45 protein-coding genes are annotated in these 50,599 nt (G+C 64.4%); 31 read left to right on the top strand and 14 right to left on the bottom strand.

What is annotated here, in order from left to right:
* The first annotated feature begins 441 nt into the window (after positions 1-441).
* The 6 genes from AC0L3B_RS34315 to AC0L3B_RS34290 all read left to right on the top strand — a co-directional run bounded on the left by AC0L3B_RS34315 (position 442) and on the right by AC0L3B_RS34290 (position 5,599).
* Positions 442-1,053: a sigma-70 family RNA polymerase sigma factor gene (locus AC0L3B_RS34315; RefSeq protein WP_018456005.1), complete on the top strand. Its 612-nt coding sequence runs from the start codon at positions 442-444 to the stop codon at positions 1,051-1,053.
* A gap of 312 nt (positions 1,054-1,365) precedes the next feature.
* Positions 1,366-2,064: a cytochrome c biogenesis CcdA family protein gene (locus AC0L3B_RS34310; RefSeq protein WP_018456004.1), complete on the top strand. Its 699-nt coding sequence runs from the start codon at positions 1,366-1,368 to the stop codon at positions 2,062-2,064.
* A gap of 31 nt (positions 2,065-2,095) precedes the next feature.
* Positions 2,096-2,659, top strand: a complete 564-nt coding sequence (locus AC0L3B_RS34305; RefSeq protein WP_377791572.1) for a thioredoxin family protein — start codon at positions 2,096-2,098, stop codon at positions 2,657-2,659.
* 84 nt (positions 2,660-2,743) lie between these two features.
* Positions 2,744-3,718: a hypothetical protein gene (locus AC0L3B_RS34300; RefSeq protein WP_473381915.1), complete on the top strand. Its 975-nt coding sequence runs from the start codon at positions 2,744-2,746 to the stop codon at positions 3,716-3,718.
* A 196-nt stretch (positions 3,719-3,914) separates the two neighbouring features.
* Positions 3,915-4,508 carry a L,D-transpeptidase gene (locus AC0L3B_RS34295; RefSeq protein ID WP_007597994.1) on the top strand — a complete coding sequence of 198 codons (594 nt, stop codon included), beginning with the start codon at positions 3,915-3,917 and terminating at the stop codon, positions 4,506-4,508.
* A gap of 53 nt (positions 4,509-4,561) precedes the next feature.
* Entirely contained in the window at positions 4,562-5,599 is a 1,038-nt protein-coding gene (locus AC0L3B_RS34290) for an amino acid ABC transporter substrate-binding protein (RefSeq protein ID WP_026233067.1), read from the top strand.
* Between the two features lie 192 nt (positions 5,600-5,791).
* Here AC0L3B_RS34290 and AC0L3B_RS34285 read toward each other — a convergent pair whose 3' ends face one another.
* Positions 5,792-6,931, bottom strand: coding sequence for an acyl-CoA dehydrogenase family protein (locus AC0L3B_RS34285; protein WP_085361900.1), 1,140 nt, complete (start codon positions 6,929-6,931; stop codon positions 5,792-5,794).
* A gap of 148 nt (positions 6,932-7,079) precedes the next feature.
* A complete protein-coding gene (locus AC0L3B_RS34280; protein WP_473381914.1) occupies positions 7,080-8,294 on the bottom strand; it encodes an acyl-CoA dehydrogenase family protein in 1,215 nt (404 codons plus the stop codon).
* Positions 8,295-8,430: 136 nt separating this feature from the next.
* On the opposite strand from AC0L3B_RS34280, the gene AC0L3B_RS34275 reads away from it, so the two are divergent.
* Both AC0L3B_RS34275 and AC0L3B_RS34270 read left to right on the top strand, forming a co-directional pair.
* Entirely contained in the window at positions 8,431-8,976 is a 546-nt protein-coding gene (locus AC0L3B_RS34275; protein ID WP_377828516.1) for a carboxymuconolactone decarboxylase family protein, read from the top strand.
* Positions 8,977-9,067: 91 nt separating this feature from the next.
* On the top strand, positions 9,068-9,562 hold the full coding sequence (locus AC0L3B_RS34270; RefSeq protein ID WP_018455996.1) for a VOC family protein: 495 nt from the start codon (positions 9,068-9,070) through the stop codon (positions 9,560-9,562).
* Here AC0L3B_RS34270 and AC0L3B_RS34265 read toward each other — a convergent pair.
* Both AC0L3B_RS34265 and AC0L3B_RS34260 read right to left on the bottom strand, forming a co-directional pair.
* Positions 9,559-10,071: a DUF2938 domain-containing protein gene (locus tag AC0L3B_RS34265; RefSeq protein ID WP_085349644.1), complete on the bottom strand. Its 513-nt coding sequence runs from the start codon at positions 10,069-10,071 to the stop codon at positions 9,559-9,561. The genes AC0L3B_RS34270 and AC0L3B_RS34265 overlap by 4 nt on opposite strands.
* Entirely contained in the window at positions 10,064-11,047 is a 984-nt protein-coding gene (locus tag AC0L3B_RS34260) for a class I SAM-dependent methyltransferase (RefSeq protein WP_473381913.1), read from the bottom strand. Before AC0L3B_RS34260 ends, AC0L3B_RS34265 begins: the two co-directional genes overlap by 8 nt.
* Between AC0L3B_RS34260 and AC0L3B_RS34255 the strand changes: the two genes are divergently transcribed.
* Positions 11,020-11,454, top strand: a complete 435-nt coding sequence (locus tag AC0L3B_RS34255) for a helix-turn-helix domain-containing protein (RefSeq protein WP_377791577.1) — start codon at positions 11,020-11,022, stop codon at positions 11,452-11,454. The two genes, AC0L3B_RS34260 and AC0L3B_RS34255, sit on opposite strands and share 28 nt — an antisense overlap.
* Here the strand turns inward: AC0L3B_RS34255 and AC0L3B_RS34250 are convergent.
* Both AC0L3B_RS34250 and AC0L3B_RS34245 read right to left on the bottom strand, forming a co-directional pair.
* Positions 11,446-12,690 carry an MFS transporter gene (locus tag AC0L3B_RS34250; RefSeq protein ID WP_473381906.1) on the bottom strand — a complete coding sequence of 415 codons (1,245 nt, stop codon included), beginning with the start codon at positions 12,688-12,690 and terminating at the stop codon, positions 11,446-11,448. The genes AC0L3B_RS34255 and AC0L3B_RS34250 overlap by 9 nt on opposite strands.
* A gap of 141 nt (positions 12,691-12,831) precedes the next feature.
* Entirely contained in the window at positions 12,832-14,079 is a 1,248-nt protein-coding gene (locus AC0L3B_RS34245) for an MFS transporter (protein ID WP_377791579.1), read from the bottom strand.
* A 207-nt stretch (positions 14,080-14,286) separates the two neighbouring features.
* On the opposite strand from AC0L3B_RS34245, the gene AC0L3B_RS34240 reads away from it, so the two are divergent.
* Positions 14,287-16,353, top strand: coding sequence for a prolyl oligopeptidase family serine peptidase (locus AC0L3B_RS34240; protein WP_473381900.1), 2,067 nt, complete (start codon positions 14,287-14,289; stop codon positions 16,351-16,353).
* 116 nt (positions 16,354-16,469) lie between these two features.
* On the opposite strand, the gene AC0L3B_RS34235 is transcribed toward AC0L3B_RS34240, so the two are convergent.
* Positions 16,470-17,141: a DUF938 domain-containing protein gene (locus tag AC0L3B_RS34235; protein WP_473381897.1), complete on the bottom strand. Its 672-nt coding sequence runs from the start codon at positions 17,139-17,141 to the stop codon at positions 16,470-16,472.
* Between the two features lie 258 nt (positions 17,142-17,399).
* On the opposite strand from AC0L3B_RS34235, the gene soxX reads away from it, so the two are divergent.
* The 10 genes from soxX (at position 17,400) to AC0L3B_RS34185 (ending at position 24,949) form a co-directional block, all read left to right on the top strand.
* Positions 17,400-17,753, top strand: coding sequence for a sulfur oxidation c-type cytochrome SoxX (gene soxX / locus AC0L3B_RS34230; RefSeq protein ID WP_018455988.1), 354 nt, complete (start codon positions 17,400-17,402; stop codon positions 17,751-17,753).
* A 38-nt stretch (positions 17,754-17,791) separates the two neighbouring features.
* Positions 17,792-18,283 (top strand): thiosulfate oxidation carrier protein SoxY, encoded by a 492-nt coding sequence (soxY, locus tag AC0L3B_RS34225; protein WP_018455987.1) that lies wholly within the window; start codon positions 17,792-17,794, stop codon positions 18,281-18,283.
* Positions 18,284-18,298: 15 nt separating this feature from the next.
* Positions 18,299-18,610 (top strand): thiosulfate oxidation carrier complex protein SoxZ, encoded by a 312-nt coding sequence (soxZ, locus tag AC0L3B_RS34220; protein WP_018455986.1) that lies wholly within the window; start codon positions 18,299-18,301, stop codon positions 18,608-18,610.
* A complete protein-coding gene (gene soxA / locus AC0L3B_RS34215; RefSeq protein ID WP_085385505.1) occupies positions 18,610-19,473 on the top strand; it encodes a sulfur oxidation c-type cytochrome SoxA in 864 nt (287 codons plus the stop codon). Before soxZ ends, soxA begins: the two co-directional genes overlap by 1 nt.
* Positions 19,470-19,787, top strand: a complete 318-nt coding sequence (locus AC0L3B_RS34210; RefSeq protein ID WP_018455984.1) for a hypothetical protein — start codon at positions 19,470-19,472, stop codon at positions 19,785-19,787. The genes soxA and AC0L3B_RS34210 overlap by 4 nt, the downstream gene beginning before the upstream one ends.
* A gap of 55 nt (positions 19,788-19,842) precedes the next feature.
* Positions 19,843-21,594: a thiosulfohydrolase SoxB gene (soxB, locus tag AC0L3B_RS34205; protein WP_018455983.1), complete on the top strand. Its 1,752-nt coding sequence runs from the start codon at positions 19,843-19,845 to the stop codon at positions 21,592-21,594.
* A complete protein-coding gene (locus AC0L3B_RS34200) occupies positions 21,591-22,049 on the top strand; it encodes a DsrE family protein (protein WP_473381890.1) in 459 nt (152 codons plus the stop codon). The genes soxB and AC0L3B_RS34200 overlap by 4 nt, the downstream gene beginning before the upstream one ends.
* A 272-nt stretch (positions 22,050-22,321) precedes the next feature.
* Positions 22,322-23,359 (top strand): MBL fold metallo-hydrolase, encoded by a 1,038-nt coding sequence (locus AC0L3B_RS34195; RefSeq protein WP_018455981.1) that lies wholly within the window; start codon positions 22,322-22,324, stop codon positions 23,357-23,359.
* Between the two features lie 76 nt (positions 23,360-23,435).
* On the top strand, positions 23,436-23,609 hold the full coding sequence (locus tag AC0L3B_RS34190) for a hypothetical protein (protein WP_018455980.1): 174 nt from the start codon (positions 23,436-23,438) through the stop codon (positions 23,607-23,609).
* Positions 23,610-23,740: 131 nt separating this feature from the next.
* Positions 23,741-24,949 (top strand): MFS transporter, encoded by a 1,209-nt coding sequence (locus tag AC0L3B_RS34185; RefSeq protein ID WP_473381885.1) that lies wholly within the window; start codon positions 23,741-23,743, stop codon positions 24,947-24,949.
* A 77-nt stretch (positions 24,950-25,026) separates the two neighbouring features.
* On the opposite strand, the gene AC0L3B_RS34180 is transcribed toward AC0L3B_RS34185, so the two are convergent.
* Positions 25,027-26,385: an MFS transporter gene (locus tag AC0L3B_RS34180; RefSeq protein WP_085349635.1), complete on the bottom strand. Its 1,359-nt coding sequence runs from the start codon at positions 26,383-26,385 to the stop codon at positions 25,027-25,029.
* A gap of 145 nt (positions 26,386-26,530) precedes the next feature.
* Here AC0L3B_RS34180 and AC0L3B_RS34175 point away from each other — a divergent pair, with 145 nt between their 5' ends.
* Genes AC0L3B_RS34175 through AC0L3B_RS34160 form a run of 4 tightly spaced genes read left to right on the top strand, consistent with a single transcriptional unit; the run spans position 26,531 to position 31,129 of the window.
* Positions 26,531-27,184: an ABC transporter ATP-binding protein gene (locus AC0L3B_RS34175; protein WP_473381881.1), complete on the top strand. Its 654-nt coding sequence runs from the start codon at positions 26,531-26,533 to the stop codon at positions 27,182-27,184.
* Positions 27,181-29,643 carry an ABC transporter permease gene (locus tag AC0L3B_RS34170; RefSeq protein WP_473381877.1) on the top strand — a complete coding sequence of 821 codons (2,463 nt, stop codon included), beginning with the start codon at positions 27,181-27,183 and terminating at the stop codon, positions 29,641-29,643. The genes AC0L3B_RS34175 and AC0L3B_RS34170 overlap by 4 nt, the downstream gene beginning before the upstream one ends.
* A complete protein-coding gene (locus AC0L3B_RS34165; protein WP_085349633.1) occupies positions 29,633-30,715 on the top strand; it encodes a lipocalin-like domain-containing protein in 1,083 nt (360 codons plus the stop codon). The genes AC0L3B_RS34170 and AC0L3B_RS34165 overlap by 11 nt, the downstream gene beginning before the upstream one ends.
* Before the next feature lie 27 nt (positions 30,716-30,742).
* Positions 30,743-31,129 (top strand): MAPEG family protein, encoded by a 387-nt coding sequence (locus AC0L3B_RS34160; protein WP_018455974.1) that lies wholly within the window; start codon positions 30,743-30,745, stop codon positions 31,127-31,129.
* 161 nt (positions 31,130-31,290) lie between these two features.
* Here the strand turns inward: AC0L3B_RS34160 and AC0L3B_RS34155 are convergent, their stop codons facing one another.
* From AC0L3B_RS34155 to AC0L3B_RS34145, 3 genes are all read right to left on the bottom strand, one after another.
* Positions 31,291-32,484, bottom strand: a complete 1,194-nt coding sequence (locus tag AC0L3B_RS34155; protein WP_473381872.1) for an ABC transporter substrate-binding protein — start codon at positions 32,482-32,484, stop codon at positions 31,291-31,293.
* Positions 32,485-32,791: 307 nt separating this feature from the next.
* A complete protein-coding gene (locus AC0L3B_RS34150) occupies positions 32,792-35,956 on the bottom strand; it encodes an efflux RND transporter permease subunit (RefSeq protein WP_018455972.1) in 3,165 nt (1,054 codons plus the stop codon).
* Positions 35,953-37,158 carry an efflux RND transporter periplasmic adaptor subunit gene (locus AC0L3B_RS34145; RefSeq protein WP_473381865.1) on the bottom strand — a complete coding sequence of 402 codons (1,206 nt, stop codon included), beginning with the start codon at positions 37,156-37,158 and terminating at the stop codon, positions 35,953-35,955. Before AC0L3B_RS34145 ends, AC0L3B_RS34150 begins: the two co-directional genes overlap by 4 nt.
* Positions 37,159-37,437: 279 nt before the next feature.
* On the opposite strand from AC0L3B_RS34145, the gene AC0L3B_RS34140 reads away from it, so the two are divergent.
* From AC0L3B_RS34140 to AC0L3B_RS34110, 7 genes are all read left to right on the top strand, one after another.
* On the top strand, positions 37,438-38,592 hold the full coding sequence (locus AC0L3B_RS34140; RefSeq protein ID WP_085348656.1) for an iron-containing alcohol dehydrogenase: 1,155 nt from the start codon (positions 37,438-37,440) through the stop codon (positions 38,590-38,592).
* Between the two features lie 18 nt (positions 38,593-38,610).
* Positions 38,611-40,161, top strand: a complete 1,551-nt coding sequence (locus AC0L3B_RS34135) for an AMP-binding protein (RefSeq protein ID WP_377791586.1) — start codon at positions 38,611-38,613, stop codon at positions 40,159-40,161.
* A 172-nt stretch (positions 40,162-40,333) separates the two neighbouring features.
* A complete protein-coding gene (locus tag AC0L3B_RS34130) occupies positions 40,334-41,932 on the top strand; it encodes an ABC transporter substrate-binding protein (protein ID WP_085361917.1) in 1,599 nt (532 codons plus the stop codon).
* A gap of 35 nt (positions 41,933-41,967) precedes the next feature.
* Entirely contained in the window at positions 41,968-42,915 is a 948-nt protein-coding gene (locus AC0L3B_RS34125; RefSeq protein WP_018455967.1) for an ABC transporter permease, read from the top strand.
* A gap of 9 nt (positions 42,916-42,924) precedes the next feature.
* Positions 42,925-43,818: an ABC transporter permease gene (locus AC0L3B_RS34120; protein WP_018455966.1), complete on the top strand. Its 894-nt coding sequence runs from the start codon at positions 42,925-42,927 to the stop codon at positions 43,816-43,818.
* On the top strand, positions 43,818-44,825 hold the full coding sequence (locus AC0L3B_RS34115) for an ABC transporter ATP-binding protein (protein WP_018455965.1): 1,008 nt from the start codon (positions 43,818-43,820) through the stop codon (positions 44,823-44,825). The genes AC0L3B_RS34120 and AC0L3B_RS34115 overlap by 1 nt, the downstream gene beginning before the upstream one ends.
* The gene (locus AC0L3B_RS34110) at positions 44,822-45,808 is read left to right on the top strand and encodes an ABC transporter ATP-binding protein (protein ID WP_018455964.1); all 987 of its coding nucleotides are present in this window, start codon (positions 44,822-44,824) and stop codon (positions 45,806-45,808) included. The genes AC0L3B_RS34115 and AC0L3B_RS34110 overlap by 4 nt, the downstream gene beginning before the upstream one ends.
* Before the next feature lie 50 nt (positions 45,809-45,858).
* Here the strand turns inward: AC0L3B_RS34110 and AC0L3B_RS34105 are convergent, their stop codons facing one another.
* From AC0L3B_RS34105 to AC0L3B_RS34095, 3 genes are all read right to left on the bottom strand, one after another.
* Positions 45,859-47,832, bottom strand: a complete 1,974-nt coding sequence (locus AC0L3B_RS34105) for an acetyl/propionyl/methylcrotonyl-CoA carboxylase subunit alpha (RefSeq protein ID WP_473381858.1) — start codon at positions 47,830-47,832, stop codon at positions 45,859-45,861.
* Positions 47,829-49,445 carry an acyl-CoA carboxylase subunit beta gene (locus AC0L3B_RS34100; RefSeq protein WP_018455962.1) on the bottom strand — a complete coding sequence of 539 codons (1,617 nt, stop codon included), beginning with the start codon at positions 49,443-49,445 and terminating at the stop codon, positions 47,829-47,831. Before AC0L3B_RS34100 ends, AC0L3B_RS34105 begins: the two co-directional genes overlap by 4 nt.
* 113 nt (positions 49,446-49,558) lie before the next feature.
* Positions 49,559-50,425: a beta-keto acid cleavage family enzyme gene (locus tag AC0L3B_RS34095; protein WP_473381854.1), complete on the bottom strand. Its 867-nt coding sequence runs from the start codon at positions 50,423-50,425 to the stop codon at positions 49,559-49,561.
* Positions 50,426-50,599 lie beyond the last annotated feature (174 nt).

Here is a 50,599-nt window from a genome sequence, read left to right as displayed (position 1 = left end):
GTAAGTCCGCCCCATGGCAACACCTCCAGATGGAAGTGTTGCACTTCGTTTGTGAACTCAGGGGACCCATTACCCCAGGCAGAGATTGTGGCGCGAGGCTGGCAACCACGCGTTTCCGCAAAACGTCTCCCTGGGGTCATGGGTCATGGATCGGCGCTCGCTTTGCTCGCTTGTCCAGGACGACACGGGAGTGCGAACGCAAAGGCCCGAAATACGTTCCCGGCGCATCCGCTCGCCCTAATCCCACCCCCGTATTTTCCGTACATTGAAATTACACGCTTTTTTGCCCCGAATGTTTCGTGGCGGCTAATTCGACGAAACAATTTGTCGGCGCACGAAACCATTTTCCGCTTTTCGTGCAGACGTCCCGAAACGTTGGCTCATTAACACTTTGGTCCAAGGAAACGCCGCTCGGTTGCGGCGCTACGGGGAGCCAAGTCAATGCCGAACGTCATCGCCATCAACGCCCAAGCCAGCCAGAGCATCATTGCCGCTCAGGCGACCTCGGACGACATGCTTCTCGAAAGCATTGCCGACGGCAACCGGACGTCCATGCACATCCTTTATTGCCGGCACAATGTGCGCGTCTACCGCTTCATCCTGCGGATCGTGCGCGACGCGACCACGGCGGAAGACCTGGTCAGCCAGGTGTTTCTGGACGTGTGGCGGACCGCCGGCCAATTCCAGGGCCGCTCGCAGGTTTCGACCTGGCTGCTCTCGATCGCTCGCTTCAAGGCGCTGACTGCGATGCGCCAGCGCCGCTTCGAAGATATCGACCAGGAAGACGTGCGCCAGATCGCCGATGGTTGCGACACGCCGGAGACCTCGCTCGACCGCAGCGACACCAGCGCCATCCTGCGCGCCTGCGTTCAGAAGCTGTCGCCCGCGCATCGCGAGATCATCACGCTTGTCTACTACCACGAGAAGTCGGTGGAGGAGGTCGGGCAGATCATCGGCATCCCCCAGAGCACGGTGAAGACCCGGATGTTCTACGCCCGCAAGCAACTCGCCGAATTGCTTAAGGGCTGTGGCGTCGAGCGCTTCGCCGCCTGAAATTCAGATATTTCAATGGGATAGGACACAAGTTTAGACCCTACCCCGGACACGGAAGTGTTACCGCCGACGAAACAATTGAAACAAAGCACAACATCAGGCGGAAAAACTTCCCTCCTATAAAGCTCACATACGGTTTCGTTAAACCTCCCAAGACCTCCAACGACCCGGACGGGATGCCCCCCTCCGGGTCGTTTTGTGTTTGGGGCAGACAGCTGCGGCAGCAGCACTCCCGTCACGAAGGCGTGACGCGGCGTAACGACTGCCTCGCTCATCCCGAACTGCCCTCGTGACCCTCTCCACGAGTGCCCCATGCTCGAACTTCTCTTCGCTGCCCTCGCCGGCATCCTCACCATCGCCGCGCCGTGCACGCTGCCGATGCTGCCGATCCTGCTCGGCGCCTCAATCGGCCGCAGCTCGCATCTTCGTCCGGCGATGATCGCGCTCGGCTTCGTCATCTCGTTCTCCGCGACCGCGCTGCTGCTCGGCGCCATCACGCGGCTGTTTAATTTCGATCCGAACGTGCTGCGCGAAGCGGCCTCGATCCTGCTGCTCGGCTTCGGCCTGTTGATGCTGTGGCCGGCACCGTTCGAATGGCTGTCGATCCGGCTCAACGGCTGGCTCGATCTCGGCAACTCCAGCGCCACGCAGCGCGAGGGCGCACTCGGCGGGCTCGTGCTCGGCACCACGCTCGGCCTGGTCTGGACGCCCTGTGCCGGCCCGGTGCTCGGCTCGATCCTGACGCTGGTCGCAACGACTGAGAAGGCGACCTGGGCCGGCACGCTGCTGATCGCCTACGCCATCGGCGCGGCGATTCCCATGCTGGCGATCGCCTATGGCGGGCAAGCCGCCACCACGCGGGTGCGCAGTCTCGCGCGCATCTCGCCGCGGCTGCAGCAGGGCTTTGGCGTCGTCGTGATCGGCTTCGCGCTCGCCGCCTATTTCCAATACGACACGCTGATCGTGGCGTGGCTCACCGGCTTCTATCCCACCGGCCAGATCGGCCTGTGATCATCACTCATTTTCACCGGAGGATCTTTCCATGACTTTCAAACTGCTCGCCGTCTCCGCCGCACTGATCGGCATCGCCGTAACAGGCGCCGTCATCCCCGGCATCTGCGACGAGGCCGCGCGCGCTGTCCCTGTCGTCACCGCCGCCGCCAGCCAGGACACCGCGCCCGACTTCGCCGGCATCAACAACTGGTTCAACTCGAAGCCGCTTAATATCGCCGATCTCCGCGGCAAGGTCGTGCTGGTGGACTTCTGGACCTATGGCTGCGTCAACTGCGTCAACACATTGCCGCACGTCACCGATCTCTATGCCAAGTACAAGGACAAGGGCCTCGTCGTGGTCGGCGTGCACACGCCGGAATTCCCGTTCGAGCGCTCGGCGTCCAATGTGCAGGCCGCCCTGAAGCGCCACGGCATCACCTATCCGGTGGCGCAGGACAATGATTCCAGGACCTGGAACGCTTACCGCAACCGATATTGGCCGGCGCAGTACATCATCGACCAGGACGGCAAGATCGTGTTCCAGCACGAGGGCGAAGGCCGCTATGACGAGATCGATCGCACCGTGGCAAAGCTGCTGAACGCCAATAGCTGACGCCCGGCACGGGTCGCGCCCTTGTTGCTTGACTCCACGGACCCGTCCGTGGAGTTTCGCGGGCCACGTAATCAGCCGCCCGCGATGGACGACGCCACTAACAGCACCGACATTCGCCTTCGTGAAGGCGCCTCGATTGCGCAGCGGCTGGTCATGTCCGGCTTTGCGGCCGCCGTTGCGCTGTGCTTCACGCCGGGCCTGTTCACCCATGACATCCTGGAAGTGACCATCTCCGTGGTCGCCCTGCTGGTGGGAGCCGCGTTCGTCGGAATCATCATGCTGGCGCCGGCGGTGGTGTGGATCATCACGCCGGACGAGATCTTGATCGGCGAGCAGCGCCCGTTCGGAAGACTGCGGACGCGGATCGTCGCCAAGCACGACATCAGGGGATTGCAGGTTCCCGGCAGCAAGAGGGCGAAAGCCCGCTTCCAGCTCGCCTTCACCTTGGCCTCCGGTGAGCGCCTGACATCGCCGCCGATCTCCGACGTCACCCATGTGCACGACACGGTGGCGCGGATCGCCGCGCAATTCGACGTCCCCGACGTCGAGTCTCCGGTCAATCCGCTCGATGCCAGCAATCCCGAGATGCGTCTCGGCGACCCCCTCGAGCCGTTCTCGAAGAGAGACATCAGGATCATCGCACTGATCGTCGTCGCATTGTGCGCCGTTCCCTACGCCTACAGGCTCTGGCGTGGCCTGTCGCCCGGGTCGGTCGACATCGTGCTGCTGCCCGTCGGCGCGCTCGCCGCTTTTGGCGTTTCCCGTTATGCCAACCTTGTGACCGGCGCGTTCTGGATCATCCGCCAGGGCGATATCCGGATCGAACGCCTGTGGGGCGACGGCACGTTGCGCGCCGACCACATCGAAGGGCGCGACGTCAAGACGATCACGGTCGAGCGCCGCGGCCGCTCCGAGGACGAGCACTGCATCGTCGTGATCCGATTGCAGTCAGGACAACGGTTTCGCAGCCCTCGCATCGGTTCGAGGCCTGAGGCCCGGGCCGTGGGGACGGAGATCGTCCGGCGGCTCGGGATCGCGGCTGAGAATAACCAGATCTGACAGGCCGCGCGCGGTGAGGATGCTGCGACCACTGCTTTTCGCGCCATCCCCCGTTTGTGGCATTGCGCGCGGTCCGTCAAAAAACCAAAGCATTCTCGTGACATATGGTCTAAGGGTGCCTTGAACTTGCCATGAAGATGGCCCTGAGATTTGATGGTTCCAGATGATTTGGCTTTGGCCGCGGGGAGAGCTTGAAATGACGGATTTTCGTCGCCTGACCGGGATGTTTGTGGCTGCGATCGGCCTGATCCTGTCCGCGCCCCACGCCTACGCCCAGCAGCCCGACCGCGGCGACGAGCCGGGCCTGGTCGCCGACGATGCCTATGAACTCGATCCGGAATGGCAGAAGCAGGTCGTCTACTTCCGCACCACCGAAGCGCCCGGCACCCTCATCATCTCGACCGCCGAACGGCATCTCTATCTGGTGCAGCCTGGCGGTCGTGCGATCCGCTACGGCATCGGCGTCGGCCGCGACGGTTTTCAGTGGCAGGGTCTGGTGAACATCACCAACAAGAAGGAGTGGCCGGACTGGACGCCGCCGCCGGAGATGATCCAGCGCCAGCCTTATCTGCCGCGCTTCATGGCCGGCGGCCCCGGTAATCCGCTCGGTGCGCGCGCCATGTATCTGGGCACCACGGTCTACCGCATCCACGGCACCAACCGGCCCGACACGATCGGCACCAAGGTCTCCTCCGGCTGCTTCCGACTCGTCAACCGCGACGTCGCCGATCTCTACGATCGCGTCCCTGTCGGCACCAAGGTCGTCATCCGGCAGAAGCCCGAACTCTGATCTCCTCGCATTAGCGAATATTCCTTTTCCCGATTTTTCGAGAGAGCAACATGATGCGCACTTTTCGTGGCGGCCTGCTGATCGGGCTCGCAGTCGCCGTGCTGGTCGCCGTCCTGGCCATCATCTATGAATTCTACGACACCCGCACGTTGAAGCGCACCGTCCGCCGCGGCGAAGTGCTGTGCGGCGTCAACAAGGGCCTGCCGGGCTTCTCGATCCCCGACGACAAGGGCAACTGGACCGGCTTCGACGTCGATTTCTGCCGCGCGGTGGCTTCCGCGATCTTCAACGACCCGAGCAAGGCGAAATTCGTCGCGCTCGATGCCAACGAGCGCTTCAAGGAATTGCAGAGCCGGAAAGTGGACATCCTCTCGCGCAACTCGACCTGGAGCATGGCGCGCGAGCTCGACTACGATCTCTATTTCCCCGCGGTCGCCTATTACGACGGCGCAGGCTTCATGCTGCCGCGCGCGCGCAACAAGGAGACCGCGCTGGACCTGACCGGGAGCAAGGTCTGCGTCCAGACCGGGACCACCACGGCGCTCAATGTCGCGGATTACTTCCGTGCCAACAACATGAAGTATGAAGAGGTGAAGTTCGACAAGCTGGACGACGTCGTGAAAGCCTACGACACCGGCAAATGCGACACGCTCTCCGCCGACGTCTCCCAGCTCTACGCACTGAGATTGAACCTGTCGAAGCCCGGCGACAGCATGATCCTGCCGGACATGATCTCCAAGGAGCCGCTCGCCCCCGTCGTACGCCAGCGCGACGACGACTGGATGATGATCGTGAAGTGGACGCTGTACGCGATGATCAACGCCGAGGAGCTCGGCGTCTCCTCGGAGAACATCGACGAAGCCCTGAAGTCGAAGAAGCCGGAAGTGATGCGGCTGGTCGGCACCGAGGGCAATTACGGGGAGCAGCTCGGCCTGACCAAGGATTGGGTGGTCCGCATCATCCGCCACGTCGGCAATTACGGCGAGATGTACGAGCGCAACATCGGCGAGAAGTCGAAGCTGAAGATCCCGCGCGGCATGAACCAGCTGTGGAATGCGGGCGGCGTGCAGTACGCGCCGCCGGTGCGGTAAGAGGTCTTTGTCGTCCCGGCCTAGTGCGCAATTGCGCACGGGGGGCCGGGACCCATAACCACCATCGGAAATTGTAGCGGCAGCTAGCAACTCCGAGTCTTTCTCAAACTGCTCCCTGGGGTTATGGGTCCCGGCCTTCGCCGGGACGACACCTCTATTCGAGGCGCAGCTGTGCCCATTGGTACCCTCGCCTCAATACCCCCGCGCCCTTGCCAGCTGCTCGGTGTGGTAATTGGCGTCGCCGAACAATTCCTCGCACACGCGCGCGCGCTTCATGAAGAAGCCGATGTCGAACTGGTCGGTCATGCCCATGCCGCCATGCATCTGCACGCCTTCCTGCACCGCGCGCGTGGCGGTGGTGCCGGCGCGGGCTTTCGCCACTGCGACGGCTGACGCCGCCTTGGCGACGTCCGTATCGAGCGCTTGCAGCGCCTTCATCACGGCGGCGCGGGTGATCTCGATATCGACATAGAGTTCGGCGGCGCGGTGCTGCAGCGCCTGGAATTCGCCGATCAGCTTGCCGAACTGCTTGCGGCTCTTCAGGTACTCGACGGTACGGTTGAACACCTCTTCGCTCAGACCCACCATTTCGGAGGCCACTGCGCCCCGCCCGATATCGAGCACGCCGTGGAGCAAGCCGGCTCCCTGGTCGACTTCGCCGAGCACGCTGTCGGCATCGACCTCGACATTGGCAAGCTCGATCCGCGCCGCATTGTGCGCGTCGACCATGATGGTGCGCTCGATCGCAACGCCCTTGGCCTTGGGGTTGACCAGGAACAGCGTCAGCCCCTCGCGCTCGCCGGCCGAACCCGCCGTACGCGCAGCGACGATGAGGAGATCGGCAACGTGACCGTCGACCACCAGCGCCTTGGCGCCGGAGAGTTTGAAGCCGTTGCCGGCGCGCACGGCCTGGAGGCAGGTCTGAAGCGGGCGGTGTTTTGCGCCCTCGTCGATCGCGAGCGTCGCGAGCAGGGAGCCGTTGGAAATCTTCGGCAGATACTCCGACTTCTGCGCGGCATTGCCGCCACGGTTCAGTGCCGAGGCCGCGACCACGCTGGTCGCGAGGAAGGGCGAGGGCATCAGCGTGCGGCCGATCTCCTCCATCACCACCCCGGCCTCGACATAGCCGAGGCCGCTGCCGCCGAACTCTTCCGGCACCAGCAAGCCGGCAAAACCCATCTCGGCGAAGGAATGCCAAAACTCCCTGGAGAAGCCGATGGGGTCTTTGCTATCGCGCAGATGCCGCAAATGCGACACCGGCGCCTTGTCGCTGATCAGCCCGCGCGCGCTGTCGCGGAGCATCGATTGTTCTTCGGTGAGGACGAGGGCCATGTGCAATGTCTCTAACGTCTGGCGGAATGCATGTCTGTTGTTGTCATTCCGGGGCACGCGAAGCGTGAACCCGGAATTTCGAGGTTCTCAGGTGCGCAACCGCGCACCTTAGTTCGGTCCTGCGGACCGCCCCGGAACGACGCTGGGGTTACGCCCCCGGCAAATCGAGGATGCGCTTGGCGACGATGCCGAGCATGACCTCGGTGGTGCCGCCCTCGATCGAGTTGGCCTTGGTCCGCAGCCAGGCGCGCGGACGCGCTCCTTGTTTCGAACGCTCGCTCTCCCATTCCAGCGCATCGACGCCGCCGGCCGACATCAGGATCTCGTAACGGCGCTTGTTGAGCTCGGTCCCGTAATATTTCATCGCCGACGAGAACGCCGGATGGGCCTGACCGGCCTTGGCGAGATCGACCGCGCGCTCGGCGCAGGCGGCAAGAGCCGCTTCGTCGACGTCGAAGCTGGCGATCCGGCCACGCAGCATGGAATCGTCGAGCCGTCCCTGCGCATCGGTGCCGAGGGAATCGGCCGCGATCTGGCCGAGCGGACGGCCGACGCCGCGCTCGCCCATGCCTGATATCATCGCGCGCTCGTGCTGAAGCAGATATTTTGCGACGTCCCAACCGCGGTTGACGGTGCCCACCACATGCGATTTCGGCACGCGGACATTGTCGAAGAACGTCTCGCAGAACGGCGAGTAGCCGGAGATCAGCAGGATCGGCTTGGTCGTCACGCCCTTCGAGGTCATGTCGAACAGGATGAAGCTGATGCCGTCGTGCTTCTTTGCGGCGGGATCGGTGCGGACGAGGCAGAAGATCCAGTCGGCGTAGTTGGCGTAGGACGTCCAGATCTTCTGGCCGGTGATGACGAAATGATCGCCGTCGCTCTCGGCGCGGGTCTGCAGCGAGGCGAGATCGGAGCCGGCGTTCGGTTCGGAATAGCCCTGACACCAGCGGATCAGGCCCGCGGCGATCTTTGGCAGATGCTCCTTCTTCTGGGCATCGTTGCCGTATTTCAGCAGCGCCGGCCCGAGCATCCAGATCCCGAAGCTCGACAGCGGGGGCCGCGCGCCGATCCTGGCCATCTCCGCGCGCAGCACCTTGTGCTCGGCGGCGCTTAAGCCCCCACCGCCATATTCCTTCGGCCAGTCCGGTACGGTCCAGCCCTTGTCGCGCATGCGTTCGAACCAGATGCATTGCGGCTCGGACGAAAATTTTGCGTTACGTCCACCCCAGAACACGTCGGCGTCGGACGTCGCGGGCTTGCGCATTTCCGGCGGGCAATTGGCTTCCAACCAGGCGCGCGTTTCGCTGCGGAATGTTTCGAGATCGGCGGTCTCAGTCTCGCTGGCCCTGGAGTCAGTCATGGGTCGTTTCCATCAATCTATGTCGGTTTGTTGGGCGCGACTCTGGGCCAAGCTCCCGCGGAATTCAACCACTTCCGTGTCACGCATCCGCTATAGTCGCCGCCACGGCGAGCTTGAAAACAAAGAGGAAACAACAATGCGCCTGAAGCTTCTTTCGCCTGGCGAAATGAACGAGAGCCAGCGGCAGACCTATGACGAGTCGATTGCCGGCAAGCGCGGCAAGCCGCCGGCGCCGATGATGGCCTGGCTCAACAGCCCCGACATGGCCCGTCACGCCACGCGGCTCGGCGAGGTCCTGCGTTACGATACGATATTTCCCGCGAAACTTTCGGAGATCGCGATCCTGGTGACGGCGCGGCACTGGACCGCCCATTACGAATGGTACGCGCACAAGCGGCTGGCGCTTGCGGGCGGCATGGACCCTGACATCATCGACGCGATCCGCGACCGCCGCACGCCCGTCTTCGACGATCCCAGGGCTAAGATGATCTACGACGTCGCAAAATCGCTGCATGAGGGCCACGGCGTCGAGAAGGGCCTCTATGACGAGGCGGTGAAGCTGCTCGGCGAGCGCGGCGTGGTCGAGGTGATTGGTCTCTGCGGCTATTACACGCTGGTGTCGATGACGCTGAACACGTTTGAGTTCGAGCTGCCGGAGGGCGAGGTGCGGGAGCTGTCGTAAGTTGCCTATCCGGAAACGCTGGGTTTCGGGATCGGCCGGTAGCACTGTCCCGAGGCCGGACTTATGTGGAGTTAATCAACGGAGCAGCCGCATGTCGCAAAACCAAGCCGTCGCCGCCGGCACCAGGATCGGCCACGTCCATCTCAAAGTCGCCGATCTCGATCGCGCGCTGGGCTTCTATTGCGGCGTGCTCGGTTTCGAGCTGATGCAGCGCATGGGCTCGGGCGCGGCCTTCATCTCGGCCGGCGGCTATCACCACCACATCGGGCTCAACACCTGGGAGAGCAAGGGCGGCTCGCCGCCGCCGCCTGATGCGACCGGGCTCTATCACACCGCGATCCTCTATCCGACGCGGCCGGCGCTGGCGGATGCGTTGCACCGCGTGCTCTCGGCCGGCATTGCGCTCGACGGCGCCAGCGACCACGGCGTCAGCGAGGCGCTGTATTTGCGCGATCCGGACCAGAACGGTGTGGAGCTGTATTGGGACAAGCCGCGGGAGCAATGGCCATTCGGGCCGGACGGCAAGCTTTCGATGTTCACGAAGCGGCTGGATGTGGAGGAGCTGCTGAAGCAGCGGGAGGCCTAGTCCGCACCTCGCCACTGCACGAGCCTCAGGACCCATCCGGCCGCATAGAGCCCGACGCCGAACACGGCATGCGTGAGTAGCGTGTTGAGACGCGCCACGTTGGGACGTGGCGCGCGATGGGCAGCAATGCCGAGGCCCATGCCCGGCTGCATGATCAGGAAAGGTGCCGCCGCGCTGCCGATTCCGACGATCAATGCGGGGCCGACACGCGGGGAATGCAGCCAATCGAGCCCCCAGATCGCCAGCAAGACGGCCGCGAACGCAATGCCGATCAGGTAGTGCGCGGCCCACCCAATCAGGCGCTCGCGTGGAGCCGGATCGGGTGCCGCGATCTTAAGATGCCGATACTGTCCGCGCGCGAGCAGGATGAGCCAGCGACCTAGGAGTCCATAGTCTAGCGATGGGATTCCAAGAACATGCGCGCGGAGAACTGCCCAACCATCGATCACGGCCGTTGCACCGGATCCGATCAAGGCGGCGCCGACCAGAAATTCAATCATTTCACCCATTCGAGACCTCGCCTGCCGCGTCGGCTGAAGCCCGCGCCTGGATCATCCAGCATGCGGCGGTAAAACGGATCGCATCTGCCTCCACGTAGGGGGCGAAGGCGGGCCGCACCGCATCCACGACCCTTTCGCGCAATCCCCTGTCGGCGTCCTGCAGGATCGTTCCGACGGGTCCCAGCCAACCGACATAGCGAGCGAGTTCGCTGGCAGGAAAGCGGCATGGAATATCCACCGGCCGGATGTCGATCTCGGTCCAGCCGCTCTCCAGCAGGATGGTCCTGACCCGATCTTTGTCAGCGAAGGCGAACTGCCCCGGACCGCCGGATGGACGGGCAGGCATATTCGGCAGAAGGGGCGCGGCGGCTCGTTCGGCCGCCGTCATGAACGGATTCTCCGCTGCGCCCCGCCATGCAACGACGGCGAGCCCGGCGCCTTCGGCGGCAGCGCGCCTCAGATTTGCGAAGGCCGCAACGAAGTCTTCGAAGAACATCACGCCGAGACGTGAAATGATCGTATCGAAGCTCGCCGGGTCGAATTTATGGTGCTGCGCATCGGCGCAGATAAAGCTGGCCGAGGTGCCTTCGCGCTCGGCGCGGGCCAGCGCCGCCCCGATCATCGGCGCGGAGATGTCGATGCCGACCACACGGCCGCCTTGCCCGAGCTTTCGCGCGACCGCAACGGTCAGACCACCAGTGCCGCAGCCGACGTCCAGGACGCGACGATTGGAGCCGGCAGGAACGGCCTCGCACAGCGGCCTCTCGAATTGCTTGAACATCTCATCCAGGATGTCTTGGGTCTCGACCCAGGCGCGTCCGGCGGGACCATTCCAAAGCCTCATCTGCTCAATCGCCTTCTGCATAGCGTCCATGATGGTTTCCCCTTTCGTCTTGCCTTGGCGGCGTTGGACGCGGCATACTGCCAGTTCAAGTGAACTTGAGGTCAAGAGGCGTGATGACGATCGATATCGCCGAAGTCGCACGGCGCTCCGGTGTTCCGGCGTCGACGCTGCGATTCTATGAGGAAAAGCGGTTGATTGCCCCGATCGGCAGGCGCGGCCTGCGCCGGCTGTTCGATCTGGAGATCCTGGATCGCCTGGCGCTGATCGCGCTGGGGCGCGCGGCGGGCTTCTCGCTCGATGAAGTTGCCCGGATGTTCGCACCCGACGGACGGCCGCGTATCGACCGGCGGAAGCTTGCCGCCAAGGCCGACGAGTTGGACCGAACGATCCGCAAGCTTATCGCGATGCGCGACGGCCTGCGCCATGCCGCGGCCTGTCCGGCGCCAAGTCACATGGAATGCCCGCATTTTCGCCGCCTCATGCGGGTCGCGGCATCGGGAAAGGCGAGGTCGCCCAAGCGGGCACCGCGCGCGCCGCGATCAGACTGAAGGGGTCGATCGCCTTGTGTGCCCCCGCACCATGATCAACGCCGCCGCCAGCAGCTCCAGCGCAATACCCAGATAGAACGGCAGCTCATAGCCACCGGAGAAATCGCGCAGAAAACCGACCACGCCGGGGCCGAACGCATAGGTCACCTGGTTGATCGCGGTGTTGAGGCTGATCAGCACGCCGAACGAGGCGGAATCGAATTCCTGCTGCACGATCAGCGACGGCAGCGTGATGAGATTGCCGACCGAGAAGCCGAATAACGCGCAGGCGGCGATCAGCACGTAATCATTGTGCAAATTGATGACGACGAGAAGCGCCACGGCCTGGCTCAGAAACGACAGCGCCGAGGCGAGCCGCTGGTTGAGTCGGTCGATCACCAGCGAGAACAGCACCCGGCCGATCACCGCCATCGCGGTCAGCACCGCAACCGCGACGGCCGCGCGCTCGCGCCCGATCACGGGATCGAGGAACGAGATCAGGTGGACGATGAAGCCGACCTGCGCGAACAGCACCAAAGCAAAGGCAATGGTCACGGTGAGGAAGCCGACATCGCGCAACGCCTGGCTACGAATCTGCGCCGACGATTGCGGCTTCGTTTTCGTCGCGGCGCGCCGGCCATGGAGATCGGGCGGGCGGCCGACGACAATCAGGATCACCGGCACGAGCAGTACCAGCATGGCGCCGGCGACGATAAACATCGCGCTGGCGAAGCCGACATGGCCGATCAACGTCACCAGCAGCGGCACGCCGACGATGCCGCCGAAGCTTGCGCCGTTCAGCGCGAGGCTGATCGCCATGCCGCGCTTCTGGTCGAACCACAGGCTGATCGTGTTGGTGATCATGGCCAGGCTCGTGCCGGCCCAACCGAAGGCGAGCACGGCGTTCGCGAGATAAAGCTGCCACGGTTCGCGCACCGCGCCGATCGCGACCGCCGCGGCCGACATCGCCAGCGTCCCTGCGATCAGGCCGAGGCGCGGGCCGTACTTGTTGACGGCTTCGCCGACGAAGACGACGAGCAGCGCGCCGAACAGATAGAAGAACGTCGTGGCCGACGAGATCAGCGAGGCCGACCAGCCGTGCGCACGCTGGAGCTCGGCGACATAGACGCTCTGGCCGTAGAAGCCGAGCCCCCAGCCGAAGGTCGCGAGCAGGAAGCAGACCGCAACGATGCGCCAGCCTTCGTAGCGGAGAGAGGATTCGTCGACGCATCCGTCGTGTCGGGGGTTATCGAGCATTTGCGCTTGTCCTTGGTTTCCCCCGCGAGCGCCGTGTTTCACGCTCGCCTGTTCATGACGAGCATCATGTAACGATCCAAGCCTCAGAAATCACTTCGACCTGGCTCGAACTATCAACGCTGCTGACAGCCTCCCGCCATCTCAGATCGCATCCGGGAACTCGCCCATGGCCGCGTCGAGCCGCGCTTTGCGGCGACGGGTCCAGGACGCCAGCGAGAGCACGGCGAGACCGAGCAGCACCGGCGGAAACACCACCATGTTCACCGCGGACCAGCCGTAACTGGCGAGCAGTTGGCCGGACGAGAACGAGCCGATCGCCATCATGCCGAACACCAGGAAATCGTTGAAGGCCTGCACCTTGTTGCGCTCCTGCGGCCGGTGCGTCTCCAGCACCAGCGCCGAGGCGCCGATGAAGGAGAAGTTCCAGCCGACACCGAGCACGATCAGCGTGGCCCAGAAATGCATCGCGGTGATGCCGGACAGGCCGATGCCGGCCGCGCCGGCCTCCAGCAGCAGGCCGGCGGCAACGACCTTGCGCGCGCCGAAGCGGGCGATCAGCGCGCCCGTGAAGAAGCTCGGCCCGTACATGGCGACGATGTGCCATTGAATGCCGAAATTGGAATCTGAAACGCTCAAGCCGCACAGCTTCATGGCAAGCGGCGCCGAGGTCATCACCAGGTTCATCATGGGGTAGGAGATGACGCCGCACAGCGCCGCTGCGATGAAGCGTGGCTGGGTCACGATCTCGAGCAGCGGCCGCCCGCCATGAAGATCGGCCGGCGCCGGTTTCGGCATGTCGACCCCGGCGACGATGCCCATCGCGATGAGCGCGACAGCCGCCTGGACCAAGAAGCTGAAGGCGAAGAGATAAGGCTGCCAGACATCCATGGTCCATTGCACGAGCTGCGGACCGAGCACGCCGGCGAACACGCCGCCCGCCATTACCCAGGACACCGCCTTGGGTCGGTACGCCGCGCTGGCGCCGTCGGCGGCAGCGAAGCGATAGGACTGCGCCACCGCGCCGTAGAGGCCGCCGAGAAAAGTCGCCAGACAGAACAACGGAAACGAAGCGTGCAGGATCGCGAAGCAGCCGAGCAGGCCGGTGAGCGTACCCAGGCCCGTGCCGATGATGAAGGCCCAGCGGCGGCCGAAGCGACTCGATATCGCGCCGGTCGGCAGCGTGCCGGCCGCAAGCCCCAGCACGTACATCGACAGCGGTACCGTCGCGAGCGACATGTCGGGTGCAAGCGTCGCACCGACGATGGAGCCGGTGGCGAAGATCACCGCCGAATTGGCGCCGGTCAGCGCCTGCGCGGCGGCAAGGCGCACCACATTGGCGCGCACGCGGGCGTCGGCGGCGACCTCATTGGCTGCAGTCACATCCAGCATCGGCATTTCCGCCCCAACGGGCTTTTAAGTGCTTTCAAGGGCTCGCTTGATTCCCGGCACTATGGCGGGACGCGGGAGGGCGGGCAACCGGCGCAAACGGGCGCAGGCCATGTCTCTGACGCAATCGGGCCGATGATAATGGGCCGCGCACTTGACGGCTTGCGCTCGATCAAATCCTATCCGCCACGACCTTCCGGAGTTTCGTTCATGTCCGTCGACGACAGGCCTACGCTCAGCGCTCCTGACGACGATCCCTGGCTCTGGCTGGAGGAGATCGAAGGCAAGCAGGCGCTCGATTTCGTCACGCGGCAGAACAGCCTGACACTCGACGCGTTCGGCGGAGCGGCCTTCGCGCGCGATCGCGACATCCTCGCGGCGATCTACGATCGTCCCGACAACATTCCCTATGTCAGCCGCCGCGGCACCGAACTGCACAATCTCTGGAAGGACGCCACCAACCCGCGCGGCCTGTGGCGGAAGACTTCCCTCGCGGAGTTTCGCAAACCGCATCCGACGTGGGAAATCATGCTGGATGTCGACCAGCTCGCGGCACGCGAAGGCGAGGACTGGCTGCTGAGCGGCATCACCACGCAGCCGGGAAGCGCGCGCGCCATTTTGGGGCTGTCGCGCGGTGGCAGCGATGCCGTCACCTTGCGGGAATTCGACCTCGACACCAAGAGTTTCGTTGCGGACGGATTTGCGCTGTCGGAAGCCAAGGGCGGCGCCGATTGGCTCGATGCCGACACGCTGCTGCTGTCGAGCGCCCATGGCGAAGGCATGGCGACGAGCTCGGGATATTCCCGGACGGTTCGCCTGTGGCGACGCGGCCAGCCTGTCGATCAGGCGCAGGTGATCATCGAGACCACGGCCGATCATATGGCGATCTCCGGCATCGTCGACGACACCGCTGCGGCCCCGCGCAGCTGGATCGTCGACCAGATCGACTTCTTCAATCATGCGCTCTGGCTGCGCGATGCAGACGGTGCGACGACGAAGCTCGATCTGCCGACCGGCATCTGGTTGCAGGCGCATGGCGACTGGTTCGCGATGAAGCTGCGCGAAGCCTGGTCGATCGAGGGCAAGACCTATGCCGCCGACACCGTGCTCGGCATGTCGCTCTCGGCGTTCCTCGCCGGCAGCCGCGATTTCGCGGTGCTGTTCGAGCCGGAACCTCGCCGCGCCCTGCAAGGCCTGTTCTGGACCGGAGGCAAGCTGGTGCTGTCGATCCTCGACGAGCTCCAGCCGCAATTCGAGATCTGCACGCCGTCGGCCACAGGCTGGAGCCGCGCGTCGCTCGGCGGCCTGCCGCAGATTGGCGTCGTCGACATCTGGCCGCTGGATCGCCATCCCTCCGAGAGCAATGGCGACCTGCTTGCCAATGTGCAGGATCCGCTGACGCCGCCGTCGTTGCTGCTGATCGAGCGCGGCGTCGCGAGCCCGACCGTGTTGAAGCAGGCGCCGAAAACATTCAACGCCGACGGCCTCGTGGTGACCCAGCACGAAGCGATCTCGACCGACGGCGAACGCATCCCCTATGTACAGACCGGCCCCGCCGGCGAGACCGGCGATGAACCGGTCTATATGAGCGCCTATGGCGGCTTCGCCCATTCGGTGAAGCCGTATTACAACCCGTCGCTCGGCAAGCTGTGGCTGGAGCGTGGCGGCACCACGGTGCAGGCGAATTTGCGCGGCGGCGGCGAATTCGGCACGCGCTGGCACGATGCCGGCCGGCTCGCCGGCAAGAAACTGTCGCACGACGATTTCGCCGCCGTTGCCGCCGATCTCGTCCGCCGCGGTGTGACGACGGCAAAGCGCATCGCCGCGCAGGGCGGATCGAACGGCGGCATCCTCATCACCAACATGCTGGTGCGATACCCCGAACGTTTCGGCGCGCTGTTCTGCACCATCCCGCTGATCGATATGCGCCGCTACACCAAGCTGCTCGCCGGCGCGAGCTGGATCGCGGAATATGGCGATCCCGACAAGCCCGAGGAGTGGGACTGGCTCAAGTCCTACTCCGCCTATCACAACGTCAAGGCCGGCCAGCCGTATCCGCCGATCCTGATCGCCACCACGCGGCGCGACGACCGTGTCCATCCCGGGCATGCGCGCAAGATGGCGGCAAAGCTCCAGGCCATGGGCTACGAGGCCTGGTTCTACGAGCCTGAAGCCGGTGGCCACGGCTACGGCAAGGACAACAAGGAGCGCGCCGGGTTCGAGGTGATTGGCTTTCGGTTCTTAAAGGACAAGATCGGGTGGAAGGACGAGGGCTAGCGTTTGCGGCGCTGACATCTCCGCACGGTCATGGCCGGGCTTGACCGGGCCATCCACGCCTTAGCTGGTGCACGAAGAACGTGGATGCCCGGGACAAGCCCGGGCATGACGACCTCCTATCGCGCGAATACCAAGGTCAGATTGTTCGCGGGCATGTCCATCGTATCGACAAGGCGAAGACCAACGCCGCGGGCAAGCGCCTCGACATCGGCGATGTCACGCACGCCCCAGTCGGGATTGCCTTCACGCAGGGAGGTGTCGAACACGGCATTGCTGAGCGCGATGTGCTTGCCGCCGCGCTTGAACGGGCCGTAGAGGAACAGCTTGCCGTCGGCCCGCAAATAGCGGCCGGCGCCGGCGAACAGACCCTCGGCGACGCTCCATGGCGCGATGTGGATGACATTGGCGCAGAACAATGCGGCAAGACTCGACGGCCCCTGCCCGCTTTTCATCTCCGGGCACCAGTCCGGATCGGTGAGATCGATCCGCAGCGGCGAGCGGATGTTTTTGAGGCCTGAATGAACCCGCCAGGCCTCGATGCTCTTGAGGTGGCGCTGGTTGAGATCGCTGGGCCACCAGATCAGGCCGGGCGTTTGACGGGCGAAGTAGACCACGTGCTGGCCGGTTCCGCTGCCGAGCTCGACCACGTTGCCGGTGCAGCCGGCGAGATGCCGTTCCAGTGCCGCCCAGAGCGGCTCGTGATTGCGATGAAATGCCGGCGCATCGAGCCGCCCATCCGACTCGACCCGACCGCCATCCCTGCCGAATTCGACGACATATTCAGCCAAGTGAGGTCCCCTTGAAAAAACGAGAACGCGATGAAAACAGGTTGAGAGCCCAACCGCTCAGGAAACAGCCGGCCCGCGCCACGGCCCCTAACTCTCGGACCAAATCGGCTGAACAAATAATCTCTTTAGTTGCAATCGGGAAGATATTAACTCCATTTTGTCGCGTGGATAGTCTTGATTGTCAGGCGGCGCCCTTTGTGCTTTGGAACGCTTCTATTTCGTAATCGAGACCATCGCATAACGCCTCGGAATAACGCCTTGACCGCCTTTTCCCGGACGCCCGTTCTGTTCATCTTGCTGGCCATTGCAGCCGGCCTCGCCACCCCGGCGTGGGCGCAGTCCGCTGTGGCCGACGGCCAGAAACTCGCTTTCGACCGCGGCAAGGGCAATTGCCTGACCTGCCATGTCATCAGGGGTGGCGACCTGCCGGGAACGATCGGGCCGGAACTGAAGGACCTCAAGGCCAAGTACCCCGATCGCAACGAACTGACCGCGATCATCTTCGACGAGACCAAGCGCAATCCGCAGACCATGATGCCGCCGTTCGGCCGGAACCGGATTTTGACCGAACAGGAGATCAGCGCGATCGTTGATTTCCTGCAGACCCTGTGACTTCAGGCATGCCACGAGATTTGGTTGGGAGACCAGAGATGACCACACTCACCGGCCCAAGCGCGACGCGGCGCCTGATCCTTCAGGGCGCAGCCTCGGTCGCGTTGCTCGGCCTCGGCAATCTGCCGTTCGGCGCCGCGCCCGCGCGCGCCGCGGCCAACGACAAATATCCGGAAGAGGCGTTCAAGCAAAAGAGCGAGGCTGACGCCATCAAGGCGCTCTACGGCAAAACCGCCGAGCCGTCCGACAAGGTCAAGCTGGACGCCCCCGAGATCGCCGAGAACGGCGGTGTGGTGCCGATCTCGGTGACGACGACACTCGACAAGGTCACCTCGATTTCATTCTTCGTGGCCGAGAATCCCAGCGCGCTGGCCGCCAGCTACAGGATTCCCGAAGGCACGATCCCTGCTGTCGCCAACCGGCTGAAGATGGCCAAGACCACCAACGTGGTCGCGATCGTGGAGGCCGACGGCAAGCTCTACAGCGCGACCAAAGAGGTCAAGGTCACCGTCGGCGGCTGCGGCGGCTAAGCGAGGAAGATCGAGATGGCATCCAGCATTCGCGTCCGCGCCACCACCAACGGCGACATCACCGAGGTGCAGGCGCTGATCCAGCACCCGATGGATACCGGCTTCGTCAAGGACGCCAAGGGCGAGCTGATCCCGGCGCATTACATCCAGCAGCTGAAATTCGAATGTAACGGCAAGGACGTCTTCGTTGCCGATTGGGGCACCGCCGTCTCGAAGGACCCCTACGTCAAGTTCAGCTTCAAGGGAGCCAAGAAGGGCGACGATCTCAAGGTCTCCTGGACGGATAACAAGGGTGCGTCGGACACGACCACTGCGAAGATCTCGTGATGAAGGCCCGCACCTCCATCCTGCTTGGTTCGTTGAGCGCCGCGCTCGTCGCGTTGGCCCTCACCTCTCCACGCGTGGTGGCGGCCGACAAGGTCGATCCCATCGCCGATGCCAAGGCGTTCCAGAACTTCTTCTTCCAGAAATTCCCTGATGTGAAGCACGAGGATTTCGTCAACGGTCCTTATTCCATGAACGAGGACATGAAGCGGCAGTGGCAGGAGAAGGAGGAATTCCCGCCCTACGAGTTTGCGCTCGACGCCGGCAAGGAGATGTTCGCCACCCCGTTCAAGAACGGCAAGACCTATGCGGACTGCTTCCCGAACGGCGGCATCGGCATCCGCCAGAACTATCCTTATTTCGACGAGAAGGAAGGCAAGGTCGTCACGCTGGAGCTGGCGCTCAACCGCTGCCGCGAGGCCAATGGCGAGGCGCCCTATTCTTACGTCAAGGACGAGATGGCCTCGCTCACGGCGTACATGGCCTTCACCTCGCGCGGCAAGCCGATGGACATCAAGATCCCCGACGATCCTCGCGCGCTCGCGGCATTCGAGAACGGCAAGCGCTATTTCTACACCCGCCGCGGCCAATTGAATTTCTCCTGCGCGAGCTGCCATGTGCAGAGCCCGGGTGAGCGCATCCGCGCCGAGATCCTGGCGCCGGCGCTTGGCATTCTGAACGCGATGCCGATCTACCGCTCCGAATGGAGCGGCATGGGCACCACCAGCCGCCGCTTCGTCACCTGCAACAGCCAGACCCGCGCGGTTCCGCTGGAGCCGCAGGCGGATGAATATCGCGACGTCGAATATTTCCTGTCCTACGTCGCCAACGGCCTGCCGATATCGGGACCGGGAGCGCGGCCATGAAGCTGTCACTCCCTTTCGTCCGGCTGCTTGCCTTGCTGCTTACCCTCGGGCTCGCGCCGGCGGCGCGCGCGGCAGATGAGGCAGACTACAAGGCGGCCTTTGCCGCCGCCGAGGCCGCCTCCAAGGAGGCCGCCGGCATGCGCAACCAATGGACCGTGACCGTCTCGACGCTGGCCGCCGCAAAGAAGGCGGCCGATGGCGGCGATTTCGACCGCGCCGTGGCCGCAGCCAGGGAGGCCGAGGCGCTGGCGAAGGCGTCGATCTTCCAGGCGATTTCCGAAAAAGAAGCCTGGAAGGCGATGGAAATCCGTTAGACTGTTCGCTTGTGCAACAGCCTTGCGACCGTGAGAGGGCGCGGAGAATTTCTGGATGGCGATCCGCCGCCGCGATTTCCTGAAGAATGCAGGCCTTGCTGCCGCATCGCTGAGCCTGCCGCGGCTTGCGCTCGGTGCTGAGGCTGCGAGCATTTACGACCTCGAACGGTTCGGCAATGCGCGCATCCTTCACCTCACCGACACGCATGCGCAACTCAATCCAGTCTATTTTCGCGAGCCCAGCGTCAATATCGGGATCGGCGAGATGGCGGGACGGCCGCCGCATCTGGTCGGCCGCGCCTTTCTCGACCGTTTCGGCATCAGGCCCGACAGCGCGGATGCCTATGCCTTCAGCTGCTTCGAGTTCGAGAAGTCCGCAGGCCGCTTCGGCAAGCTCGGCGGCTTCGCCCATCTGAAGACGCTGATCGACCGCTTGCGTGGCGATGTCGGCGAAAAACGCTCCGTGCTCGTTGACGGCGGCGACCTCTGGCAAGGCTCGGGACTTGCCAACATCATGCAGGGCCGCGACATGGTCGAGGCCGCAAACCTGCTCGGTGTCGAGGCGATGACCGGGCATTGGGAATTCACCTATGGCGAGCAGGCGCTGCGCGACAATCTCGCGCGCTTCAGGGGCGAGTTTCTGGCGCAGAACGTTTTTCTCACCGAGGAAGCCGCATTCAATGATGCCCCGGCCTTCGACAAGGCGACGGGACGCGTGTTCAAGCCCTCCGTGATCAAGGAGCTCGGCGGCCATCGCGTCGCGATCGTCGGCCAAGCCTTCCCTTACGTGCCGATCGCGCATCCCAAACGGTTCACGCCGGACTGGTCCTTCGGCATCCGCGAGGAAGAGCTCCAGAAGCATGTCGACGGCCTGCGCGGCACCGACAAGGTCGATGCGGTCATCCTGCTGTCGCATAACGGCATGGACGTCGATCTCAAGCTCGCAAGCCGCGTCACCGGTATCGACGTCATCCTCGGCGGCCATACCCATGATGCGATCCCGCAGCCCATCGCCGTGAAGAATGCGAGCGGCACGACGCTCGTCACCAATGCCGGCTCCAACGGAAAATTTCTGGCCGTGCTCGATCTCGCGCTCGACAAGGGCAAGGTCGGCGACGTCAAATATCATCTGCTGCCGGTCTATTCCGAGCTGTTGAAACCCGATCCCGGGATGGCCGAACTGATCGGCCGGTTGCGGGCACCCTTCGTCACCGACTGGTTGGAGAAGATCGCGACGCCCGATCGCCTGCTGTATCGACGCGACAATTTCGCCGGCCCGGTCGACGAGCTGATCTGCAGCGCGCTGCGCACCGAGTTCGACGCCGAGATCGCGCTGTCGCCGGGCTTCCGCTGGGGCGTCACCGGACTGTCCGGCCAGGCACTGACGATGGAGGATTTGCTCGCGGAAACCGCGATCAGCTATCCCGAGACCTATGTGCAGGAGATGACCGGCGCGGAGATCAAGGACGTGCTGGAAGACGTCTGCGACAACCTCTTCAATACCGATCCCTATTACCAGCAGGGCGGCGACATGGTGCGCGCCGGTGGGCTCAGCTACACCTGCACGCCGACGGCGACGATCGGCAGCCGGATCTCGGAGCTGAAGCTCAATGGCGGCAAGGCGCTCAGTGCCAGCCACCGCTACAAGGTCGCGGGCTGGGCCTCGGTCAACGGCCAGCAAGGCGCGCCGGTGTGGGATGTGGTGGCAAAATATCTGCGCTCGGGCCGGATGTTTCAGGAGCGGCTCGGCTCCGGCGTCACGCTAAAGGGCGTCGAGGGTAATCCGGGCATCGCAGGACAGGGATGATGCGGTCGCAAACCCTATCCGCGATGCTGCTGGCGCTGTTCGCCTGGGCGGCGATGCCACCGGCTTTCGCGCAGCAGGTGCCGCTCCAGGACAAGCCGTTCGCCGAGCACAAGATCGTGCTGCAGCTCTCCGATGGCGATGCCAGGAGGCAAGCTCTGGTGCTCAGCGTCGCCAACAATTTGCTGAAGGCCTACGACCCCGACAAGGTCGCAATCGAGGTGGTGGCGTTCGGTCCCGGCATCGACCTCCTGTTCACCGGCAGCGAGCGCCGCAAGCAGGTCGAGAGCCTGATCGCGCAAGGCGTACGCTTCGACATCTGCCTCAACACTGTCGACACGATCGAGCGGGAGACCGGCAAGCGGCCGGAGTTCATCCCTGCCGCTACGCCGGTGCAGGTCGGGGTCTGGCAGATCCTGTTCCTCAGCGAGAACGGATACACGGTGGTGAGGCCCTGAGCCTTTTGTCGGGGCGCAGCGTCGCGGCATACTCGGTGTCATCGCCGGCGAAGGCGGGCGATCCAGTACTCCGAGACCGCGAGGGGTACGGGAGGGCGCGGCGTACTGGATTCCCCGCCTTCGCGGGGAATGACAGCGGTGGCTAGGTGACGCCCACCCCGCCCGTCACAGGAATAAAAATCTTCCAAATTTTCTTGCTTACACAGTGAATTGCTTCTCTTGTAAGCCCGAAATGTAGTAGAATCTCGGGGTAGTTCACGCCGGGTCTTGCCATGATCTTCCGCCAGCTCTTCGACAGTGTTTCGGGCACCTACAGCTATCTCCTGGCGAGCCGCGCCGGCGGCGAGGCGCTGATCCTCGATCCCGTGCTGGAGAAGGTCGACCGCTACTGCCAGCTCCTGCGCGAGCTCGATCTCAAGCTGGTCAAGGCCGTGGACACCCATCTGCACGCCGACCACGTCACCGGCCTCGGCGAGCTGCGCGACCGCACCCATTGCATGACCGTGATGGGCGACCAGACCAAGGCCGACGTGGTGGCGATGCGGGTTGCCGACGGCGACAAGGTGACGATCGAGGGCCTGTCGCTCGACGTGATGTACACGCCCGGCCACACCGACGACTCCTACTCCTACTTGATGGGCGACCGCGTCTTCACCGGCGACACGCTGCTGATCCGCGGCACCGGCCGCACCGATTTCCAGAACGGTTCGTCGCGCGCGCAGTACGATTCGATCTTCAACCGCCTGCTCAAGCTGCCCGACGAGACCATGGTGTTCCCGGCGCATGACTACAAGGGCGACACCGTCTCCACCATCGGCGAGGAGAAACGCTACAATCCGCGGCTCCAGGTGCGCTCGGTCGACGACTATATCGAGCTGATGGCCAATCTGAAGCTGCCCAATCCGAAGATGATGGACGTCGCGGTGCCCGCCAACATGCATGTCGGCCTGCACCAGGAGGAGCTGGAGAAAGAGGGCCGCGTGCTCCGCGCCGTCGAGGCGATCCGCAGCCTCGGCCGTCCCGATATCCTGCTGGTCGATTTGCGCGAGACCAATGAGCGGATGAAGCACGGCATGCTCGAAGGCGCGCTGCATACACCCTATCCGTCCGTTGAGGACAGCCTCAAGCCCGGCGGCATGCTGCGCGAGGTCGCGGCCGCCACCGGTCGCCGCGTCGTGTTCTTCTGCGCCTTCGGCGAACGCTCTGCGATGGCTGTCGCCGCCGCCAAGGAGGCCGGGCTCACCAACACCGCCCACATCGCCGGCGGCATCGATGCCTGGAAGAAGGCCGGCGGGCCGGTGGTGCACTGACCGCCTTGAGATAAGTCAGGAACTGCACATATCTTCCGGATAGGTTTGGGCGCAGCATCACTGTCCGGGACCAGCCATGGCCAAGATCGGCAAGCCGAGCGCGCCGCCCAAAATTGCGGACGACGCGCCAGCAAAAGACAAGGCGAAGAAGCCTCAGCCTCCGCGCGACACCGAAGACGATGATTACGAAGACGGCGACATCGCGACACCAAAGCGCGACCGCTACGGGCCGGACGACGAGCCGTTTTGAGGGGCTCGTCTCTTGCCACGCTCTCAACTGTCGTCCTGCCCCGCGCTACTGCCATGCGCCTGCGTTCATGGACAAATAACCGCTCTGCCCGATAGTTTGCGCGTCTCCAAAGGACGTGAAAAGGAACTGCAATGGTCGACGTTCTCGCCGCACCGCAGCAAGGCAAGGCGGACAGCGCGCTACGCACGCTGACGGGAATTTCGATCGCGCATTGGGTCAGCCATTTTCATCTGCTGGTCCTGCCGATGCTGTTTCCCTTCCTCAAAAATCAACTCGGCGTCGGCTACGTCGAGCTCGGCTTCGCGCTGACCGTGTCGGCCGTGGTGTCGGGGCTGACGCAGGCGCCGACCGGCTATCTCGTCGACCATTTTGGCGCGCGAAAGATTTTGCTGGGCGGCCTCACCCTCGGCGGCCTCGCGCTGATCCTGCTTGGCCTGCATCTCAGCTACACCTCGCTGATCGCCTGCGCCGTGCTGCTCGGGCTCGCCAACAGCGTCTACCATCCCGCCGATTACGCCATCCTCGCCGAGCACATGGACGAAGCGCGGATGGGCCGCGCCTTCTCGATCCATACCTTTGCCGGCTATTTCGGCGGCGCGGTGGCGCCGGCGATCGTCGCCGCGATGGTCATCGTGTCAGGCGGTGTCGGTGCGCTGATCGCATCGGGCGTGATCGGCGTGCTGGTCGCGGTGTTGCTGGTGACCATGAACATTCCCGATGCCGGCGCGCACAAGACCAAGCCAGGCACCGAGAACGCACCCAAACAGGCCGTGATCACGCCGGCGCTGATCACGCTGACGGCACTGTTCATGCTGCTCAGCCTGTCGGTCGCCGGCATCAACAATTTCGGCGTGGTGGCGCTGATGAGTGGCTATGGCGTCACCTATTCCGCGGCCAATGTCGCGCTCACCGCCTTCCTCGGTGCAAGCGCCGCCGGCGTGCTCGCGGGCGGCTTTCTTGCCGACCACACCGAGCGCCACGGCTATGTCGCCGCCGCCGGCTTCGCCGCGAACGCGGCGATCGTGCTGCTGATCGCGCTGGTCACGCTGCCGGGCTGGGCGCTGACCGCCACGATGGCGGCCGCGGGATTCCTCTCCGGCGTGATCGCGCCTTCGCGCGACATGCTGGTGCGCAATGCAGCACCTCCCGGCGCGGCGGGGCGCGCCTTCGGCATCGTCTCCACCGGCTTCAATCTCGGCGGCATCGTCAGCCCGCTGTTGTTCGGCTGGATTATGGACCAGAGCGCGCCGCATTGGGTGTTCGGCGCATCCGTGATCTTCATGGTCGCGACGGTGGTGCTGTCGCCGTTCACGGAGCGGAAGCGGCGGCCGCAAACCTAGTCGTGGTCCCGGCCTGAAGCGCAATTGGGCGCCAGGCCAGAACGACGATTGTAATTGGGTTTGGCGGAGCCCGTCCCTTACGTCGGCGACACCGCGCTCTTCAGCGGCGCTGCCTGCGGAGCAGCTCCACCGGTCAGCCTGGCCTTTTCCGTGTTGGGCCAGAGCAGGAGCAGCCCGAGCGCACCGGAGCCGACCATGATCGCGGCGTTGATGGTGAAGCCGGTCATGTAGCCGTCGAGCATGCTGCCGGCGCGCTGGATTACGCTGCCCATCACGAGCGGCGCGATGATGCCGGAAAGCGTATAGAGCGCACCGTAGATCGCGAGAACCGCGCCGCGCTGCGACGTCGGCGTGAACTCGCCGAGCATGGGCGGGCAGACGACGTAGATCGCGCCGCACAGGCCGGAGCCGACCACGAGCAGGGCGATCTGGAGGCCGGCACCTTGGACGTGCGGCATCATCGCGAGGATCAGGCCGCCGACGATCAGCGGCACAGAGCCGAGCACGCCGCGGGAGATCCGCGACGTGTAGCCGCGTGCCAGCATCACCTGCGAGATCCAGCCCGTGAGAATGACGATGGTCGCCCCGAACACCCAGGGCAGGATCGAGACGAAGCCCGCCTGAGACTGCGAGAAGCCGAGGCCCTTGACGATGAAGGGCGTGAACCAGGTGAGCCCGAGCGACAGCGCCCAATAGGCGCCGAAGGTCGCGGTCACACAGCCGATGAAAGTGCGCGATGTCAGAAGCTGGAGATAGGGTATTTTCGGTTCGATCACGGCCGATGCGTGGGTGTCCAGCGGGCCTTCCTTGCCGAGTGCGAGCCAGGCGGCGACCCAGATCAGGCCGACGATTCCGAGGGCACCGAACGCGTAGTGCCAGGAATGGTTGACGATGATCCAGTTCAGCGCCGGGACCGCCAGGATCACGCCGAAGGCCGAACCCTGCGACAGGATTGCGGTCGGCATCGTGCGCTTCTCGTCGGGGAACCACTTGTAGATCGCGTGCATCGCCACCGAGGCCGCCGGGCCTTCGCCGGCGCCGAGCACGATGCGGCAAATCAGGAGTGTGGTGAAAGAGACGGTGCCGACCATCGGAAACTGCGTCAGCGCCCAGATCACCGCGAGCGTCAACAGCACCCAGCGGGTCGGTACCTTGTTGACGATGAAGCCGACCACGATCGCCGAGATCGAGAACAGGAAGAAGAACGACGAGCCGAGCAGACCGAACTGCTCGGGCTCGAGCTTCAGCTCGGTCATGATCGGAACGCCCGCGAGACCGACGACGATCTTGTCGGCGAAGTTCACCAGCATGAAAAGAAACAGGAGAAATGTAACGGTCCAGGCGCCCTTTGGCGTTTGCTTTTGCGTTTCCTTCGACGTTTCCTTGGACATCCCCGTCATCTTGCCCGCCGCGGGCTGCGTTGCCTGAGCGCTCATCGTTCTCCCCGTCGTCCCTTTTTGGCACTTTTTTGATGTGGTCCTCTTAGGAGCTAACAACGGCTTCAATACCAACGCAACCCGGCATTTCCGCAGCAAGTGTGCTACGCAGCAATTCCGCTAATTCCGTCCGGCGCCATTCATCGTGCTGAGCATCCGAAACCTCTCCAAGACGTTCTCTTCGGCCGGTGAGCCGGTCCATGTCCTGCGCGGCGTCGATCTCGATCTCAAGGCCGGCGAACGCGTCGCACTGACCGGCGAGTCCGGCAGCGGCAAGAGCACACTGCTGCACCTGATCGCAGGGCTCGATGCCGCCGATGGCGGCACGATCCGACTGGAAGACACGGAGGTCACCAAATTGTCCGATGCGGGACGCGCGGGCCTGCGGCGCGACCGGATCGGCCTGGTGTTTCAACAATACAATCTGATCCCGAGTCTGTCGGTCGGGGATAATCTGGTGTTTCAGGCACGGATCGCCGGCCGGTACGACGAGGCTTGGTACAAGGAGCTGATCGAGCGTCTCGGGCTTGGCGGCCTGCTCAAGCGTTATCCAGAACAATTGTCGGGCGGACAGCAGCAACGGGTCGCGATTGGCCGGGCCCTAGCGACGAAGCCGTCGTTGCTGCTAGCGGACGAGCCGACCGGCAATCTCGACGAGGCCACCGCCGAGGACGTGCTGGCCTTGACGCGCGACCTCGTCACGCGCACCGGCTGCGGCTTTCTGATGGTGACGCACAGCCTGCATCTGGCCGCGACACTCGATCGCCACGTCAACCTGCATGCCGGGCGGATCGCATGAGGCGCGCGCTCTGGGTCCTCGCCGTGCTGCTCAGCCATTGGCGGCGCCACAAGATGCAGTTCGCGACGCTCCTGATCGGGCTGATCGCGGCGACCGCGCTGTGGAGCGGCGTGCAGGCGATCAACCAGCAGGCCCGCAACGCCTATGACCGCGCCGCGGCAACCTTCGGCGGCGCGCGCACGCCGATGCTGGTCGCGCCTGATGCCGCGACCTTTCCGCAGGAGCTGTTCGTCAAGCTGCGCCGCGCCGGCTGGCCGGTCTCGCCGATGCTGGAGGGACGGGTCCAGGTCAACGGGCGCTCGGTCCGGCTGCTCGGCATCGAGCCGGTGACGCTACCGGTCGATGTCGGCAACGCACCGCGCCTCGGCGCCGCCGATCTGAGCAGCTTCGTCGCGCCGCCGGGCCAGACGCTGGTGGCAAAGGAAACGTTGACCGACTTGCAGGAGCGGGAAGGCGCAGCGCCGCCGATCAGCAACGGCGCAATACTGCCGCCGCTGCGCGTGCTGCCGCAGCTCGTGCCCGACGTGCTCGTGGTCGATATCGGCGTTGCGCAGCGGCTGCTGAACAAGCCGGACCAGATCTCGCGGCTTCTGATCGGCAAGCCCAAGGGCAAGCCCGCGCCCTTAGCGAGCGTCGTCGGCGACCGCTTACAGCGGGTTGAGCCGGATGCGGAGACCGAGCTGGAGCGTCTCACCGACAGCTTTCACCTCAACCTCACCGCGTTCGGCCTGCTGTCGTTCTTCGTCGGTCTTTTCATCGTCAATTCAGCCGTCGGCCTCGCCTTCGAGCAGCGGCTGCCGATGCTGCGCACGCTGCGGGCCTGCGGTGCCTCGGCACGACTGGTCAACACCGTGCTGGTGGTCGAGCTCCTGGCGCTGTCGCTGGTCGCAGGCCTGATCGGGCTCGCGTGCGGCTATTTCATTGCGGCCGCGCTCTTGCCCGACGTCGCAGCATCCCTGCGAGGGCTCTACGGCGCGCAAATCCCGGGGCAGCTCAGCTTGCGTCCCGAATGGTGGCTCGCCGGGATCGGCATCAGCATTGTGGGCGCGCTTGTTGCCGCGACGACCAGCCTGATCAAGGCTGTCAGGATGCCGGTGCTGGCGACCGCGCAGCCGCGCGCCTGGCAACAGAGGCAGAGCCGTTGGCTGATCCTGCAGAGCGGGGCTGCCTGCGCCGTGTTCGCCGTCGCGCTGTTGCTGCTCCAGTACGGGCAATCGCTGATCGCGGGCTTTGGCGTGCTGGCAGCGCTGATGCTCGGCGCGGCGTTGATCTTGCCGGCCTTCCTCGACATCATCCTGCGGACCGGGCAGCGTTTGGCGCGGAGGCCGCTCGCGCTGTGGTTCTGGGCGGACAGTCGGCAGCAGCTCTCGGGTTTGTCGCTGGCGCTGATGGCGCTGCTGCTCGCGCTCGCCGTCAATGTCGGGGTGTCCACCATGGTGGAAACGTTCAGCCGCACCTTCATCGGCTGGCTCAACGGGCGGCTCGCAGCCGACGTCTACATCAGCGCCTCCGACAATGCGAAAGGCGTCGCGATCCGCAACTGGCTGAAGGAGCGCAGCGATGTCCAGGCGATCCTGTCGGGCGGACGTGCCGAGGCGCAGGTGCAGGGCCAGCCGGTGGAACTGCTCGGCCTGCCCGATCACGCGCTCTATCGCGAGCGCTGGCCGCTGCTCGAAGCCGCACCCGGTGCCTGGACACAACTCATACCCGGCAATGCCGCTTTCATCAGCGAGCAGCTGAGCCGCCGCCTCAACGTCCGCGTCGGCGACGTCGTTGACGTCCCGGCGCCGGGCGGGACCTGGGAGCTCGACATCGTCGGCATCTATGCCGACTACGGCAACCCCAAGGGACAGCTGGCGGTGAATGTCGCGGCGCTAATCCGGCATTTTCCGCAGACGCCGCAGACGCGCATCGGTCTCATCGTCGCGAAGGAGAATATCCCCAGCCTGATCACGGCGCTGCAGAAGCAATTTGCCCTCGACGACCGCAGCGTCGCCGACCAGGCGACGGTGAAGGCGGAATCGATCCGCATCTTCAACCGCACCTTTGCGGTGACTTCGGCGCTGAACGCGTTCACGCTCGGCGTCGCCGGGATCGCGCTTCTGACCAGCCTTCTCACGTTGGCGAACTCCCGCCTGCCGCAGCTCGCGCCGCTCTGGGCGATCGGCATCACGCGGCCGCGCCTTGCCGCGATCGAATTGACCAAGACGCTGTCGATCGCGCTGTTCACCTCGCTCCTGGCCGTGCCGCTCGGGCTGCTGGTGGCGTGGTGCCTGATCGCGATCGTGAACGTGAAGGCGTTCGGCTGGCGGCTGCCGTTCCACGTGTTTCCGCTGCAACTGGTCGAACTGGTCGCGATCGCGCTGTTCGCCTCGTTGCTTGCCGCGCTGCCGCCGATGATCCGACTGGCCCGGATGCAGCCGGCGGGCCTCGTCAAGGTGTTTGCCAATGAGCGCTGACAGGATCTCCCGGCGCACCTTCGCGGGCGGGATCGCCGCGCTCGCGGCTGTCAGCCGCGCGGGCGCGCAAGGTTATGCCGGGCTCGGCGAAACGGCCGACGGCTTTGCGAAGGTCACACCGGGGAAGACGTTCGCCTTTCCCGGCGATCACGGGCCGCATCCGGAGTTTCGCATCGAGTGGTGGTATCTCACGGCGAATCTCGTCGATGGCAGCGGCGCGGCTTGCGGCCTGCAATGGACGCTGTTCCGGCAGGCGACGCAGCCGGGGCCGCAGGGCGAGGGCTGGGCCAATCAACAGGTGTGGATGGCGCATGCCGCGGTAACGCGCGCCGACACCCACCGCTTCAACGAGCTGTTTTCCCGCGGTGGTGTGGGACAGGCCGGCGTCACGGCGAAACCGTTCTCGGCCTGGATCGACGATTGGGAGATGAACGGATCCGAGCGCACCGAAGATCGCGCTTTAGCGCCGCTGACGCTGAAGGCCTCGGGCGCCGACTTCAGTTACGTGCTGACGCTCGAGGCCGATCGTCCGGTGGTGTTGCAGGGCGCCGGCGGCTACAGCCGTAAATCGGAGCGCGGTCAGGCCTCCTATTATTACAGCCAGCCGTTCTATCGCGCCCGCGGCACGCTCACCATCGACGACAGGCCCGTCGATGTTTCCGGCCAGGCCTGGATGGACCGCGAATGGAGCAGCCAGCCGCTCGACGCCGACCAGACCGGCTGGGACTGGCTGTCGCTGCACCTGTCATCCGGTGACAAGCTGATGCTGTACCGGCTTCGGCAGAAGGACGGCAAAGATTATCCGTTCGGCAACTGGATCAGCGCGACGGGCGAGACGCAGATGATCGCGGGCGACGACATCCAGATGATGCCGAAAGCGACGGCTGAGGTCGCGGGACACAAGCTCCCGGTGGAATGGCAGATCGCGATCCCCTCGCGGTCGTTCTCGATCCAGTGCAAGCCGCTCAATCCACAGGCGTGGATGGGGACCGGTTTTTCCTATTGGGAAGGGCCGATCAGCTTTGCCGGTACGCATGACGGCGTTGGCTATCTCGAGCTGACCGGGTATTGAACCGGGACCTCTTCGAAGGGACTAGCGATGCATCACCTCACCGCCCTCGTCACGCTGCTGGCGATCCTGTTCTACTTCTTCACCTCCATCAACGTGTCGCGCTCGCGCACCAAAACCGGCGTCAAGGTGCCGGCAATGTCGGGCCATCCGGATTTCGAGCGCGCGTTCCGGATCCAGATGAACACGCTGGAATGGATGCCGATCTTCCTGCCGTCGCTCTGGCTTTTCGCGATTTACATCAGCGATTCTGGCGCAGCGGCGATCGGCGCGGTCTGGATCGTCGGCCGCATCGTTTACTTCATCGGCTATTCGAAGGCCGCCGCAAAACGCGGCCCGGGATTTTTTATTCAGGGTATCGCGGCCATTGCGCTGTGGGCGGGGGCGCTGGGAGCGGCGGTGCTGCGGCTGGTGTGAGGCAGCCGACATACGGCCACTTGCCCCGCCGTCGTCCTGGCGGAGGCCTGGACCCATAACCACAGGACACGGTTATGGGCACGATGGCGGCGACAGCTTGTTTCAACAAGCGGCTGTCGGGGTAATGGGTCCTGGCTTTCGCCAGGACGACATAGAGATCCTCACTTCGTCAGCGGGCAGCCGCTCTCCTTGGCAGTGAAGAACGCCTTCTCGCCGGGAACGACCGCGAGCTGCTTGTAATAGTCCCAGGGCTTCTTCGATTCCGCGGGCTTCTTGACCTCGAACAGATACATGTCGTGGACCATGCGGCCGTTCTCGAGCACCTTGCCGCCTTGCGCGAAGTCGTCGTCGACCGGCAGCTCCTTCAGCTTCTTGGCGACCGCATCCGGATCCTTGGACCCGGCGGCCTTGACCGCCTTGAGATAGCTCAGCGTCGCCGAATAGGTGCCGGCCTGGATCATGTTCGGCATCCGGCCGGTGCGCTTGAGAAAGCGTTCGCCGAGATGGCGCGTGCGGTCGTTGATATCCCAGTAATAGCCCTCGGTCAGCACCAGGCCTTGCGCGGCCTGCAAGCCGAGGCCGTTCACTTCGGCGAGCGTCATCAAGAGGCCCGCGAGCTTCTGGCCACCGGAGACGATGCCGAACTCGGACGCCTGCTTGATCGAATTGGTGGTGTCGAGGCCGGCATTGGCAAGGCCGACGATCTTCGCCTTCGAGCTCTGCGCCTGGAGCAGGAAGGAGGAGAAGTCCGAGGAGTTGAGCGGCACGCGCACCGAACCGAGCACCTTGCCGCCATTGGCGGTGACGATCTCGCTGGTGTCCTTCTCCAGCGCGTAGCCGAAGGCGTAGTCCGCGGTGAGGAAGAACCAGCTGTCGCCGCCGGCCTTGGTCAGCGAGCCGCCGGTGCCGACACCGAGCGCGCGGGTGTCATAAGCCCAGTGGAAGCCATAGGGCTGGCAGGCATCGCCGGTGAGGCGCGAGGTCGCAGCGCCGACGACGATGTCGATCTTCTTCTTTTCCTTGGAAAGCTCGTGGATCGCGAGCGCGACCGATGAGGTCGTCAGCTCCGTGATCATGTCGACGTTCTCGACATCGTACCAGCGGCGCGCGATCGAGGTCGCGAGATCCGGCTTGTTCTGGTGGTCGGCGGTGACGAGCTCCACCTTCTGGCCCAGCACCTCGCCGCCGAAATCCTCGATCGCCATCCGGGCGGCCTCGACCGACCATTTGCCGCCGTAATCGGCGTAGACGCCGGACTGGTCGTTGAGGATGCCGATCTTGACGCCTTGCGCAGAGGCCGGCGCGGCCAGCAGCAAAGCCGAAAATGCGTCAGCGGCCAAAAGTGCTGATTTCATCTGTTAGCTCCCAGCAGTTTTCTGTTTTGAAATCGCGCGGATACTAGTGAAGAACCCCGGCGGTGCCCATCCATTGCATGTTGGTCGTTAGTATGAAGGGCGTGCCAAGCAAACGGCGTCGTCCCGGCCTAGTGCGCAATTGCGCACGGGGGCCGGGACCCATACCGCGGAATCCCTCGGTTGCGGTCGGTAGGAGTACCGAACGACGAATCTTCACTAAACCACGTTCGAGGGTTATGGGTCCCCGGCCTTCGCCGGGACGACAGCGTGAATATTGAAGGGTCGGTGGCGCGCCATTTGGTACTTATCAGCCCACCGCCTTCGGCTTCCCCTCGTTCTTCCCCTCGGCCAGGTTCCGCACCACCACATAGAAGATCGGCGTGAACAGAAGCCCAAACAGGGTGACACCGATCATGCCGAAGAACACGGCGACGCCGACGGCTTGCCGCATCTCCGAGCCCGAGCCGGACGAGATCACCAGCGGCAAGACGCCGAGGATGAAGGCGAAGGACGTCATCAGGATCGGCCGCAGGCGTAGGCGGCAGGCGTCGATCACGGCCTCCAGCCGCGGCTTGCCTTCTTTCTCGATGTCGCGCGCGAACTCGACGATCAGGATCGCGTTCTTTGCCGCCAGCCCCACCAGCACGACGAAACCGATCTGGGTGAGGATGTTGACGTCCTGCCCCATGATGCGCACGCCGATGGTGGCCGCCAACAGGCACATCGGCACGATCAGGATCACCGCGAACGGCAGGGTCCAGCTGCCGTATTGCGCGGCGAGCACCAGATAGACGAACAGCACGCAGATCGGGAATACGTAGAGACCCGCATTGCCGCCCGTGATCTGCTGGTAGGACAGATCGGTCCACTCGAAGCTGAAGCCGCTCGGGAGTGTGTCGTCGGCGAGCTTCTTGATCGCGTTGAGCGCGGTGGTCGAGCTGGTGCCCGGCGCCGGCTCGCCCTGCAGCTCGGAGGCCGCGTAAAGATTGTAGCGCGCGACGCGGTCAGGGCCGGAAACGTCCTTGAACTCGACCACGCTGCCGAGCATCACCATGTCGCCGGAGGCGTTGCGCGTGCGCAACCGCGAGAGATCGCTCGGCTCTTTCCGGAACGGGAAGTCGGCCTGCGCGGTGACGTGGTAGGTGCGGCCGAACAGGTTGAAGTCGTTGACATAGGTCGATCCGAAATAGGTCTGGATCGTGTCGTTGATGCCGGCGATGGGAACGCCGAGCTTCTGCGCCTTGGTGCGGTCGATGTCGACGAAGAGCTGCGGCGTATTGGCCGAGAACGGCGAGAACACGGAGGGAGCGAGCAGCGAGGGCGATTTGCGCGCCGCGGCGACAAGCTCGTCAGTAGCCGCGGCGAGCATCTCCGGCCCACGGCCCTGGCGGTCCTGGATGCGGATGGTGAAGCCGCCACCGGTGCCGATGCCGGGCACGGCCGGCGGCGGAATCACGATGATGAAGGCACCCTGAATCGCGGCCAGGCGTTTGCGCAGCTCGACCGTGATGGCGTTCGCAGACAATCCTTTCTTGATCCGCGCCTCGGGCTCGTCGAACACTGGGAAGAGCGCCGCCGCGTTGCCGGCCTGCGTCCGCGTCGCGCCGGAGAAGCCGGCGAAAGCGGCCACGCGGATGATACCCGGCGTATCCAGCGCGATCCGCTCGATCTCGCGCACGACCTCGGTGGTGCGCGCCAGCGAAGCGGCGCCCGGCAATTGCACGGAGATGATGACGTAGCCGCGGTCCTGCGCCGGAATAAAGCCTTGCGACGTGGTGGCGATCAGCCAGCCGGCGCTGCCGATCAGCACGACGTAGATCAGGATCATCACCGCCGAATGCCGGATCACGAAATTGGCGAGGCCGGCGTAGCCATGCGCGAGACGGTCGAACACGCGGTTAAACACGCCAGTGAAAGCGTTCCAGCCGCGTGCAACAAGATTCCAGCGCGCGGGCGGCCGTTTCTCCTCGTGGGGGACGAGGAGAAGCGAGGCCAGCGCCGGCGATAGCGTCAACGAGCAGAAGCAGGAGATTGCGGTCGCGACCGCAATGGTGACGGCGAATTGCTGGAAGAACTGACCCGAAATTCCGCCCAGAAATGCGGTCGGGACGAACACCGCGCACAGCACCAGCGCGATCGACACCAATGCGCCGCCGACCTCCTCCATGGTCTTCAGCGCGGCATCGCGCCGGCTCATGCCATGCTCGAGATGCCGCTCGACATTCTCGACCACCACGATGGCGTCGTCGACCACGATACCGACGGCGAGAACGAGCCCGAACAGCGTGAGATTGTTGATCGAGAAGCCGAGCGCCGCCATCACCGCGAAGGTGCCGACCAGCGAAACCGGAATCGCGATGATCGGAATGATCGCGGGACGCCATCCCTGCAGGAACACCAGCACGACGACGACCACGAGCAACATGGCCTCGTAGATGGTCTTGATCAGCTCGTGGACGGACTGCGCGATGAACTCGGTCGGGTTGTAGCCGATATTGAAGTCGAGGCCTTTCGGAAAGGTCTCCTTCAGCTTCGTCATGGTGTCCGAAATGTTCTTCGCGGTCGCGAGCGCGTTCGATCCCGGCCGCTGCGTCACCAGCATGGCGACCGCCGATTTGCGCAGCAGGAAGCTGTTGGTGGAGTAGGCGAGAGCACCAAGCTCGATACGGGCGACGTCGCGCAGGCGCACCGTGCGGCCGTCGGAGCCGGCCTTGATCAGGATGTCCTCGAACTGCTTCTGGTCTTTCAATCGCCCGGTGAAGGTGAGGTTCGGCTGGAAGGCGCGGTCGGCGATCGGCGGTTCGGCGATCTGGCCGCCCGCGATCTGCACGTTCTGCGCGCGGATCGCGGCGAGCACCTCGGTTGCGGTCAGGCCGAGATTGGCGATTCGGTCAGGATCGAGCCATAGCCGCATCGAATAATCGCGCGCGCCGAAGATCTGGATGTCGCCGACGCCGTCGATCCGCAGCAGCTGATCGCGGACCTGGAGCAGCGCATAGTTGGAGATGTAGAGCTGGTCGAACGTGTCGTCGGGCGACAGCATGAACACGACCATCAGGATGTCGGGCGAGTTCTTGCGCGTGGTGACGCCGTTGCGCTGAACCTCTTCAGGCAAACGCGGCTGCGCGATCGCGACGCGGTTCTGCACCAGCACCTGGGCTTTGTCGAGATCGGTGCCGAGCTTGAAGGTGACGGTGATGGTGAGCTGGCCGTTCGAGGTCGCCTGGCTGTAGAGATACAGCATGTCCTCGACGCCGTTGATCTCCTGCTCGATGGGTGCGGCAACCGTGTCGGACACGGTCTGCGCGGAGGCGCCGGGATATTGCGTGGTGACGACGACGGTCGGCGGCACCACTTGCGGATATTCGGAGACCGGCAGCGTGGTATAGGCCAGCGCGCCGACGATCAGCAGCACGATCGACAGCACCATCGCCAGGATGGGCTGGTTGATGGAGAGACGGCCAAGATTCATGATTTGCCACCGGCGGGCGCTGGTGCCGTCTGCGGTGCGACCTTGGCACCGACGCGGGCGCGCTGGATGCCGTTGACGATGACGCGGTCGTCCGCCTTCAATCCCTCGCGGATCACGCGCAGGCCCTCGTCGAGCGGTCCGAGCGTCACGGGACGCGCCTCGACGGTGTCGTCCGGCTTGACCACGAACACGATCTTGCGCGACTGGTCGGTTGCGACCGCGACGTCGGGGATCAGCAGCGCTTCATAGGGCGCGCTGCCGATCAGTCTGATACGCCCGAACTGACCGGGCAGGATCGAAAGATCGGTGTTCTTGACCACGGCGCGGCTGCGCAGCGTGCCGGTGGAGACATCGAGGCGGTTGTCGAGGAAATTGATGCTGCCTTCACGGGATGGTTTCGTCTCGCCGGCGAGCGTCACCTGCACCGGGTTCGCCGTATCGCGCGAACTCGGGCGGCGGCCTTCGAACCACAGCTTGCTGTATTTGATGAAGGTCGCCTCATCCATGTCGAAATAGATATAGATCGGGTCGAGCGTCACGATCGAGGTGAGCAGCGTCGACGTTCCGGTATCGCTGCCCTGCACGAGATTGCCAGGGCTGACAAGGTGGCGGCTGACGCGGCCGGTCAGCGGCGCCGTCACATGCGTGAATTCGATATTGAGCTTGGCGACTTTGAGCGCACCCTCGGCCTGTGTTTCGGCAGCGTGCGCGGCCTGCAAGGCCTGACGGCGCTGATCGACCACCTGCTCGGAGACGGCGCTGGTCTGCACCAGGCTCAAACCGCGATCGAGCTCCCGCTTTGCAAGCTCCACCTTGGCACGCGCATCGGAAAGCTGCCCCTCCGCCTGCGTGGCCACCGCCTCGAACGGACGTGGGTCGATGACATAGAGCAGATCGCCCTGACGCACGATGGCGCCATCCTGGAATTCGACAGAGTTGACGAACCCGCCGACGCGCGGGCGGACCTGCACCTCCTCCATCGCCTCGAAGCGGCCGGTGAACTCGTCCCAATCGGTGACGATGCGCTTGACCGGCTGGGCGACGGTTACCGGCGCCGGCGGGGGAGCGCTCGCTTGCGAGGCCGGCTGGCCGCAACCGGTGAGCACGAACGCCGCGGCGAGAAGGCCGACGATGGCGTAAGGCCGAGGCGAAACGAAATCGTGCGTTTTGACAAATTGCTCGCTTCCGTCCGGTCCAGTCATCCCAGGTCCTCGCATCAAAGCCGCGGAAAAAGCAGGGTACGCCTGTACCCGCGGGCGCCACAAGATGGGTGGCAATGATGAACTCTTCAAGACCAAAGCGCAGGCAATGCTCGGAGGAATGCCCTGACCGGATGACGGGTTGACAGGGCTTGTTCGCCTCTCCCCGTGAGCCGGGAGAGCAAGCGGAGAGTGCGTTAGCGTCTTTGCACATGACGGGCGGAGCCGGCTCGGCTAGATTGCTCCTCATAAAACAAGACGAATTGTCCGGGGAGGACAGGCGTGCACCAGGGACGAGTCGTTTACGGCGCGATCGAGGAAGTCGTGTTCGGCCACCCCGCGGCCGAGGCCGTGGTCGCCCAGATGGACCGGCTGGGGACGCGCCGCGCCTTCCTGATGGTCTCGGGCACGCTCAACCGGCAGACCGACGAAATCGCCAAGATCAAACAAGCCCTGGGCACAAATTGCGCGGGCGTCTTCGATGCCATGCCGGCGCACACCCCGCGCGAGGCGGTGATCGCCGCCACCAATGCGGCGCGCGAAGCGGGCGCCGACCTGATCGTCACCGTGGGCGGCGGCTCGATCACCGACGGCGCCAAGGCGGTGCAGCTCTGCCTCGCCAACGGCATCGACGATGTCGACGGCATCGAGCGTATCCGCGTGCACAAGGGCGTCGCGCCCGAGATGACGGCGCCGACCGTGCGTCAGATCAGCGTGCCGACCACGATCGCCGGCGGCGAGTTCAGCTCGATCGCAGGCGTCACCGACCGCACCGCCCATGTGAAACAGATGCTACGGCATCCGCTCAGCGTTCCGCGCGCGACCATCCTCGATCCCGCCATCACCGTGCACACGCCGGAATGGCTATTCCTCTCGACCGGCATCCGCGCCATCGATCATTGCGTCGAGGCGATCTGCTCGCGCGAGACGCACCCCTATGCCGACGCGCAATCGGTGAAGGGCCTCGCCATGCTCGCCGACGCGCTGCCACGGGTGAAGGCTGACCCTGCTGACCTCGACGCGCGAATGGATGCGCAGATCGGCACCTGGCTGTCGATGGGCGCGCTCGCCGCTGGCGTGCCGATGGGCGCGAGCCACGGCATCGGTTACGTGCTGGGCGCAGCCTTCGACGTACCGCATGGCTACACCTCCTGCGTCATGCTGCCGGCCGTGATGCGCTGGAATGCGCGCGACAATGCCGAGCGCCAGATGATCGTCGCGGCCGCAATGGGCTTTCCCGGCCGCGCGGCAGCCGATGTGCTCGATGCCTTCATCCGCTCGCTCGGCATGCCGCGCAGCCTCGCCGATGTGCGCGTCTCGCCGGAGCATTTCGACGCCATCGCGGACGCTGCGATGCGCACGAACTGGATCCCGCGCAACCCGCGCAAGATCGACAGCCCCGCTCAAGTGCGCGAAATCCTGCTTCTTGCCGCATGATCCAAAGCCGGAGGACTGATGTACCCAGGTCAGCATGCCCGCCTGCGCCCACTCCAGCCCGCCTTCATCATGGCGACGACCGGCGAGGCCGTCACCTATCGCGAGCTCGATGCGCGCAGCAATCGGCTGGCGCACCTGTTCCGCAAGTATGGCCTGAAGCGGCTCGACCACTACTCGATCTTCATGGAGAACAATTCCCGCTACCTCGAAGCCTGCGGCGCGGGCGAGCGCTCCGGCCTCTACTACACCTGCATCAACTCGTTCCTGACGCCGGGCGAGCTCGCCTATCTCCTGGTCAACAGCCAGTCGAAAATCCTGATCACGTCGGTTGCGAAGCTCGATATCGCCCGCGAGGCGATCAAGGTCTGCCCCGACATCAAGCTGTGCATCGTCGCCGACGGCTCGGGCGAGAGCGAGCGCATCGTCGGCCTCACTGAGGTAACCGCCGACCTGCCGAAGACGCCGATCCCGGATGAATGGCTCGGCACCGCCATGCTGTATTCATCGGGCACGACGGGACGGCCAAAAGGGATTCTGCGGCCGCTTCCGGAGGAGCCGCCGAAACACAATCTGCCGTTGTTCGATTTCCTGACAAAGCTTTGGCACTACCGCGAGGGCATGATCTACCTGTCGCCGGCGCCGCTCTATCATTCGGCGCCGCAGGCCGCCGTGAACCTCACGATCCGCATGGGCGGCACCGCGATCATCATGGAGAATTTCGATCCCGAGCGTTACCTCCAGCTCGTCGAGCAATGGGGTATCACCCACACCCAGCTCGTGCCGACGATGTTCTCGCGCATGCTCAAGCTGCCGGAGGAGGTGCGCGCGCGCTACGACCTCTCCTCGCTCGAGATCGCGATCCATGCCGCCGCGCCCTGCCCGGCGCAGGTCAAGGATGACATGATCAAATGGTGGGGACCGATCATCCACGAATACTACGGCGCCACCGAGGGCCTTGGCTTCACCGCCTGCGACAGCGCGGAATGGCTCGCCCACCGCGGCACCGTCGGCAAGGTGCTGCTCGGCGACCTCCATATTCTCGATGAGACCATGAAGCCATGCCCCACCGGCACGCCAGGACAGGTCTGGTTCAAGACGGCCTCACCGTTCGAATATTTCAACGATCCCGAGAAGACCAAGGAAGCGCGCTCGACCGACGGCAGCATGAGCACGGTCGGCGACGTCGGCTATGTCGACGAGGATCGCTTCCTCTATTTAACGGACCGCGCGACCTTCATGATCATCTCCGGCGGCGTGAACATTTATCCGCAGGAGTGCGAGAATCTGTTGATCACCCATCCGAAGGTTGCGGACGCCGCGGTGTTCGGCGTGCCCAATTCCGATCTCGGCGAAGAGGTGAAGGCGGTGGTGCAGCCGATGCCCGGGGCCGTGCCGGGCGAGGCGCTCGCCGAGGAGCTGATCGCGTTCTGCGGGGCGTCGCTGTCGCGGCAAAAGGTGCCGCGCTCGGTCGATTTCGAGAAGGAGTTGCCCCGGCTGCCGACGGGGAAGCTGTACAAGCGGCTGCTGCGGGACCGGTATTGGGGGAACAAGGCGTCAAGGATTGTGTGAAGGGCCGCTGTCGCCGGAGAAACTTCCCTCTCATCGTGAGAGAAACCCCTGCGGCCTTCCGTCGTCCGAATTGCCAAGAGAGTAGCGGACCTTGACGGTTGCCTCACCGCGCACGCGCCGCTATCGTCGGGACAAACAGGCCGCAAAAGGCCGATGTCCAGGGAGGACGAGGATGCGGAGCGTACGGGCGCTCGCCGCGACGGCGGCGCTATCTTTGCTTGCGTTTTCGAGCGTTGCACTCGCCAGCGAGCCCAAGCAGGGCGGCATTTTGCGGATGTACCACCGCGACAGTCCCGGCAATGCCTCGATCCACGAAGGCGCGACCTACTCGCTCAACGTTCCCTTCATGCCGGTGTTCAACAACCTCGTCATCTACAAGCAGGACGTGGCGCAGAACAGCATGGACACCATCGTGCCCGAGCTCGCCGAGAGCTGGGCCTGGGTCAACGACAACAAGACGCTGACCTTCAAGCTACGCCAGGGCGTGAAGTGGCACGACGGCAAGCCGTTCACCTCGGCGGACGTCAAATGCACTTTCGACATGCTGATGGGCAAGTCGCAGCAGAAGTTCCGGCAGAACCCGCGCAAGAGCTGGTACGAACAGGTCAACGACGTCTCCACCAACGGCGATCTCGAGGTCTCCTTCAACCTGAAGCGGCCACAGCCTTCGCTGCTGGCGCTGCTCGCCTCGGGCTACACGCCGGTCTATCCCTGCCACGTCTCGCCCGGCGACATGCGCACGCACCCGATCGGCACCGGGCCGTTCAAGTTCGTCGAGTTCAAGGCCAATGAATCGATCAAGCTGACCCGCAATCCCGACTATTGGCGCAAGGGCCGGCCCTATCTCGACGGCATCGAGTTCACCATCATCCCGAACCGCTCCACCGCGATCCTCGCGTTCGTCGCCGGCAAGTTCGACATGACCTTCCCGACCGAGGTGAGCATCCCGCTGCTCAAGGACGTCAAATCGCAGGCGCCGAACGCGGTCTGCGTGGTCGAGCCCAACAATGTCGCCACCAACATCATCGTCAATTCGTCCGCGCCGCCGTTCGACAATATCGACATCCGTCGCGCCATGGCGCTGTCGCTCGACCGAAAGGCCTTCATCTCGATCTTGTTCGAGGGCCAGGGTGACATCGGCGGCACCCTGCTGCCGCCGCCGAATGGGCTGTGGGGGATGCCGAAGGAGATGCTCGAGACCATTCCGGGCTACGGCCCCGACATCAACGCCAACCGTGAGGAAGCGAAAAAGCTGATGCAGAAGGCCGGCTATGGGCCGGATAAGCATCTCGCCGTCAAGGTCTCGACCCGCAACATTCCGGTCTACCGCGATCCTGCGGTGATCCTGATCGATCAGCTCAAGAGCATCTATATCGACGGCGAGCTCGACGTGGTCGAGACCGCAAACTGGTTCCCGAAGATCGCGCGGAAGGATTACATGCTCGGGCTCAATTTGACCGGCAATGCCGTCGACGACCCCGACCAGTCTTTCTACGAGAACTATTCCTGCGGCTCCGAGCGCAACTACACCAATTACTGCAACAAGGAGATCGAAAAGCTGTTCGACGTGCAGTCCCAGGAGACCGACATTAACAAGCGCAAGAAGCTGGTGTGGGACATCGACAAGAAGCTGCAGGAGGACGTCGCCCGCCCGATCATCTTCCACGCACGTACCGGCAGCTGCTGGCAACCTTACGTCAAGGGCGTGACGGTGATGTCGAACAGCTCCTACAATGGCTATCGCTACGAGGACGTCTGGATGGACAAGTAGCGCGGGCGGCTGATGGGTTCGACGGGAGGCGATGCATGTTTGCCTATCTGGTGCGGCGCCTGTTGCTGATGCTCCTGACCCTGTTCGGGATCTCGATCGTCATCTTCTTCCTGCTGCGCATCGTCCCCGGGAATATCGTCGACATCCTGTTCGCCGCCGCGGGCTATGTGGACCCCGCCGACAAGGCCAATCTGGAGAAGGAGCTCGGCATCGACCAGCCGCTGGTGGTGCAATATTGGCACTGGATCAGCGGCTTCCTGCGCGGCGATTTTGGCTACTCCTACGTCTCCGAGAAGCCGGCGCTCCAGGAGATCCTGCCACGGATCCCGATCACCGCACGGCTCGCTGGCCTGGCGCTGTTGTTCTCGACCTCGATCGGCATCCCCCTTGGCGTGATCAGCGCGGTGAAGCAGGGAACGAGGCTCGACTACGCATTGCGTGTGGTGAGCCTCAGCGGATTGTCGCTGCCTTCGTTCTGGCTTGGCCTGCTCATCCTCACCGCCTCGGTGGCGATGTTCAACCAGATGCCGATCTTCAACCCGAATCCAGCGACTTGGCTGGAAGCGTTTGCGACCTATGCCGTGCCCGCCGCAGCCGTCGGCTTCCGCAGCGCGGCACTGACCATGCGCATCACGCGATCCTCGATGCTGGAGGTGCTGCGGCAGGACTATATCCGCACCGCGCGTGCCAAGGGCGCATCGGACGCCGCTGTGAACTATCAGCATGCGCTGAAGAATGCGATTCTGCCCGTCATCACCGTGATTGGCATCGAAGCGGCGTTCCTGATCGGCGGCCTCATCGTGACGGAGACGGTGTTCAACATCCCCGGCGTCGCGCGCTTCCTGGTCGAAGCGATTCGCTGGCGCGATTATCCGATCGTGCAGAACCTGGTGATGCTGATTGCCATCGTCGTGGTGAGCGCGAATTTCATCGTGGACATGCTGTACGCGGTGTTCGACCCGCGTATCCGGTACACGGATTAGGAGAACCTGTTGGCTGCGATCGACTATGACGTTGAACTGAGGCGCGCCGGGGCGCACGCGACCGTCGGCTGGCGGCGCGTGCTGTTTTTGGCGCAGCGGCATGTGCTGGGCGCGGCCGGGCTCGTCATCATGACCCTGTTCGTGTTCACCGCGATCTTCGCCGACTTCATCGCGCGTTACGATCCGCTGACGATCGATGCCGCTCGGGCACTGGCGCGTCCAAGCCTGGCACACTGGATGGGCACGGATTCCTTCGGCCGCGATGTCTTCAGCCGCATCATTCATGGCGCGCGGATCTCGCTCGCGGTCGGCATCGGCTCGACGGCGCTCGGCGGCAGCATCGGCGTGATCGTCGGCCTCACCTCCGGCTATCTCTCCGGCTGGGTCGATCTCGTGTTCCAGCGCGTCTCCGATGTCCTCCAGGCGCTGCCGCTGCTGGTGCTGGCCCTGATCATGACCGCGGCGCTTGGGCCGTCCTTGCCGAACGTCATCATTGCGATCGCCATTCCGCTGATCCCGACCGTCTCGCGCGTCATCCGCGCCAACACGCTGGCGCTGCGCGAGCTGCCATTCATCGAGGCCGCCAAGTCGATCGGCATGAGCGAGGTACGCATTGCGCTCCGTCACGTGCTGCCGAATACGCTGGCGCCGCTGATCGTGCTTGCGACGGCCCAGCTCGGCTCGACTATCCTCACGGAAGCCTCGCTCTCCTTCCTCGGCCTCGGCATTCCCGAGCCGTACCCGTCGTGGGGGCGCATGCTCTCTGAATCCGCCGCCGAATATGTCCGCACGGCGCCATGGCTGGTGATCTTCCCGGGCATCGCCATCAGCCTCGCGGTGTTCGGCGCCAATCTGTTCGGTGACGCCTTGCGCGACATCCTCGATCCCCGGCAGCGCGGCTGATGGCTGAGAACTCCGATCTCGTGATCGAGGTGAAGAACCTGAAGACGGTGTTCTTCACCAACTCCGGTCTGTTCAAGGCCGTCGATGATGTTTCCTTCACGGTGAAGCGCGGCGAGACGCTGGCGATCGTCGGCGAATCCGGCTGCGGCAAGAGCGTCACTGCACTATCGCTGATGCGGCTGGTGCCGGATCCACCCGGCCGCATCGTCGGCGGCTCCGTCACGCTCGAAGGCACCGACCTTCTGACGCTGGACGAAGCAGAGATGCGTGCCGTCAGGGGCAACCGCATCTCGATGATCTTCCAGGAGCCGATGACCTCGCTCAATCCGGTGATGCGGATCGGCGACCAGATCGTCGAGACCGTGCGGCTGCACCGGAACATGTCGAGCAAAGAGGCCCGGGGCATCGCAATCGAGATGCTGCGCCTGGTGCGCATCCCCGAGCCGGCTCGGCGCGCGCGGGAATATCCGCATCAGCTGTCCGGCGGCATGCGCCAGCGCGCCATGATCGCGATGGCGCTGGCGTGCCGGCCGGTGCTGCTGATCGCGGACGAGCCCACGACCGCGCTCGACGTCACCATCCAGGCGCAGATTCTGGCGCTGATCCTAGACCTTCAGAAAGAGCTCGGCACCGGGCTCGTGCTGATCACGCATGATCTCGGCGTCGTCGCGCAGACCGCGCAACGCGTCATCGTGATGTATGCGGGACGCAAGGTCGAGGAAGCGAGCGTCGAGGCGCTGTTCGCCGCGCCAAAGCACCCCTACACGCGCGGATTGATGGCATCGATCCCGGCGGTGCCGGCGCCCGGCGTTGCCGCGCCGGCACGGTTGAACGAAATTCCCGGCACCGTGCCGTCGCTGGTGGGGCTGCCCAAAGGTTGCGCGTTCGCGCCACGCTGCAAGCTCGCGATCAAGCGCTGCGAGGCCGAATATCCGCCGCTCATCGATTGGGGCGGCGGCCATCTCGCGGCCTGCTGGCGCGCAGCCGAAGTGGCGGAGGTGGCATGACCGACGCACTGCTCGAAGTCACCGAACTCAAGAAGCACTATCCGGTGCGCGCCGGCGTGTTGCGCCGACAAATCGGCACAGTGCATGCGGTCGACGGCGTCTCGTTTTCGGTTGGGGTCGGGGAGACGCTGGGCCTTGTCGGCGAATCCGGCTGCGGCAAGTCGACGGTGGCGCGCAGCGTGCTGCGGCTGGTCGAGCCGACCTCGGGCCAGATTCGCCTCGAAGGCGAGGACATCACGCATCTCTCCAAGTCCGCGCTGCGGCCACACCGTCGTTCGATGCAGATCGTATTCCAGGATCCTTTCGCCTCGCTCAACCCGCGCATGACTGCCGGAGACATCGTGGGCGAGCCGCTGTTCGTGCACGGGCTCGCGACCGGCAAAGCGCTGGAGGCACGTACCGCACAGCTGTTCGAGCAGGTTGGCTTGCGGCCCGACCAGATGCGCAACTTCCCGCATCAATTCTCCGGCGGCCAGCGCCAGCGCATCTGCATCGCCCGCGCGCTGGCGCTCGGGCCCCGCCTGATCGTCTGCGACGAGCCGGTCTCCGCGCTCGATGTCTCGATCCAGGCGCAGGTGATCAATCTCCTGATCGATCTGCAACGGCAGCACGGCTTCTCCTACCTCTTCATCGCGCATGACCTCGCCGTGGTCGCCCATATCAGTCACCGCGTCGCCGTGATGTATCTCGGCCGCATCGTCGAGATCGCGGACAAGGACGAGCTGTTCCGCAATCCGCGCCATCCCTACACGCAGGCCCTGCTCGCCTCGGTACCGGTCGCCAACCCGCTCGCCAAAAAGCTCGTGCCGCTGGTCGACGGCGACGTGCCAAGCCCGGTCAATCCGCCGCCGGGCTGTGCGTTTCACACCCGCTGCCGGTATGCGATGGAGCGATGCAGGACGGAACGACCGGCGTTGGTGGACGCGGGGGACGGGCACCAGGTGGCGTGCTTGCTCAATGGCGGAACGGGGCGGAGCCAGTAGCTCCGCTGTCGTCCCGGCCTTCGCCGGGGCGACGAGTTGAGCTTGCCGCCCTACTCAGCCCCGATCTCCGCCACGATCCGGCCCGTTGTCACCTGCTCGCCCTCGGCGACGTCGATCGCGGCGACGACGCCGTCGATGCCGGCCTTGTGGACATGCTCCATCTTCATCGCTTCCAGCGTCATCACCGGCTGGCCGGCAGTGACGCGGTCGCCCGGCTTGACCAGGACGGCAACGACGCGGCCGTTCATGGCAGCGCGAACCTTGCCGTCTCCGTTGCTTGCGGCCGCCTTCGGCGCGGCGAGGGTGAGATCGGTCGCCGCGAGCGGGATGCCGCGGCGCTGGAGGTGGAGCCGGTCGCCGTCGCGCAGGAATTTGGCACTGTCCATCACGCCGTCATGGCGGAAGCGGATCACGTCGAGATCGAGTTGGTCGATCTCGAACTTGTCTTGCCGGCCGTCCCTGGCAACAATGTAGCTGCCATCGCGCTCGCGCCAGACTTCTAGCTCAAGCGCCTGGCCTGCGATCTCGATTTTCGCCGGCAGCGGGAACGTTGCCGCGAGGCTCCGTCCGCGGCGCCACGACGGTGCCTGGGGGTTCGTGACGTAGAGCAGCAGGCCGGCCAAGGCCATGTCGAATGCGGCGTCCGCGCGCGGCGCCAGCAGCTCGTCGCGATGGGCACCAATGAACGCCGTGGTCGCCTCGCCTTTGGCGAAGCCGGGATGACGCAGGCATGACATCAGGAAAGTCTGATTGGTAGTCACACCAAATCCGGTCAGTTGCTCCAGGCCGACGATCAGCCGCCCCCTCGCCTCCTCGCGGGTCGCGCCATGGCCGATCACCTTCGCGATCATGGAATCGTAGAACGGCGGAATCTCGGAGCCCGATTGCAGCGCATGTTCGACGCGGATGCCATCCGGCACCTGCCAGCGCGCCATGCGCCCGGACTGCGGCATGAAATCCTGCGCGGCGTCCTCCGAGCACAGCCGCACCTCGATGGCGTGGCCTGTGAAGCGAATGTCCTGCTGCTTGACCGGCAGCGACTCGCCGCGCGCGACGCGCAGCTGCAATTCGACGAGATCAAGCCCCGTGATGGCCTCGGTCACGGGATGCTCGACCTGCAGGCGCGTGTTCATTTCCATGAAGTAGAACTCGCCGCTCGCATCGAGCAGGAATTCGAGCGTGCCGGCGCCCTCATAACGGAGCGCCTTCACCGCGGCGACCGCGACCTCGCCCATCTTCGCGCGCAGTTCCGGCGTCACGGCGGGCGACGGCGCCTCCTCGATTAGTTTCTGGTGCCGCCGCTGCACCGAGCAGTCGCGCTCGCCAAGATGGATGGCATTGCCATGGCTGTCGCCGAACACCTGAATCTCGATGTGACGGGGATTCTGGATGGCGCGTTCGAGGATCACCGTCGGATCGCCAAACGCCGCCTTCGCCTCGGACCGCGCGCTACGCAGTGCATCCGGGAACGAATTGGCATCCGCCACGAGCCGCATCCCGCGCCCACCGCCGCCGGCGACCGCCTTGATCATCACGGGAAAGCCGATCTCTCTCGCCTCCGCGAGCATGACTTCATCGCCCTGATCGGCGCCCTGATAGCCGGGCACGACGGGCGCGCCGGCCTTTTTCATGATCTCCTTGGCACCGGCCTTGTTGCCCATTGTCTCGATCGCCTGCGGCGACGGGCCGATGAAGACGAGGCCGGCATCCTTGCAGGCTTGCGCAAACTCCTCGTTCTCGGCGAGGAAGCCATAGCCGGGATGAACGGCATCCGCGCCGCTGGCCTTTGCGGCCGCTATGATCGCGGCGATGTTGAGATAGGACTGCGCCGGCAGCGCTTCGCCGACTCGCACGGCCTGGTCGGCCTGTTGCACATGAAGCGCATCCCTATCCGCATCCGAATAGACCGCGACGACGCCGAGGCCGAGCTTCCGCGCGCTGCGCATCACCCGCAGTGCGATCTCGCCGCGATTGGCGATCAGGACCTTGAAGAACGGCCGGTGCTGCACTGATCCGTTCCTCATGGGCGGGCCACCGAGAATTGCATGCGCTGTGGGCTCCGCGCGTCACCTTCACGACAGATCGCGAGCACTTCGGACAGCACCGCGCGGGTGTCGCGCGGATCGATCACGCCGTCGTCGAGCACGCGCGCGCTGGTCGAGAACACGTCCATCTGGCCGTCGAACACGCCGACGATCTGCGCCTTCATGCCATCGAGCTTTTCTTTTTCGACCGGCTTGCCGCGACGCGCGGCTGCGGCTTCGGTGACGATCGCCATGGTCTCGGCGGCCTGCTCACCGCCCATCACGGCAGTCTTGGCGTTGGGCCAGGAGAAGCAGAAGCGCGGATGGAAGCCGCGCCCGCACATGCCGTAATTGCCGGCGCCGAACGAGGCGCCGCAATAGATGGTGATCTGCGGCACTGTCGCCGACGTCACCGCCTGGATCATCTTGGAGCCATGCTTGATCATGCCGGCTTCTTCGTAAGCTTTGCCGACCATGTAGCCGGTGGTGTTGTTCAGATAGAGCAGCGGCGTTCGGGTTTGGCAGCACGCCTGGATGAAATGCGTCGCCTTGTTGGCACCGGCCGGATCGAGCGGACCGTTGTTGGTGATGATGCCGATGGTCTGGCCCTCGATGCGGGCATGGCCGCAGACGGTGGCCGGGCCGTAGTTCGGCGCCATCTCGGTGAAGTCGGAATCATCGACGATACGTGCGATCACCTGCTTCATGTCCACGGAGCGCTTGTGGTCCATCGGCATAATGCCGAGCAGTTCGTCTTGATCGTAGCGCGGCGGCTTATATTCCGCGCTCGCCCTGCCCGGCCGTTCCCATTCCAGCGCCGCCATGATCTCGCGCGCGATGCGCAGGGCGTCGCGGTCATCCTCGGCGAGGTAGTCGCCAAGTCCCGACACCTGCGTGTGCATCTCGGCGCCGCCAAGCTCCTCTTCGGTCGCGATCTCGCCGGTGGCGGCCTTCAGCAGCGGCGGCCCGGCGAGGAAGGCGCGGGTGCGGCCACGGACCATGACGATGTAGTCGGACAGGCCGGTCTGATAGGCGCCGCCGGCGGTCGAGGAGCCATGGGTTACGGTCACGACGGGCAGGCCCGCTGCGGAGAGTCGCGCGAGATTGCGGAAGATGTTGCCGCCGCGGACAAAGTCTTCGACGCGGTAGCGCAGGAGATTGGCGCCGGCGCTTTCGACCAGCTGGACGTAGGGCAGCTTGTTCTCCAGCGCGAGCTCCTGCACGCGTATCGTCTTGTCGAGGCCGTAGGGCTGAAGCGCGCCGGCATCGATGCCGGAATCGTTGGCGCTGACCATGCAACGGATGCCCGAGACGAAACCGATGCCGGCGATGACGCCGCCGCCGGGGACGCTCTTGTCCGGATCAGATACGTCGAACATGTAGCCGGCGAGCGTGGACAGCTCGATGAAGGGCGCGCCGGGATCGAGCACCAGCGCGACGCGCTCGCGCGGCAACAGCTGGCCGCGCTTGTGGAAGCGGTCTTTCGCCGCGGCTGATGCCGCACGCGTGCGCTCTTCCAGCGCGCGCATGCGGTCGATCAGGCCAAGCATGCCGTCGCGGTTGGCGCGATAGGCGGCACTGCCGGGAGAAATCGTGTTTTCGAGAATGGACATGACTCAATCCTGCTCGTCATTGCGAGGAGCAAAGCGACGAAGCAATCCAGGCGCATCCATGGAGAGATTCTGGATTGCTTCGCTTCGCTCGCAATGACGGTTGAGGCGATAATTTACCTATTCGTCCCAAAAATCTTTCGCGCTTCCGCCGGGCTCGCGATCTCGCGGCCGGCACGGCGGGCGCAGGCGGCGATGGCGTCGATCAGCTGGCCGTTCGACGTTACCTTCTTGCCGTCGGCGAGATAGAAGGCATCTTCGAGACCGGTGCGCAGATGACCGCCGAGCTCCGCACAGCGCTGGTGCAGCGGCCAGATTTCTTCGCGGCCTATCGCGGTGACCTGAAATTGCGCCTCGGGACGCTTCAGCTTAATCAGGATCGGCAGCAGATCGGGATCCGACGGCATGCCGGAGGCGACGCCCATCACAAAGTTATACTCGAGCGGGCCCTTGTACATGCCGACCTGGCGGTACATGCCGACGCAGCGGACGATGCCGACGTCAAAACATTCGAATTCGGGGATGGTACCGACCGCGTTCATGACGTCGAGATAGTCCTTCACCTTCTCGACCGCATTGTCGAAGATCATCGGCGGCCAGGCCCAGCTGTTGTCGGCCTTCACCTTCAGGTAATTTAGCGAGCCGGCATTGCAGGCCGCGATCTCCGGCCTGGTCTCGCGGATACAATCCAGCGCACCGTTGTAGTTCGGCCCGGAGACGCCGGAGGTGTGATTGATGATCACGCCAGGGCAGGCTTCGCGAATCGCCTGCTGGATCTCCTTGCTGACGCTGACCTCCCAGGACGGCAGATGCCCCTTGTCCGGCGCCTGCTGACGCAGATGGATGTGCATGATGGACGCGCCGGCATCGAACGCAGCCTTGGCCTCGCGCGCCATCTGCTCGGGCGTGACAGGCACGTTGTGCTGCTTCGGGTCGGTGAGCACGCCGTTCAGCGCGCAGGTGATGACGGCCTTGTCGCTCATGCCTTGAATGTCTCGCACGTTGATAATTCAACGTTTGCGATCATGTGATGGGCGGCAGGCGGCTTCTTGCGCGGAGAAGCTGGAAAAAGGCGATAAACCGTAGCAACCATTAAAGGCTAGGCGGCTTTTTCGATCCAGGGCGTGCCCCGTTGCACGACAGTATTGGCGTAGATC

The sequence above is a fragment of the Bradyrhizobium sp. Kon56 genome, assembly GCF_055807635.1.
This window is presented reverse-complemented; position numbering and strand designations above follow the sequence as displayed.

Coding starts and splice junctions, on each gene's coding strand:
- AC0L3B_RS34315 (WP_018456005.1), top strand. CDS start 442: ATGCCGAACGTCATCGCCATCAACGCCCAAGCCAGCCAGAGCATCATT.
- AC0L3B_RS34310 (WP_018456004.1), top strand. CDS start 1,366: ATGCTCGAACTTCTCTTCGCTGCCCTCGCCGGCATCCTCACCATCGCC.
- AC0L3B_RS34305 (WP_377791572.1), top strand. CDS start 2,096: ATGACTTTCAAACTGCTCGCCGTCTCCGCCGCACTGATCGGCATCGCC.
- AC0L3B_RS34300 (WP_473381915.1), top strand. CDS start 2,744: ATGGACGACGCCACTAACAGCACCGACATTCGCCTTCGTGAAGGCGCC.
- AC0L3B_RS34295 (WP_007597994.1), top strand. CDS start 3,915: ATGACGGATTTTCGTCGCCTGACCGGGATGTTTGTGGCTGCGATCGGC.
- AC0L3B_RS34290 (WP_026233067.1), top strand. CDS start 4,562: ATGCGCACTTTTCGTGGCGGCCTGCTGATCGGGCTCGCAGTCGCCGTG.
- AC0L3B_RS34285 (WP_085361900.1), bottom strand. CDS start 6,931: ATGGCCCTCGTCCTCACCGAAGAACAATCGATGCTCCGCGACAGCGCG.
- AC0L3B_RS34280 (WP_473381914.1), bottom strand. CDS start 8,294: ATGACTGACTCCAGGGCCAGCGAGACTGAGACCGCCGATCTCGAAACA.
- AC0L3B_RS34275 (WP_377828516.1), top strand. CDS start 8,431: ATGCGCCTGAAGCTTCTTTCGCCTGGCGAAATGAACGAGAGCCAGCGG.
- AC0L3B_RS34270 (WP_018455996.1), top strand. CDS start 9,068: ATGTCGCAAAACCAAGCCGTCGCCGCCGGCACCAGGATCGGCCACGTC.
- AC0L3B_RS34265 (WP_085349644.1), bottom strand. CDS start 10,071: ATGGGTGAAATGATTGAATTTCTGGTCGGCGCCGCCTTGATCGGATCC.
- AC0L3B_RS34255 (WP_377791577.1), top strand. CDS start 11,020: ATGACGATCGATATCGCCGAAGTCGCACGGCGCTCCGGTGTTCCGGCG.
- AC0L3B_RS34250 (WP_473381906.1), bottom strand. CDS start 12,690: ATGCTCGATAACCCCCGACACGACGGATGCGTCGACGAATCCTCTCTC.
- AC0L3B_RS34245 (WP_377791579.1), bottom strand. CDS start 14,079: ATGCTGGATGTGACTGCAGCCAATGAGGTCGCCGCCGACGCCCGCGTG.
- AC0L3B_RS34240 (WP_473381900.1), top strand. CDS start 14,287: ATGTCCGTCGACGACAGGCCTACGCTCAGCGCTCCTGACGACGATCCC.
- soxY (WP_018455987.1), top strand. CDS start 17,792: ATGACCACACTCACCGGCCCAAGCGCGACGCGGCGCCTGATCCTTCAG.
- soxZ (WP_018455986.1), top strand. CDS start 18,299: ATGGCATCCAGCATTCGCGTCCGCGCCACCACCAACGGCGACATCACC.
- soxA (WP_085385505.1), top strand. CDS start 18,610: ATGAAGGCCCGCACCTCCATCCTGCTTGGTTCGTTGAGCGCCGCGCTC.
- AC0L3B_RS34210 (WP_018455984.1), top strand. CDS start 19,470: ATGAAGCTGTCACTCCCTTTCGTCCGGCTGCTTGCCTTGCTGCTTACC.
- soxB (WP_018455983.1), top strand. CDS start 19,843: ATGGCGATCCGCCGCCGCGATTTCCTGAAGAATGCAGGCCTTGCTGCC.
- AC0L3B_RS34200 (WP_473381890.1), top strand. CDS start 21,591: ATGATGCGGTCGCAAACCCTATCCGCGATGCTGCTGGCGCTGTTCGCC.
- AC0L3B_RS34195 (WP_018455981.1), top strand. CDS start 22,322: ATGATCTTCCGCCAGCTCTTCGACAGTGTTTCGGGCACCTACAGCTAT.
- AC0L3B_RS34190 (WP_018455980.1), top strand. CDS start 23,436: ATGGCCAAGATCGGCAAGCCGAGCGCGCCGCCCAAAATTGCGGACGAC.
- AC0L3B_RS34185 (WP_473381885.1), top strand. CDS start 23,741: ATGGTCGACGTTCTCGCCGCACCGCAGCAAGGCAAGGCGGACAGCGCG.
- AC0L3B_RS34180 (WP_085349635.1), bottom strand. CDS start 26,385: ATGAGCGCTCAGGCAACGCAGCCCGCGGCGGGCAAGATGACGGGGATG.
- AC0L3B_RS34170 (WP_473381877.1), top strand. CDS start 27,181: ATGAGGCGCGCGCTCTGGGTCCTCGCCGTGCTGCTCAGCCATTGGCGG.
- AC0L3B_RS34165 (WP_085349633.1), top strand. CDS start 29,633: ATGAGCGCTGACAGGATCTCCCGGCGCACCTTCGCGGGCGGGATCGCC.
- AC0L3B_RS34160 (WP_018455974.1), top strand. CDS start 30,743: ATGCATCACCTCACCGCCCTCGTCACGCTGCTGGCGATCCTGTTCTAC.
- AC0L3B_RS34155 (WP_473381872.1), bottom strand. CDS start 32,484: ATGAAATCAGCACTTTTGGCCGCTGACGCATTTTCGGCTTTGCTGCTG.
- AC0L3B_RS34150 (WP_018455972.1), bottom strand. CDS start 35,956: ATGAATCTTGGCCGTCTCTCCATCAACCAGCCCATCCTGGCGATGGTG.
- AC0L3B_RS34145 (WP_473381865.1), bottom strand. CDS start 37,158: ATGACTGGACCGGACGGAAGCGAGCAATTTGTCAAAACGCACGATTTC.
- AC0L3B_RS34135 (WP_377791586.1), top strand. CDS start 38,611: ATGTACCCAGGTCAGCATGCCCGCCTGCGCCCACTCCAGCCCGCCTTC.
- AC0L3B_RS34130 (WP_085361917.1), top strand. CDS start 40,334: ATGCGGAGCGTACGGGCGCTCGCCGCGACGGCGGCGCTATCTTTGCTT.
- AC0L3B_RS34125 (WP_018455967.1), top strand. CDS start 41,968: ATGTTTGCCTATCTGGTGCGGCGCCTGTTGCTGATGCTCCTGACCCTG.
- AC0L3B_RS34115 (WP_018455965.1), top strand. CDS start 43,818: ATGGCTGAGAACTCCGATCTCGTGATCGAGGTGAAGAACCTGAAGACG.
- AC0L3B_RS34110 (WP_018455964.1), top strand. CDS start 44,822: ATGACCGACGCACTGCTCGAAGTCACCGAACTCAAGAAGCACTATCCG.
- AC0L3B_RS34105 (WP_473381858.1), bottom strand. CDS start 47,832: ATGAGGAACGGATCAGTGCAGCACCGGCCGTTCTTCAAGGTCCTGATC.
- AC0L3B_RS34100 (WP_018455962.1), bottom strand. CDS start 49,445: ATGTCCATTCTCGAAAACACGATTTCTCCCGGCAGTGCCGCCTATCGC.
- AC0L3B_RS34095 (WP_473381854.1), bottom strand. CDS start 50,425: ATGAGCGACAAGGCCGTCATCACCTGCGCGCTGAACGGCGTGCTCACC.